The organism is Streptomyces sp. NPDC060205 (assembly GCF_042728395.1).
In the GTDB taxonomy this organism is placed as follows: domain Bacteria; phylum Actinomycetota; class Actinomycetes; order Streptomycetales; family Streptomycetaceae; genus Streptomyces.
In genome coordinates, this window is record NZ_JBHWZP010000047.1 from 1 (window position 1) to 42327 (window position 42327).

General features: G+C 70.0%; 38 protein-coding genes and 1 pseudogene. 31 read left to right on the forward strand and 8 right to left on the reverse strand.

Going from position 1 to position 42327, the window contains the following annotated elements:
* Positions 1-103: 103 nt before the first annotated feature.
* Together ACFWGJ_RS11450 and ACFWGJ_RS11455 are read right to left on the reverse strand one after the other, a co-directional pair.
* Positions 104-775: a response regulator transcription factor gene (locus ACFWGJ_RS11450; protein WP_107019862.1), complete on the reverse strand. Its 672-nt coding sequence runs from the start codon at positions 773-775 to the stop codon at positions 104-106.
* An 85-nt stretch (positions 776-860) separates the two neighbouring features.
* Positions 861-1745 carry a RecB family exonuclease gene (locus ACFWGJ_RS11455; protein ID WP_387322760.1) on the reverse strand — a complete coding sequence of 295 codons (885 nt, stop codon included), beginning with the start codon at positions 1743-1745 and terminating at the stop codon, positions 861-863.
* Positions 1746-2291: 546 nt separating this feature from the next.
* Between ACFWGJ_RS11455 and ACFWGJ_RS11460 the strand changes: the two genes are divergently transcribed.
* The 3 genes from ACFWGJ_RS11460 (at position 2292) to ACFWGJ_RS11470 (ending at position 5664) form a co-directional block, all read left to right on the forward strand.
* Positions 2292-3854, forward strand: a complete 1563-nt coding sequence (locus ACFWGJ_RS11460) for a site-2 protease family protein (RefSeq protein WP_387322762.1) — start codon at positions 2292-2294, stop codon at positions 3852-3854.
* Positions 3855-3990: 136 nt separating this feature from the next.
* Complete coding sequence (locus ACFWGJ_RS11465; protein WP_387322710.1) at positions 3991-4896, forward strand: tRNA (adenine-N1)-methyltransferase; 906 nt, start codon at positions 3991-3993, stop codon at positions 4894-4896.
* A gap of 189 nt (positions 4897-5085) precedes the next feature.
* Positions 5086-5664 (forward strand): hypothetical protein, encoded by a 579-nt coding sequence (locus ACFWGJ_RS11470; protein ID WP_387322711.1) that lies wholly within the window; start codon positions 5086-5088, stop codon positions 5662-5664.
* Positions 5665-5755: 91 nt separating this feature from the next.
* On the opposite strand, the gene ACFWGJ_RS11475 is transcribed toward ACFWGJ_RS11470, so the two are convergent.
* Positions 5756-6061 (reverse strand): ferredoxin, encoded by a 306-nt coding sequence (locus tag ACFWGJ_RS11475; protein WP_189779315.1) that lies wholly within the window; start codon positions 6059-6061, stop codon positions 5756-5758.
* Positions 6062-6312: 251 nt separating this feature from the next.
* Between ACFWGJ_RS11475 and arc the strand changes: the two genes are divergently transcribed.
* The 6 genes from arc (at position 6313) to prcA (ending at position 12446) form a co-directional block, all read left to right on the forward strand.
* A complete protein-coding gene (gene arc, locus ACFWGJ_RS11480) occupies positions 6313-8079 on the forward strand; it encodes a proteasome ATPase (RefSeq protein WP_210892066.1) in 1767 nt (588 codons plus the stop codon).
* A 234-nt stretch (positions 8080-8313) separates the two neighbouring features.
* Positions 8314-9825 carry a depupylase/deamidase Dop gene (dop, locus tag ACFWGJ_RS11485; RefSeq protein ID WP_387322714.1) on the forward strand — a complete coding sequence of 504 codons (1512 nt, stop codon included), beginning with the start codon at positions 8314-8316 and terminating at the stop codon, positions 9823-9825.
* Positions 9826-9981: 156 nt separating this feature from the next.
* Entirely contained in the window at positions 9982-10197 is a 216-nt protein-coding gene (locus ACFWGJ_RS11490; protein ID WP_189779319.1) for a ubiquitin-like protein Pup, read from the forward strand.
* Between the two features lie 42 nt (positions 10198-10239).
* Entirely contained in the window at positions 10240-10845 is a 606-nt protein-coding gene (locus ACFWGJ_RS11495; protein ID WP_387322716.1) for an endonuclease VII domain-containing protein, read from the forward strand.
* Positions 10797-11642 (forward strand): proteasome subunit beta, encoded by an 846-nt coding sequence (prcB, locus tag ACFWGJ_RS11500; RefSeq protein ID WP_387322718.1) that lies wholly within the window; start codon positions 10797-10799, stop codon positions 11640-11642. The genes ACFWGJ_RS11495 and prcB overlap by 49 nt, the downstream gene beginning before the upstream one ends.
* A gap of 57 nt (positions 11643-11699) precedes the next feature.
* Positions 11700-12446, forward strand: coding sequence for a proteasome subunit alpha (gene prcA / locus ACFWGJ_RS11505; protein ID WP_210892061.1), 747 nt, complete (start codon positions 11700-11702; stop codon positions 12444-12446).
* A gap of 167 nt (positions 12447-12613) precedes the next feature.
* Here the strand turns inward: prcA and ACFWGJ_RS11510 are convergent, their stop codons facing one another.
* Complete coding sequence (locus ACFWGJ_RS11510) at positions 12614-13630, reverse strand: LacI family DNA-binding transcriptional regulator (RefSeq protein WP_387322720.1); 1017 nt, start codon at positions 13628-13630, stop codon at positions 12614-12616.
* A 156-nt stretch (positions 13631-13786) separates the two neighbouring features.
* Here ACFWGJ_RS11510 and ACFWGJ_RS11515 point away from each other — a divergent pair.
* The 17 genes and pseudogenes from ACFWGJ_RS11515 to ACFWGJ_RS11595 all read left to right on the forward strand — a co-directional run bounded on the left by ACFWGJ_RS11515 (position 13787) and on the right by ACFWGJ_RS11595 (position 31330).
* A pseudogene (locus ACFWGJ_RS11515) lies at positions 13787-15045 on the forward strand (MFS transporter).
* 9 nt (positions 15046-15054) lie between these two features.
* A complete protein-coding gene (pafA, locus tag ACFWGJ_RS11520) occupies positions 15055-16416 on the forward strand; it encodes a Pup--protein ligase (RefSeq protein WP_149512755.1) in 1362 nt (453 codons plus the stop codon).
* A gap of 173 nt (positions 16417-16589) precedes the next feature.
* Positions 16590-17603 (forward strand): FKBP-type peptidyl-prolyl cis-trans isomerase, encoded by a 1014-nt coding sequence (locus ACFWGJ_RS11525; RefSeq protein WP_387322723.1) that lies wholly within the window; start codon positions 16590-16592, stop codon positions 17601-17603.
* Between the two features lie 51 nt (positions 17604-17654).
* On the forward strand, positions 17655-18026 hold the full coding sequence (locus tag ACFWGJ_RS11530) for an FKBP-type peptidyl-prolyl cis-trans isomerase (RefSeq protein ID WP_387322725.1): 372 nt from the start codon (positions 17655-17657) through the stop codon (positions 18024-18026).
* A 163-nt stretch (positions 18027-18189) separates the two neighbouring features.
* On the forward strand, positions 18190-19143 hold the full coding sequence (locus ACFWGJ_RS11535) for a helix-turn-helix transcriptional regulator (RefSeq protein ID WP_387322727.1): 954 nt from the start codon (positions 18190-18192) through the stop codon (positions 19141-19143).
* 15 nt (positions 19144-19158) lie between these two features.
* Positions 19159-20301 carry a helix-turn-helix transcriptional regulator gene (locus ACFWGJ_RS11540; protein ID WP_387322729.1) on the forward strand — a complete coding sequence of 381 codons (1143 nt, stop codon included), beginning with the start codon at positions 19159-19161 and terminating at the stop codon, positions 20299-20301.
* Between the two features lie 11 nt (positions 20302-20312).
* Entirely contained in the window at positions 20313-20600 is a 288-nt protein-coding gene (locus ACFWGJ_RS11545) for a hypothetical protein (RefSeq protein WP_387322731.1), read from the forward strand.
* A gap of 9 nt (positions 20601-20609) precedes the next feature.
* Positions 20610-20804: a hypothetical protein gene (locus ACFWGJ_RS11550; protein ID WP_387322733.1), complete on the forward strand. Its 195-nt coding sequence runs from the start codon at positions 20610-20612 to the stop codon at positions 20802-20804.
* A gap of 237 nt (positions 20805-21041) precedes the next feature.
* Positions 21042-21326 (forward strand): Sec-independent protein translocase subunit TatA, encoded by a 285-nt coding sequence (gene tatA, locus ACFWGJ_RS11555; RefSeq protein ID WP_189779339.1) that lies wholly within the window; start codon positions 21042-21044, stop codon positions 21324-21326.
* Between the two features lie 49 nt (positions 21327-21375).
* Complete coding sequence (tatC, locus tag ACFWGJ_RS11560; protein ID WP_387322735.1) at positions 21376-22332, forward strand: twin-arginine translocase subunit TatC; 957 nt, start codon at positions 21376-21378, stop codon at positions 22330-22332.
* A gap of 43 nt (positions 22333-22375) precedes the next feature.
* Positions 22376-23266 (forward strand): diacylglycerol kinase, encoded by an 891-nt coding sequence (locus tag ACFWGJ_RS11565; protein WP_387322737.1) that lies wholly within the window; start codon positions 22376-22378, stop codon positions 23264-23266.
* Between the two features lie 119 nt (positions 23267-23385).
* Positions 23386-26247 (forward strand): DEAD/DEAH box helicase, encoded by a 2862-nt coding sequence (locus tag ACFWGJ_RS11570; protein WP_387322738.1) that lies wholly within the window; start codon positions 23386-23388, stop codon positions 26245-26247.
* Positions 26248-26627: 380 nt separating this feature from the next.
* A complete protein-coding gene (locus ACFWGJ_RS11575; RefSeq protein ID WP_387322740.1) occupies positions 26628-28235 on the forward strand; it encodes a sensor histidine kinase in 1608 nt (535 codons plus the stop codon).
* Complete coding sequence (locus ACFWGJ_RS11580; protein WP_107019841.1) at positions 28232-28639, forward strand: roadblock/LC7 domain-containing protein; 408 nt, start codon at positions 28232-28234, stop codon at positions 28637-28639. The genes ACFWGJ_RS11575 and ACFWGJ_RS11580 overlap by 4 nt, the downstream gene beginning before the upstream one ends.
* Positions 28636-29076, forward strand: coding sequence for a DUF742 domain-containing protein (locus tag ACFWGJ_RS11585; protein ID WP_387322742.1), 441 nt, complete (start codon positions 28636-28638; stop codon positions 29074-29076). The genes ACFWGJ_RS11580 and ACFWGJ_RS11585 overlap by 4 nt, the downstream gene beginning before the upstream one ends.
* Entirely contained in the window at positions 29057-29671 is a 615-nt protein-coding gene (locus ACFWGJ_RS11590) for an ATP/GTP-binding protein (protein WP_387322744.1), read from the forward strand. Before ACFWGJ_RS11585 ends, ACFWGJ_RS11590 begins: the two co-directional genes overlap by 20 nt.
* A gap of 177 nt (positions 29672-29848) precedes the next feature.
* The gene (locus tag ACFWGJ_RS11595; RefSeq protein WP_387322746.1) at positions 29849-31330 is read left to right on the forward strand and encodes a cytochrome P450; all 1482 of its coding nucleotides are present in this window, start codon (positions 29849-29851) and stop codon (positions 31328-31330) included.
* Between the two features lie 45 nt (positions 31331-31375).
* On the opposite strand, the gene ACFWGJ_RS11600 is transcribed toward ACFWGJ_RS11595, so the two are convergent.
* The 3 genes from ACFWGJ_RS11600 to ACFWGJ_RS11610 form a co-directional block, all read right to left on the reverse strand.
* Complete coding sequence (locus tag ACFWGJ_RS11600; protein ID WP_387322748.1) at positions 31376-32332, reverse strand: RluA family pseudouridine synthase; 957 nt, start codon at positions 32330-32332, stop codon at positions 31376-31378.
* Positions 32333-32413: 81 nt separating this feature from the next.
* Positions 32414-33265, reverse strand: coding sequence for a siderophore-interacting protein (locus ACFWGJ_RS11605; RefSeq protein WP_387322749.1), 852 nt, complete (start codon positions 33263-33265; stop codon positions 32414-32416).
* 125 nt (positions 33266-33390) lie between these two features.
* Positions 33391-34338: a 5'-3' exonuclease H3TH domain-containing protein gene (locus ACFWGJ_RS11610; protein ID WP_387322764.1), complete on the reverse strand. Its 948-nt coding sequence runs from the start codon at positions 34336-34338 to the stop codon at positions 33391-33393.
* Positions 34339-34642: 304 nt separating this feature from the next.
* On the opposite strand from ACFWGJ_RS11610, the gene ACFWGJ_RS11615 reads away from it, so the two are divergent.
* The 4 genes from ACFWGJ_RS11615 to ACFWGJ_RS11630 all read left to right on the forward strand — a co-directional run bounded on the left by ACFWGJ_RS11615 (position 34643) and on the right by ACFWGJ_RS11630 (position 39846).
* Positions 34643-35731, forward strand: coding sequence for a glycine betaine/L-proline ABC transporter ATP-binding protein (locus tag ACFWGJ_RS11615; RefSeq protein WP_387322751.1), 1089 nt, complete (start codon positions 34643-34645; stop codon positions 35729-35731).
* Positions 35724-38339: an ABC transporter permease/substrate binding protein gene (locus ACFWGJ_RS11620; protein WP_387322752.1), complete on the forward strand. Its 2616-nt coding sequence runs from the start codon at positions 35724-35726 to the stop codon at positions 38337-38339. Before ACFWGJ_RS11615 ends, ACFWGJ_RS11620 begins: the two co-directional genes overlap by 8 nt.
* A 192-nt stretch (positions 38340-38531) precedes the next feature.
* Positions 38532-39095, forward strand: a complete 564-nt coding sequence (locus ACFWGJ_RS11625) for a helix-turn-helix domain-containing protein (protein ID WP_107019833.1) — start codon at positions 38532-38534, stop codon at positions 39093-39095.
* Between the two features lie 40 nt (positions 39096-39135).
* A complete protein-coding gene (locus ACFWGJ_RS11630; protein WP_387322755.1) occupies positions 39136-39846 on the forward strand; it encodes a helical backbone metal receptor in 711 nt (236 codons plus the stop codon).
* On the opposite strand, the gene ACFWGJ_RS11635 is transcribed toward ACFWGJ_RS11630, so the two are convergent.
* Positions 39773-40957 carry a TDT family transporter gene (locus ACFWGJ_RS11635; protein ID WP_387322756.1) on the reverse strand — a complete coding sequence of 395 codons (1185 nt, stop codon included), beginning with the start codon at positions 40955-40957 and terminating at the stop codon, positions 39773-39775. The genes ACFWGJ_RS11630 and ACFWGJ_RS11635 overlap by 74 nt on opposite strands.
* A 70-nt stretch (positions 40958-41027) precedes the next feature.
* On the opposite strand from ACFWGJ_RS11635, the gene ACFWGJ_RS11640 reads away from it, so the two are divergent.
* Entirely contained in the window at positions 41028-41972 is a 945-nt protein-coding gene (locus ACFWGJ_RS11640) for a LysR family transcriptional regulator (protein WP_387322758.1), read from the forward strand.
* The last annotated feature ends 355 nt before the right edge of the window (positions 41973-42327 follow it).

Here is a 42327-nt window from a genome sequence, read left to right on the forward strand (position 1 = left end):
CATGAGAACGGCCGCCCCCTTCCAGAAGGGGGCGGCCGTTCCCGTTGTGCCGCCGCCACCGTGCCGGGCCATCACGCCGGGCCGCGCACGGCAGCGGTCACACTCACTGCGCGCCGGGACGCACCAGACCGCTCTCGTACGCGTACACCGCGGCCTGCACCCGGTCCCGCAGCCCCAGCTTGGTCAGGACATGGCCCACATGCGTCTTGACCGTGGTCTCGCTGACGAACAGATCGGCCGCGATCTCCGCGTTCGACAATCCGCGGGCCACCAGCTTCAACACCTCGACCTCACGCTCCGTCAGCGTGTGCAGGGTGTCCGGTACCGGCTCGTCGCCCGAGGGCAGATGACCCGCGTACTTGTCGAGCAGCCGGCGGGTGATGCTCGGCGCCAGCATGGCCTCGCCCGCCGCCACCACCCGGATCGCCTGCACCAACTCGTTGGCCGGAGCGTCCTTCAGCAGGAAACCGCTCGCGCCGGCACGCAGGGCCTCCACCACGTACTCGTCGAGATCGAAGGTCGTCAGCACCAGCACCTTCGCCGGACCGTCCCGGCCAGGACCGGTGATCTGGCGGGTCGCCTCGACCCCGTCCATCCTCGGCATACGGATGTCCATCAGAACCACATCGGGCTGCAGGGCACGAACCTGATCGATCGCCTGGAGACCGTCACCGGCCTCGCCGACGACCGCGATGTCCTGCTCCGCCTCCAGAATCATCCGGAAGCCGGTGCGCAGCAGCGGCTGGTCGTCGACCAGTAGGACGCGGATGGCCACGTAAGTCTCCTTCGCTAGTCCGGCCCCATTCTGCCCTGCGGAGGTCACCCGCCATGCCCGCGGGTCACGCCGGCCGCCCCCGCGCTCAGGCCCCGCCGGAACCGGGCGCCCGCACCGGCAGCGGATACGGCGGGGGAGTACCGCCGAATTCCGGACACACCGACCGGTGATCGCACCAGCCGCACAGCTTCGTCGGCCGCGGACGCCAGTCACCGGTCTCCGTGGCGAGCCGGATCGCCTCCCACAACGAGTGCAACTTCCGCTCCACACGCTCCAGATCGGCCGGCACCGGGTCGTACGTGAGCACGTCGCCGCTGCCCAGATAGACGAGCTGGAGACGGCGCGGGACGACCTGTTTCAGCCGCCACACCACCAGGGCGTAGAACTTCATCTGGAACAGGGCACCCTCCGCGTACTCCGGACGCGGGGCCTTGCCCGTCTTGTAGTCGACGATCCGCACCTCACCCGAGGGCGCCACGTCCACCCGGTCGATGATGCCCCGCAGCTTCAGCCCCGAGTCGAGCTGCGCCTCCACGAACAGCTCCCGCTCCGCCGGCTCCAGCCGGGTCGGATCCTCCAGGGTGAACCAGCGCTCGACCAGCCGCTCCGCCTCACCCAGCCAGCGCGACAGCTTCTCGCCCGCCGTCTGCTCGTCGGAGTCCGCGAACAACTCGGCCAGCTCGGGCCTCGCCTCCCGCAACCGGTCCCACTGACCGGGGATCAGCGACTTGGCGCGCGGCGCCGTCCGCTCGGTGGCCGGCGCGTCGAAGAGCCGCTCCAGCACCGCGTGCACCAGCGTCCCGCGGGTCGCCGCCTCACTCGGCTTCTCGGGCAGCTTGTCGATCACCCGGAAGCGGTACAGCAGAGGACACTGCATGAAGTCCCCGGCCCGCGAGGGCGACAACGAGGTCGGAGCCGCGGGATCCCGGACACGACCAGCCGCCCCGCCCTCGCCACCGGCCGGGCTCACGGCAGCCTCGCCCGCGGGCCCGTCCTCGCCCTCCGACGACCCGGCCCCGGGACCGGCAGGTCTCGACGCCACGGCGCCGGACGGCTCGGGCACGACACCGGCGGACTGCACCGCCACGCCCGGAGCCGACTCGCTCCCGCCGCCGTCGGCCTCCGCGGCGGGGACGACCGCGTGCTCACCGTCGGCTTCGGCCCGCCCGGCCGCAGGCACGGCGGGCCGGGGCACCACGGCTCCGGCCGCTCCGGCCTCTGCGGCGGGGGAGGCCGCGGGCGGCGCGGCCACGACGTCGGACGGCTGGACCACATCGTCCGCCGGTACGGCTTCGGAGCCGCCCCGCGCGACGCCGTCGGTGCTGGTTTCCATGACGACAGACCTTACGGCTCGCCACTGACACCGCGACACACGGTGACCTGCGCGCCCACGCACCCGCCCGGGAAACGGAGGGGGTGCCGGGGCCGAACACGCCGCGACGGCCGCATACCATCGACCACAAGACCTCTCGCGTGCATGATCGCGAGCGGGACACACGTCGAACGAGGGGACATCGTGGACGAGAGCGGCGGGAGCGGGCAGCCGCGTTCCGGCACCGACGAGGCGGACGAGATCCGCACGGGTCGGCCGCGACCCGGTGACCCGGCGACCACGACGGCCCGGCCGCCCTCCGACCAGCAGCCCCACGACGCCGGCACCCCGGCCGAACCGGAGGAAGCGGCCGCCCCGGCCCGCCCCGAACCAGCCGACGACCGGAACAGCGAAGAACCGGCCACCGCACCGCCCACCGGCCCCGGCCACCACCCCGCCCCGGCCCCCGCGGCCCCGCGAACCGACGAACCCGACGCCCCCGCGCCCGAACAGCCGCACGCCACCCACCGGTCCGAGGGCCACAGGTCCGAAGCCCACACCCCCGCGCCGCCCGGCGGCAGGAAGGGCGGGAAGGGCCCCGCGAAACGGCCCAAGGAACCCGGCGGCGGCCTCCTCATGGGACGCCCCTTCGGCGTACCCGTGTACGTGGCCCCCAGCTGGTTCCTCGTCGCCGCACTCATCACCTGGGTCTTCGGCGGCCAGCTCGACCGCGTCCTGCCCGAACTCGGCATGGCCCGCTACCTCGTCTCCCTGTTCTTCGCCGTCGCCTTCTACGCCTCCGTACTCGTCCACGAACTGGCGCACACGGTCGCCGCCCTGCGCTTCAAACTGCCCGTACGCCGCATCCAGCTGCAGTTCTTCGGCGGCGTCTCCGAGATCGAGAAGGAGTCCGAGACACCCGGACGCGAGTTCGTCCTCGCCTTCGTCGGCCCCCTGCTCTCCCTCATCCTCGGCGGCCTCTTCTACCTCGCCCTACAGACCGTCGAACCAGGCACCGTCCCCGGCGTCCTGCTCGGCGGCCTGATGATCTCCAACCTGATCGTCGCCGCGTTCAACCTGCTCCCCGGCCTGCCCCTCGACGGCGGCCGCATGCTCCGGGCCGTCGTCTGGAAGATCACCGGCAAACCCATGAGCGGCACCGTCGCCGCCGCCTGGGTCGGCCGCGCCCTCGCCATCTCCGTCCTCATCGGACTGCCCCTGCTCACCCACTCCGGCGGCCTCGGCACCGACGCCCAGGACATCGGCGGCATGGACACCGTCATGGACGCCCTGCTCGCCGCGATCCTCGCCGGAATCATCTGGACCGGCGCCGGAAACAGCCTCCGCGTCGCCCGCCTGCGCGAACACCTGCCCGAACTCAGAGCCCGCGCCCTCACCCGCCGTGCGGTCCCCGTCGAGACCCACACCCCCCTCTCCGAAGCACTGCGCCGCGCCAACGAGGCCGGCGCACGCGCCCTCGTCGTCGTGGACGCCGACGGCGACCCCCTCTCCCTCGTCCGCGAGGCCGCCATCGTCGGCGTACCCGAACACCGCCGCCCCTGGGTCGCCGTCAGCGGACTCGCCCAGGACCTCACCGACGGCATGCGCGTCTCCGCCGAACTCGCCGGCGAGGACCTCCTGGAAGTCCTGCGCGCCACCCCCGCCACCGAATACCTCGTCGTCGAGGACTCCGGAGAGATCTACGGAGTCCTCTCGGCGGCAGACGTCGAGAAGGCCTTCGTCAAGGCAATGGCCCGCCCCAGCTGAGCGCCCGACCCGGAGCGCCCCGTAAGGGGCGCGGGGAACTGCGCGCTCAGCCCCGAAGCACCCGCAGCAGGCCACGCTCCCGAGCACCCCAGGACCGTGGTCGGCACTCCCCGCAATCGCCGGTAGGCTGACGCACATGTCCGAACCGACCGGTGCCGCCCGCCGACGCGGGCCCTTCAAGGTCGGGGACCAGGTACAGCTGACCGACCCCAAGGGCCGCCACTACACGTTCACGCTCGAAGCAGGGAAGAACTTCCACACCCACAAGGGTTCCTTCCCGCACGACGAGCTGATCGGCGCACCCGAGGGCAGCGTTGTCCGCACCACGGGGAACGTCGCCTATCTGGCGCTGCGCCCCCTGCTCCCCGACTTCGTCCTGTCCATGCCCCGCGGCGCCGCCGTGGTCTACCCGAAGGACGCGGGGCAGATCCTGGCCTTCGCCGACATCTTCCCCGGCGCACGCGTCGTGGAAGCCGGCGTGGGCTCCGGCTCCCTCAGCACCTTCCTGCTCCGCGCCGTCGGCGACCAGGGAATGCTGCACTCGTACGAGCGCCGCGAGGACTTCGCCGAGATCGCCCAGCAGAACGTGGAGCGCTACTTCGGCGGCCCCCACCCCGCCTGGCAGCTCACCGTCGGCGACCTCCAGGACAACCTCTCGGACACCGAGGTCGACCGCGTCGTCCTCGACATGCTCGCCCCCTGGGAGTGCCTGGAAGCCGTCTCCAAGGCGCTCGTCCCCGGCGGCATCGTCTGCTGCTACGTGGCGACCACCACCCAGCTCGCCCGGACCGTCGAGTCCATCCGCGAGATCGGCTGCTTCGCCGAACCGAGCGCCTGGGAGTCGATGGTCCGCAACTGGCACATCGAGGGCCTGGCCGTCCGCCCCGACCACCGGATGATCGGCCACACCGGCTTCCTGCTCACCGCCCGCCGCCTCGCGGACGGCGTCGAGCCGCCCATGCGCCGCCGCCGCCCCTCCAAGGGCGCCTACGGCGACGACTACACCGGACCGAACGCCGAAGGCGGAGCCGCCGGCCGCTGACGCGGCCCCGTGCCGCACACAACGCGCAAACACCGTGGCCGAGTTCCCGAGGACCCCTCGGAACTCGGCCACAGCGCATTTCCCTTGACGTTCCGCCAGTACCGTCCACCCCACCGTTCCCTCGCGGTGTGACGTGTGGCACCATTCTGGCCACCCCACCGGCACAGCCCTCACAGGAGACACTTCCTAGTGCAGCACTCCGCCGTCCCGGAACTGGCCCACACGCACACCCGCCCGATCCACTGGGTCGCCACCGCCGCAGCCCTCGCCGCCGTCGTCGCGGCCGGCGGCTTCCTGGGGCCCGACAAGGCCACGGCCGCCCAGCACGGCGGCATCGAGGCCAAGGGCGCCCCGGCGGCCGCGACACCCCCCGACCCCGCCCACGCCGACTACCCCCTGGACTGCGGCCCCGCGAAAATCCTCGTCCAGAAGAAGGCCTCCGGAGACCTCGACGGCGACGGCACCCCCGAGACGGTCGCCGTCGTCCGCTGCGACGCCGGATCCGGCACCCCGCCCAGCGGCGTCTACGTCCTCACCGCATACGAGGGCAGCACCAAAGCCAGAGTCGTCGCCACCCTCGTGGACCCCAAGGACCGACTGTCCGTCCAGGACTTCGCCCTCCGCGACGCCACCGTCACCGCCACCCTCCTCGGCTACTCCTCACCCGACGTACCGAGTTGCTGCCCCGACGTGAACGAGGGCGCCCAGTGGCAGTGGAAGAACGGCGCCTTCGTACGCTCGACACCACCCACCGCCCGCAGTATGTGAGACCGGGCACCACAGCGGACGAACCGCACATGTGAGAAGAAAGACAACCAGGAGGAACCGGGCACCCGCGTCACACGAGGTGCCCCCGCACTCACTCCGCGTCGGGACCGTAGACCTCGACACTGTCCGACACACGACGTACATGGATGCAGTCGCCAGGACACTCCTTCGCGGAGTCGGCGACATCACGCAGCAGCGTCAGCGGTACGGGCGTTGTCGCACCCGGGGTCTGCAGAAGCTCGTCACCCGGGCTCTTCACATAGGCCAGCCCGTCGATGTCCAGTTCGAACACCTCGGGCGCGTACTGGGCACAGATCCCGTCGCCGGTGCACAGATCCTGGTCGATCCAGACCTCAAGCGCCTCGCCGTCGACTCCGGCCTCCTGCTGCACGGTCATTTCTCCTGCCGTTTCCTGCGCAGAGCCGCCCGAAGACGGGGAATCGCGCCAGCTCTGACGGGTGTTGAACACTTCGACCCTACCTCCGTCGGCTTCCCAATCATGTTGGGTGGGTATTCCACTGGCGTGAGGGAGAGCGCAAGGGTGAAGATCGGACACACCCCGACAGTCTTTTGATCTAGGGGTTTCAATCGACACCCACCCAGGTAGGGTCTGGAAGCGTCCAGCTCCCCTTGGAGGAGGTGAGGACCGTGGCAGCCCACGACGACGACATGAACCGCGGCATCCGCCCGGGACGAGGGTCCGACGACCCGTCCGGGCAGATTGCCTACCTTGAGCAGGAGATCGCCGTCCTGCGACGCAAGCTCGCCGACTCTCCGCGACACACGAGGATTCTCGAAGAGCGGATCGTCGAGCTGCAGACCAACCTGGCCGGCGTGTCCGCGCAGAACGAGCGGCTGGCCAACACCCTCCGAGAGGCCCGCGACCAGATCGTGGCACTCAAGGAGGAAGTCGACCGGCTCGCACAGCCACCGGCCGGCTTCGGAGTCTTCCTCGCAGCCAACGAGGACGGCACCGCCGACATCTTCACCGGAGGCCGCAAACTCCGCGTGAACGTCAGCCCCAGCGTCGAACTCGAAGAACTCCGACGCGGCCAGGAACTGATGCTCAACGAAGCTCTCAACGTGGTCGAGGCCATGGAATACGAGAGCGTCGGCGACATCGTCACCCTCAAGGAGATCCTTGAGGACGGCGAGCGCGCCCTCGTACAGGGCCACACCGACGAGGAACGGGTGGTACGGCTCGCCGAACCACTCCTGGACGTCATCATCCGTCCGGGCGACGCCCTCCTCCTCGAACCCCGCTCCGGCTACGTCTACGAAGTCGTGCCCAAGAGCGAGGTCGAAGAACTCGTCCTCGAAGAGGTCCCCGACATCGGCTACGAGCAGATCGGCGGTCTGGGCGGCCAGATCGAAATGATCCGCGACGCCGTCGAGCTCCCCTACCTCTACCCCGACCTGTTCAAGGAGCACGAACTGCGCCCACCCAAGGGCGTACTCCTCTACGGGCCCCCCGGATGCGGCAAGACACTCATCGCCAAGGCCGTCGCCAACTCACTGGCCAAAAAGGTCGCCGAAGTGACCGGCCAGGCCACCGGCAAGAGCTTCTTCCTCAACATCAAGGGCCCCGAACTCCTCAACAAGTACGTCGGCGAGACCGAGCGGCAGATCCGCCTCGTCTTCCAGCGAGCCCGCGAAAAGGCCAGCGAGGGCACCCCCGTCATCGTCTTCTTCGACGAGATGGAATCCCTCTTCCGCACCCGCGGATCCGGCGTCAGCTCGGACGTGGAGAACACCATCGTCCCCCAGCTGCTCGCCGAGATCGACGGCGTGGAAGGCCTGCAGAACGTCGTGGTCATCGGCGCCTCCAACCGCGAGGACATGATCGACCCCGCCATCCTGCGCCCCGGCCGCCTCGACGTGAAGATCAAGATCGAACGTCCGGACGCCGAAGCGGCCAAGGACATCTTCGCCAAGTACCTCACCGAACGCCTCCCGCTGCACCCCGACGACGTCGGAGAGCACGGAGGCAGCAAGAGCACCACCGTCCAGAGCATGATCCAGACCGCCGTCGAGCACATGTACACCGAATCCGAGGAAAACCGCTTCCTCGAAGTCACGTACGCCAACGGCGACAAGGAAGTCCTCTACTTCAAGGACTTCAACTCCGGCGCCATGATCGAGAACATCGTCGGCCGCGCCAAGAAGATGGCGATCAAGGACTTCCTCGAACACACCCAGAAGGGCCTGCGGGTCTCCCACCTGCTCCAGGCCTGCGTGGACGAGTTCAAGGAGAACGAGGACCTGCCCAACACCACCAACCCGGACGACTGGGCCCGCATCTCCGGAAAGAAGGGCGAACGGATCGTTTACATCCGGACACTCATCACCGGAAAGCAGGGCGCGGACACCGGACGCTCCATCGACACGGTGGCGAACACCGGTCAGTACCTGTAAAAGACAGGGTGGCTGCGGGTGCCCTCACCGGGTACCCGCAGCCAACTGTTTTCCAGGGCACAGCTGGAGCTGAGCAATGACGCAAATGATCTCCCCACCAGCGCAAAGGCGCTCTAGGCTCTTCGGTACCGCCGAGTCGCGCAGTGCGGGGACGGGCACCGCACACGCACCGGAGCGCCAGCGGTACTTGAGCGGCGTCCCCGACCGAGGACGCCGCCGGGCAAGGAGGGCCGCATGACCGTACGGCGAGTAATGGGCATCGAGACGGAGTACGGGATCTCCGTCCCCGGCCACCCCAACGCCAATGCCATGCTCACCTCGTCCCAGATCGTCAACGCCTACGCGGCGGCGATGCACCGGGCCCGGCGGGCCCGCTGGGACTTCGAGGAGGAGAACCCGCTGCGGGACGCGCGGGGCTTCGACCTCGCCCGCGAAGCCGCCGACTCCAGCCAGCTCACCGACGAGGACATCGGCCTCGCCAATGTCATCCTCACCAACGGTGCACGGCTGTACGTCGACCACGCACACCCCGAATACAGCTCCCCCGAAGTGACCAACCCGCTGGACGCCGTCCTGTGGGACAAGGCCGGCGAACGCATCATGGCCGAAGCCGCCGAGCGCGCCGCCCAGCTCCCCGGCGCCCAGCCGATCCACCTCTACAAGAACAACACCGACAACAAGGGCGCCTCCTACGGCACGCACGAGAACTACCTGATGAAGCGGGAGACCCCCTTCTCGGACATCGTGCGCCACCTCACGCCGTTCTTCGTCTCCCGCCAGGTCGTCACCGGAGCGGGCCGCGTCGGCATCGGTCAGGACGGACACGAACACGGCTTCCAGCTCAGCCAGCGCGCCGACTACTTCGAGGTCGAGGTGGGCCTCGAAACCACCCTCAAGCGCCCCATCATCAACACCCGCGACGAGCCGCACGCGGACGCCGAGAAATACCGCCGCCTGCACGTGATCATCGGCGACGCGAACCTCTCCGAGATCTCGACCTACCTCAAGCTCGGCACCACCGCCCTCGTCCTGTCCATGATCGAGGACGGCTTCATCGCCGTGGACCTCGCCGTCGACCAGCCGGTGCGCACCCTGCACCAGGTCTCGCACGACCCCACCCTCAAGCGACTGATCACCCTCCGCAGCGGCCGGACACTCACCGCGGTCCAGCTCCAGATGGAGTACTTCGAACTGGCCCGCAAGTACGTCGAGGAGCGCTACGGGGCCGACGCGGACGAGCAGACCAAGGACGTGCTGACCCGCTGGGAGGACGTCCTGGGCCGGCTGGAGACCGACCCGATGAGCCTGTCCGGGGAACTGGACTGGGTGGCCAAGCGGGAGCTCATGGAGGGCTACAGGCGCCGTGACAACCTCGACTGGGACGCCGCCCGGCTGCACCTGGTCGACCTCCAGTACGCCGACGTACGGCCCGACAAGGGCCTCTACAACCGTCTGGTGGCCCGCGGCCGCATCAAGCGGCTGCTGGACGAGACGGGCGTCGAGCGGGCCGAGACGAAGCCGCCGGAGGACACCCGCGCATACTTCCGCGGACGCTGCCTCGAACAGTACGCGGACGACGTCGCGGCGGCCTCCTGGGACTCGGTGATCTTCGATCTGCCGGGCCGGGACTCGCTCCAGCGCGTTCCAACCCTGGAGCCGCTTCGCGGAACGCGTAATCACGTGAAAGCGCTTCTCGACCGCTGTCGGACGGCAGAAGACCTGGTCAAGGTCCTGTCGGGCAACTGAAACGACCACCGGGCCGATCCGGCCCGACAGGGTGGAAAAGCCGCAGTCCGGGAATCATCGAGGTGGTTCCCGGACGTTGTGGCAACTGTGGGGCCGATGTCGGACCCTGCTTGTAGGGTCTGATCAAGAACGTCGAAACCGAGCGGGGTGAGGGTTATGGCGACCAAGGACACCGGCGGCGGACAGCAGAAGGCGACGCGCGAGACCGAACAGGTCGAGGAGGCGCCCGAGGTACAGGCATCCGAGGACCTCAAGGAGCGCCAGGAGAAACTGAGCGACGACGTGGACTCGGTCCTGGACGAAATCGATGACGTACTAGAGGAAAATGCCGAGGATTTCGTTCGAAGCTTCGTGCAAAAAGGTGGAGAGTAAAGGCTGATCGGCTAGCTTGCCTTCGGAGTGAAGGTTCGGGGGATGGCGGGAAGTCTGCCGGAGAAGCGGTGCTCGGGCTGCGAGAGGGTTCTCCCTCTCGCCGCCTTTGCACGGGACAGGAATCGGCTCGACGGCCTTCAGGTGCGATGCAAGGAGTGCGTGGCCGAATACAGCGCAGCGCACTATCGGCGTCGACGCGAGGCCGAAGGGAAAGTAGTTCGCGAAAAGGTGGATGTTCCGGCTGGGCACAAGCTGTGCCGGACGTGCGGCGAGATCAAACCGCACGGTGAGTGGCACCGCAACGCGTCTGCGTCGGACGGCCTCTCCACACGCTGCAAAGCATGTCGGGTCGTCCAGGGGCGGCAGGGCCACCTGAAGCGCCACTACGGCATGACCGAAGCCGAGCGTGACGAGATGGTCGCCTCTCAGAAGGGGCTCTGCGTGATCTGCCTGAAAGCTCCGGCCGTTCATGTGGATCACTGCCACGAGACGGGTAGGGTCCGTGGCGTACTGTGCTTCAACTGCAATTCGGCCATCGGCAAGTTGGGAGATGATCCCGACGCAGTTCGTCGGGCTGCCGCCTACTTGGAGGGATCCTCGTGGAAGCCAACACTCGTAGCACCGGGCGTCTACCAGCTGCCTTCCTGACGCCTGGGTCGTCGTCCTTCATGGACTTCCTGTCCGACCATCAGCCGGAGATGCTCCCGGGCAAGCGGCAGTTGCCGCCCACGCAGGGAGTCATCGAGGCCCCGCACGGCACGACCATCGTCGCCGTCACCTTCGCCGGCGGTGTCGTCCTCGCAGGCGACCGGCGGGCCACGATGGGCAATGTCATCGCGCAGCGGGACATCGAGAAGGTGTTCCCGGCGGACGAGTACTCGGCCGTCGGCATCGCCGGTACGGCAGGCCTGGCCGTCGAGATGGTGAAGCTGTTCCAGCTCGAACTGGAGCACTTCGAGAAGGTGGAGGGCACGACGCTCTCCCTGGAGGGCAAGGCGAACCGCCTGTCCACGATGATCCGTTCGAACCTCGGCATGGCCATGCAGGGCCTCGCGGTGGTCCCGCTCTTCGCCGGTTTCGACGTCGACCGCGACAAGGGCCGCATCTTCTCCTACGACGTGACGGGCGGCCGCTCCGAGGAGCACGGCTTCGCGGCGACGGGCTCCGGCTCGCTGTTCGCGCGCGGTGCCATGAAGAAGCTGTTCCACAAGGATCTGACGGAGGAGCAGGCCACGACGCTCGTCGTGCAGGCGCTGTACGACGCGGCAGACGACGACTCGGCGACCGGTGGTCCCGATGTCGCCCGCCGGATCTACCCGATCGTCACCGTGATCACCGAGGACGGCTTCCGCCGGCTCACGGACGAGGAGTCCTCCGACATCGCTCGCGCGATCATCGAGCGGCGTCTGGAGCAGCCCGACGGTCCGCGGGCCGCGCTGCTGTAGCGGCGGCCCGTTTTCCAGGTGATCCAGTGATCTTCCACAGAAAGGGACGGATAGCCGGTGTCGACGCCGTTCTATGTATCACCCCAGCAGGCCATGGCCGACCGGGCGGAATACGCCCGCAAGGGCATCGCCCGTGGTCGCAGCCTCGTTGTGCTGCAGTTCGCCGACGGCATCGTGTTCGTCGGTGAGAACCCGTCCCGTGCGCTGCACAAGTTCAGCGAGATCTATGACCGGATCGGCTTCGCGGCCGCCGGCAAGTACAACGAGTACGAGAATCTGCGGATCGGCGGTGTGCGCTATGCCGACCTGCGGGGTTACACGTACGACCGTGACGATGTGACCGCCCGTGGTCTGGCGAACGTCTACGCCCAGACGCTGGGCACGATCTTCTCGTCGGCGGCGGAGAAGCCGTACGAGGTGGAGCTGGTGGTCGCCGAGGTGGGGGAGACCCCCGAGGGCGACCAGATCTACCGGCTGCCGCACGACGGTTCGATCGTGGACGAGCACGGGTCGGTGGCGGTCGGCGGCAACGCTGAGACGATCAGTACGTATCTCGATCAGCGGCACGAGGACGGGATGTCCTTGGCCGAGGCGCTCAAGCTGGCCGTGCAGGCGTTGTCGCGTGACACGAACGGCAGTGAGCGGGAGATTCCGGCGGAGCGGCTGGAAGTGGCCGTGCTGGACCGGACGCGGCCGCAGCAGCGGAAGTTCAAGCGGATCGTTGGGCGGCAGTTGGGGCGGTTGCTGGAGGAAGGTGGGGCTTCCACCGCTGCGGAGGCGGAGGATCCTGACGACGAGGAGTGACCTCCTCGGTCTCCTCGACCTTGATGGCTCATGCGTGCCCCTGGCCTCTCCGGCCGGGGGCACGTGGTGTTGTGCTGGCCCGGTGGGGGCTGGTCGCGCAGTTCCCCGCGCCCCTTACGAGCGACAAGATTGCGCCGTTCCCCGCGCCCCCAGGGAACCGCCCCCCCCTACCGGGCTCCCGGTGGTGCCGTGGAGCCTCGGACGACCAAGGTGACCGGGATGTCGTCGGGGGTGGGGGTGCGGGACTCCAGGACCGCCAGGAGGGCTTGCATGCCGCGTTCGCCGAAGAGTTCGGCGTCCAGGCGGACCGTGGTCAGTTCGGGGTCGAGGGCGGTGGCGAGGGCCAGGTCGTCGAGGCCGGTGACGGAGAGGTCGTCGGGGATGCGCAGGCCGAGGCGGCGGGCGGCCTTGTAGGCGCCGGCGGCGAGCTTGTCGTCGTCGCAGACGAGGGCCGTGGGGCGAGGGCCGGGGGCGGAGAGGGCGGCTTCCGCGGCGGCCCGGGCGTCGTCGATGGTGATCGGGGCGGCGGCCGTGCGCAGTTCGGTGCCGGGGACGGCGGCGAGGCGTTCGGCGAGTTCGCGGGCGCGAATGTCGAAGGTCCAGGACGGGATGTCTGCCGCGAGGTGCAGGAAGCGGCGGTGGCCGAGTGCCAGAAGGTGTTCCGCGGTCTGCCGTACGCCGTCGCGGATGTCGAGGTTGACGGTTGCCGCGCCGGTGCTGGCGGCGGGGTCGCTGTCGAGCATGACGAGGGGGAGCTGGTCGCCGCGGATGGCGGTGAGGGCGTCGGCGGCCATGGAGGAGGCGATGACGCCGTCGAGGGCGGCCTGCGCGGAGGCGAAGGGGTCGCGGGCGGGGCCGATGCCTTCGGGGGAGGGGTAGAGCAGTACGCCGAATCCGTGCTGGGCGGCGACGCGGGCGGCGCCGGTGTACACACCTGCGAAGAATTCGGTGGTGAGGGCGGGTACCACCAGGAGCACGGTGCGGGTGCTGCCGAGGCGGAGGTTGCGGGCGGCGAGGTTGGGGCGGTAGCCGAGTTCGCGGGCGGCTTCGCGTACGCGTTCGGCGGTGCGTTCGGAGACCCGTCCGCGCCATTTGTCGCCGAGCACGAGGGAGACGGCCGCCTGGGACACTCCGGCGGCCTGGGCGACGTCACGGCTCGTGGGGCGGGGGCTGCCTGCTGCCACCGTCGACCTGTCTTTCTGCTGGACTCGCGGACAGCGCACATGGTACGTATGACGAGCGACGTTATACGTAAAACCTCCGGCGTTCGCGACAGCACGGACACGACGGCCGGACATGGCGACCGGACATGACAGCCGGACGGGACAGAGGGGCAGGGCATGGCCGCGGGCTACCTGGAGATCCTCCGGACGAGACATGCCGCACGGCTGCTCGCGGGCACGCTGGTGGGCCGGCTGCCGAACGCGGCGGGTGCCATCGCGGTGGTGCTCTTCGTGCGCGCGGAGGGCGGCAGCTACAGCCTGGCGGGGGCGCTCACCGCGGTCTACGGGGTGTCCAACGCGGTGGGGCAGCCGCTGCTGGGCCGTCTGGTGGACCTGTACGGGCAGCCGCGGGTCCAGTTGCCCGCCGCGCTGGTCTCCGCCCTCGGGGTGTGCGTGTTCGCCCTCACGGGGCTGCAGTCGCTTCCGCTGGCGTACGCCCTGATGGTGGTCGCCGGATTCTTCACGCCGCCGCTTGAGGGCGGTCTGCGGGCGCTGTGGCCGTCGGTCCTGCGCAAGGAGGGGCAGGTGCACACGGCGTACGCGATGGACGCCGTGGCGCAGGAGGTCATGTTCACGGTCGGGCCGTTGCTGGTGACCCTGTGCGTGTCCCTGTGGTCCGCGCAGGCGGCGCTGGTCGTCATCAACGTCATCGGGGTCCTGGGTGCCCTCTCCGTAGTGGTGTCGGGGCCCTCGCGCGCGTGGCGTTCGGCGCCGCGGGAGGCGCACTGGCTGGGTGCGTTGCGTTCGCGCGGGCTCATCGCGCTGCTGGGGGCGTTCCTTTTCGTGGGGATGGCGCTGGGTTCCATCACGGTGGCGGGTGTGTCGTACGCGGACGACCACGGGGGTGACGCGACGTACGGCTGGCTGATGGCGGCGCTGGGGCTGGGTGCGCTCGTCGGGGGCACGGTCTACGGGGCGCGGCAGTGGGGCGGTGCGCCGGAGCGGCGGCTGCGGGTGCTGGTGGCGCTTCTGGCGCTGTGTTATCTGCCGCTGATGCTCATGCCGGGCGCGGTGGCGATGACGGGTCTGGTGGCGCTCGCGGGTGTGTTCCTGGCGCCGTGTATCGCGTGTGCGTTCATCATCGTGGACCGGCATGCGCCGCGGGGGACGGTGACGGAGGCGTTCTCCTGGCTGGTGACGACGTTCACGGTGGGTGCGTCGGTCGGAACGGGGCTCGCGGGGCCGGTCGTCGAGTGGGGCGGAGCGGTGCGGGGTTTCGCCGTACCGGGGGTGGCGGGGGGTGCCGCGTTGCTGGTTCTGCTGGCCACGGGGCGGGTCCTCGCAGCTACGGGCGGCGGTGCGGTGGTGGAGTCACGTTCGGAAATGATCGAAACGTAGGTGCCGAACCCCGTTTCAGCACAGGCCTTCGGGCGTAATGTTCAGTCATGGACCGCCGCATTTTCGGGCTGGAGAACGAGTACGGCGTCACGTGTACGTTCAGGGGACAGCGGCGCCTGTCTCCCGACGAGGTGGCGCGGTACCTCTTCCGCCGTGTCGTGTCATGGGGCCGCAGCAGCAATGTCTTTCTGCGAAACGGTGCCCGCCTCTATCTAGACGTGGGATCACATCCGGAATATGCCACTCCCGAATGTGACAACCTGACGGAACTCGTCACCCACGACAAGGCCGGCGAACGCATTCTGGAAGGACTCCTGGTAGACGCGGAACGACGCCTGCACGAGGAAGGAATCGCGGGCGACGTCTACCTCTTCAAGAACAACACCGACTCGGCGGGCAACTCCTACGGCTGCCATGAGAACTATCTGGTGGCCCGTCACGGGGAGTTCTCCCGGCTCGCGGACATTCTCATTCCGTTCCTCGTCACGAGGCAGCTGCTCTGCGGTGCCGGAAAGGTGCTGCAGACCCCGCGGGGCGCGGTGTACTGCGTCAGTCAGCGGGCGGAGCACATCTGGGAGGGTGTCTCCTCGGCGACGACCCGTTCCCGGCCGATCATCAACACCAGGGACGAACCGCACGCGGACGCCGAGCGCTACCGCAGGCTGCACGTCATCGTCGGTGACTCGAACATGTCCGAGACGACCATGCTCCTCAAGGTCGGTGCCACCGATCTGGTGCTGCGCATGATCGAGGCGGGCACGGTGATGCGTGATCTGACCCTGGAGAACCCGATCCGGGCGATCCGCGAGGTCAGCCATGACATCACGGGCCGCCGCAAGGTGCGTCTGGCCAGTGGCCGGGAGGCGTCGGCGCTGGAGGTGCAGCGCGAATACTACGAGAAGGCCGTGGACTTCGTGGAGCGCCGCGGTATCCGTACGGGCGTGGTGGACCAGGTTCTGGAGCTGTGGGGCCGCACGCTGGATTCGATCGAGTCGGAGGACCTCGACCGGATCGGTACCGAGATCGACTGGGTGATGAAGTACAAGCTCATCGAGCGGTACCGCGCCAAGCACAACATGACGATGTCGCATCCGCGCGTCGCCCAGATAGACCTCGCCTACCACGACATCCACCGTCGTCGGGGTCTCTACTATCTGCTGGAGAAGCGGGGTCAGGCCGCGAGGATCTGCAACGACTTGAAGATCTTCGAGGGCAAGTCCGTGCCGCCGCAGACCACTCGGGCCCGGTTGCGGGGTGACTTCATCCGGCGTGCGCAGGAGCAGCGCCGTGATTTCACCGTCGACTGGGTGCATCTGAAGCTCAACGACCAGGCGCAGCGCACAGTGTTGTGCAAGGACCCGTTCCGGTCCGTCGACGATCGGGTGGAGAAGCTGATCGCCGGCATGTAGGAGTTCGCCGACTCGGCAGGGGTCCTGTGCACCGCGGGTGTGCGGGACCCCTGTTCTGTCCTGTGTTACGTCCTCCGTATGTCTCGATGGGTACGGTCGGTTCCGCCTGCCCCGGCCCGGTGGTGTGAGGGCCTAGAGTGGCCGGACCCCATTCGAGCGACCTGAGGATCGATGTGCGACGCCGACTTGCTGCTCTCCTGATCGTGCCTGCCCTGGCGCTGACCGCGTCCGCCTGCGGAAGTGACGACGACAAGGGCGACAAGGACAAGGCCGATCCGTCGGCGTCGTCCTCCGCGTCCAATGCGGCTGCGCCGAAGCCGGTGGACTCGGCGTCGCCGATGCCCGCGGTGAAGGGTGCCTTCGGCAAGAAGGCGACGATCGAGGTGCCCAAGGGTGACCCGACCGACAAGTTCGTGGTGCACACGGTCTCCGAGGGTGACGGCTCGGTGGTGAAGAAGGACGACCTGGTGTCGATGAACTTCACCGGGAAGGTCTGGAAGAGCGGCAAGGACCTCGGTTCCTCGTACCAGGAGGGCGGGGCGCCGCAGTTGATCACTGCGGGTTCCGAGACGGTCATCCCGGCGTTCTCGCAGGCGCTCGTGGGTCAGAAGGAGGGCAGCCGGGTCCTGGTCGTGGCGCCGCCGGCCGCCGGTTTCGGCAGTCAGGGCAACCAGCAGGCCGGGGTCTCGGGCACCGACACGCTGGTGTTCGCGCTGGACGTGGGCGATGTCGTCCCGAACAAGGTCGAGGGCAAGCAGGCGGCGATCCCGTCGGACCTGCCGCAGATCAAGGCGGACGACGAGGCGCCCGCGACGATCTCGGTGCCGAAGAACGACCCGCCGGCCAAGCTCGTCGACCAGGTCCTGATCGCGGGCAAGGGTGCCGAGGTGAAGAGCGGCCAGTCGGTCACCATGCAGTACAGCGGTGCCGCGTGGAAGCTGAACGAGGGCAAGGCGAAGGCCACGCTCTTCGACTCGTCGTGGAAGACCGGTCAGCCCTTCAGCACCGTCATCGGTCAGGGTCAGGTCATCGCGGGCTGGGACAAGGGGCTCGTCGGCAAGCACGTCGGGGACCGGGTCCTGCTGGTGATTCCGCCGGCCCAGGCGTACGGCGACGAGGCCAAGGGCGAGGAGCTGCCGGCCAAGTCCACCCTGGTGTTCGTGGTCGACATCCTGGCCGCGAGCTGAGGATGGCAGACTGTCCGGGTTGTCCGACCGAGAACGAGCAGGAGCACTGACGTGAGCATCGACAAGCCCGAGATCGACTTCCCGGGCGGCGAGCCCCCCAAGGACCTCGAAGTCAAGGACATCTGGGAGGGTGACGGCCCGGTGGCCAAGGCGGGCGACACCGTCTCGGTCCACTACGTCGGTGTGGCCTTCTCCACCGGCGAGGAGTTCGACGCGTCCTGGAACCGGGGTACGCCGCTGCAGTTCAAGCTGGGCGTCGGTCAGGTCATCGCGGGCTGGGACCAGGGTGTGCAGGGTATGAAGGTCGGCGGTCGCCGCCAGCTGATCATTCCCTCGCACCTCGCGTACGGTGACCGCGGTGCCGGTGCCCGTATCGCTCCCGGCGAGACGCTGATCTTCGTCTGCGACCTCGTAGGGGTCTGACGCTCCGATTTTCATAGGTCGTATTTCATTGGCTGCGTGATCGCTGTCCGACTGGATTCGATCACTTGGGGTCCATGCCTGTCCGGGCATGGACCCTCGGCTTTTGCCACGACACCCCGGGGCGGTACGGTCATCGGTCGGAAGCACCATAGGAAGGGCGTCGATGGCCATTGCCAAGGCAGAGCGGCTGATGAACCTGGCGCTGTGTCTGCTCGGGACGCGGCGACCGCTCAGCAAGCGCGAACTCCGTGAGTCCATCGAGGCCTATCTGGAGGCCGGCTCGGACGACTCCTTCAACCGGATGTTCGAGCGGGACAAGGACGATCTGCGCGAACTCGGCCTGGTCATCGAGACGGTGGAGAACCTCGACGGCGAGGTCGGATACCTGGCCCGCCGCGACAGCAACCGGCTGCCGCCCATCACGCTGGACGCCGAGGAGGCCGCGGCCCTCGGGCTCGCCGCCAAGGTCTGGCAGCAGGCCCGGCTCGCGGGCGCGGCGAGCGGCGCCCTGCAGAAGCTGCGCGCCGCGGGCCTGCCCGAGGGCGTCGACCCGTACGAGCCCCATGGGGCGCTGGAGCCGCGCATCCCCGTGCACGAGGCGGCCTTCGAGCCCCTGATGCTCGCCTGCCGCGACCGGCGTCCCGTCACCTTCGACTACCGCAAGGCGACCGCGGCCCGCCCAGGGCCCCGCCATGTGGAGCCCTGGGCCCTGGAGTGCTGGCGCGGCCACTGGTACCTGGCCGGCTGGGACCGCGACCGGGGGGCCGAGCGCGTCTTCCGGCTGTCCCGGATCACCGGCAAGGTCCGTACGCGCAGTGGCACGTACACGGCGGAGGTGCCCGACGTCGTCACCGTGCGGGAGACCGTCGCGGGCTGGGCCGGGGACATCACCGACCGCACCGCGCTGATCCGGCTGCGGACGGGCTCGGGCTACCCGTTGCGCGCCAAGGCGGCGTCCGTGCGGGAACTCGGGGACGGGTGGGACGAGTTGGAGGTTCCGTACGGGCACGGTCTGGACGCCTGGCTGGTGGAGTTCGGGCCCGACGTGGTGGTCCTGGAGCCGGCCGAGCTGCGGGCCGACGTCGTGGACCGGCTGCGCGCTGTGGCCAAGGGCTGAGGGGGACGTAGGAAAGTGGCAGGAAAACCGGCCAGGCCCACGAACGCGATCGACCAGACGCGGCGGATGCTGTCCCTGGTGACGTATCTGCGCGAGCGCCCCGGCGCCCGCATCGAGGACGTGGCGCGGGCCTTCGGGATCACCGAGGACGAGCTGATCTCCGACCTCGACGTGCTGCCGCTGTGCGGGACCAGTTTCCGCGGCGGCGACCTCCTCGACATCGACACCGACGGCGACCGGATCTGGTGGCACAACCCGGACGACGTCGCGGAACCGCTGCGGATCGCCGCCGACGAGGCGACCGCGCTCCTGGTGGCGGCGCGGGCCGTGTCGACCCTGCCGGGCCTGCGCGAGGGCGACCGGCAGGCGCTGCTGCGGGCCACCGCGAAGGTGGAGGCCGCCTCCGGCGAGGCGGCCGGCGCCAGCTCCCGGCTGTCGGTCACCTTCGAGGCGGAGGGCGGGGTCTTCGCCGACGTCGACCGGGCGATCTCCGAGCGGCGCAGACTGTGGATCCGCTACTACTCGCCCTCGCGGGACGAGCTGAGCGAGCGCGAGATCGACCCGATCCGCCTGGTCAGCGTCGGGCACACGTACGTGGAGGCCTGGTGCCGCCGCTCCGAGGCCCGGCGCACCTTCCGCCTCGACCGGGTCGCCGAGATCAAGATCCTCGACGAGCCGTCCGCGCCGCCGGAGATCGAACTGCGGGACCTCTCGGAGGGGCTGGTGCAGCCGGCCGCCGAGGACCCCGAGGTGGTCGTGGAGGTCGGCCCCGGCGGACGCTGGGTCGCCGAGTACTACCCCCACGACAGCGCAGAGGAGCTGCCGGACGGCGGGCTGCGCATCACGCTGCGCACCCCGGACCCGGCGTCCCTGCGCCGCCTGGCGCTGCGGCTGGGGCGCGACGGCCGGATCGTGTCGCCGCCGGAGGTCGCCGACAGCGCCCGCCGGGCGGCGCGTGAGGCGCTCGCGGCCTACGACGGACCATGGGGACCACCGGACGCGCACGACGCCGGGAGCGGGGCGCAGGCCCCCTCGCAGGCGGCCCGCGACGGTGTCACGGATACTCCCTCCGGCGGTGACGGGGGAGTGCGGCGCCCGCAGGACGGGCCGCACGGAGTTCATGACGGGCTGTACGGCAGGCAGGAGCAAGGGCTGTGAGCGGGTCGGCAATGTCTGGTGCGAGTGAGATGTCCGTGGCGTCCGCGTTCTCCGGGATGACCAGAGTGGATCCCGTGGTGTTCAAGGCCGCGTGCCCGGACTGCCGGAGCGGCTTCGAGCTCGCCGCGAGCGCCCTGCGCCTGGTCGTCGGCGCGACACATCGGACCACTTTCTACTCCTTCACCTGCCCGCAGTGCCGCACGTCGGTGCGCAAACCGGCCGGGGAGCGCATCGTCGAGCTGCTCACCGGGGGAGGGGTGCGGGCCCTGCGTCTGCAGGGGACGGTCCGGGGGGCTTAGGGTCGACCCATGTTCTGGCCGATGTTCGCGATCGCTGTGGGTTTCCTGGGAATCGCCGTGCTCGGCGTGCTCGCCGTCCGTGTCTTCGTGGAGGCGGAGCGGCTGGGCAGGCAGGTCGACGAATCCGCACGCCGGATCAGCCGCGCCGCCGAGGATCTGGAGCACGCGTCCGTCGCGGTGGCCCGCTCCGCGGACGCCCTCTGAGCCGTCCTGTGCCCGGGCTTTGAGTCACTCTGACCTGTCAGATCCGCAGGGTCGGCAGGTACGCTGCAGGTCGCGGACCGGAGAGTGAGGCGCCGACCGCGAACTGGGAGTACGCACAGGGATTGCCTCGCGTTCACCCCTGAGCGTTACGATCGCTGCCAGCGCGACCCTCGGACAGACGTCCGACCGGTCGGGCAGCAACCCAACCACGCCGCCTCGGTGAGAAGGTAAAAGCTTATGTTCGGAAGGCTCGGCGCTCCCGAGATCATTCTCATCCTCGTCGTCGTCATCCTGCTGTTCGGCGCGAAGAAGCTTCCCGACATGGCCCGCTCCCTGGGCAAGTCCGCCCGCATCCTCAAGAGCGAGGCCAAGGCGATGAAGAGCGAGGGCAAGGACGACGCCGCCGCTCCGGCCGCGCCCCCGCACGACGACCAGCAGCCCCAGCGCACCATCCAGGCCGCACCCGGTGACGTGACCAGTTCCCGCCCGGTCACCGAGCCCACGGACACGACCAAGCGCTGACCTAGGGGGCCGGTGACCGCCGGCCTGCCGCACGAGATGGGAACGTGGGTTGCTGAAGTCCGCCCGCAAGAAGGAAGAGAAGGATCCCGAGGGGCGGATGCCCCTCGCGGAACACCTCCGTGAGCTCCGCAACCGGCTCGCGAAGGCGATGCTGGCCATCGTCCTCGTGACGATCGTCGCCGCCTTCTTCTACAACGACATCATCAACTTCTTCACGGAGCCGATCCTCAAAGAGGTGGGCTGCGACAAGACCTTCCAGCAGCTGGCGAAGTCGTCGTCCGACGACCCCTGTGCGCAGATCACCATCAACGGTCTGCTGACGCCCTTCACGCTGGCCCTGAAGGTGTCGCTGATGGCCGGTGTCGTGCTGGCCTCGCCGGTCTGGCTGTACCAGCTCTGGGCGTTCGTCGCGCCGGGCCTGCACCGCAGCGAGAAGAAGTACGCGTACGCGTTCGTCGCGTCGGGCGTCCCGCTCTTCCTCGGCGGAGCCTTCTTCGCCTACAAGGTGCTTCCCACCACCGCCAAGGTCCTGATCGAGTTCACGCCCTTCGGCGTCGACAACCTGCTGCCGCTGGACGACCTGCTCGACCTCGTGACCCGCATGGTCGTCGTCTTCGGTCTTTCCTTCGAGCTCCCGCTGCTCCTGGTGATGCTCAACATGACCGGCGTGATCACCGGCAGGCGCATGGCCGGCTGGTGGCGCGGCATGATCATGGGCATCACCGTCTTCGCCGCCGTCGCCACGCCCAGCACGGACCCGCTGACGATGCTGGCGCTCGCCGGACCCATCTGGATCCTGTACTTCGCGGCCACCGCCTTCTCCCTGCTGAACGACCGCCGCAGGGCCCGTCGCGAGGCCGAGGGCCCCGACGACGACGAGGCCTCCGAACTCGACCTCACCCCTGAGGACATCGGCGAGATCGAACCCGTGACGGCCAACCGCGCGCTGCCCGCGCAGCCGGAGGGCGAGCGGGAACGGATCAACGGTTACGACGACGTGACCTGACGACGGGACCCGGCCTCGGCGCCGCCCTTGTAGGGTCCGGGCCGTGACCAGCGAGATCACCCTCTTCGTCAATCCCACCGCGGGACGCGGCCGGGGCGCCCGTGCGGCGCAGCCGGCCGCTTCGGCTCTGCGGGCCGCGGGCTTCTCCGTGCGTACGGTCCTCGGCGAGAACGCCCGGGACGCCCTCACACGCGCGCGTGCCGCCGTGGCAGCCGGTACCGGCGCCCTGGTGGCCGTCGGGGGCGACGGCATGGCAGGCCTCGCCCTGCAGGCCGTCGCGGGGACCGGTACGCCTCTGGGGCTGGTCGCCGTCGGCACCGGCAACGACTTCGCGCGGGCGCTGGGACTGCCCGTACGGGACCCGGCGGCCGCGGGGCGCACGATCGCCGAGGCGCTCAAGGGGGCCCGGCTGCGGGACGTCGACCTCGGGCGGGTGGGCGGCACCTGGTTCGGCACGGTCCTCGCCTCCGGCTTCGACTCGCGGGTCAACGACCGCGGCAACCGCATGCGGTGGCCCGCCGGCCGGTTCAAGTACGACCTCGCGATGCTCGCCGAACTCGCGGCCTTCAAGCCCTTCCCGTACCGGATCACGCTGGACGACGGCGAGGTCCGGGAGACCGAGGCGACACTGGTGGCCGTCGGCAACGGCTCCTCCTACGGAGGCGGCATGCGGATCTGCGCGGACGCGGACCTCACCGACGGGCTCTTCGACATCACCGTGGTCGGCGCGTGCAGCCGCACCTCGCTGCTGCGGGTCTTCCCGCAGGTCTACAAGGGCACCCACCTGGACCACCCCATGGTCACCGTGCACCGGGCCGCGAAGGTCGAACTGGCCGCGGAGGGTGTCACCGGATACGCGGACGGTGAGCCGGTCGGCCCGCTTCCGCTGACCGCGGAGTGCGTAAGGGGAGCGGTACGGGTGGCGGGGGCCTGAACCGGCCTCCCACGGCTCGGCCCCCGCTCCCGGACCGCCGTACCGGTTCGCCGGGCAGGGGGCGGTCGGACACACCGGACGGAACCGGCCGGGAGGGATCCGGGCGCTCCGATCGGATAATGATCGTCCTGTTGTCAGTGGTGGCCGGTAGTCTCGAAAGCACGATGACAGACGACCTCTCACCGGCCGAGCGGTACGCGGCAGCACGGAAGCGCGCTGTCGAGCAGGCCACCGCGCTCGCGGGCTTCCGCGAGATGTACGACTTCGGCCTCGACCCCTTCCAGATCGAGGCCTGCAAAGCTCTTGAAGGGGGCAAAGGAGTCCTGGTGGCCGCGCCCACCGGCTCCGGCAAGACGATCGTGGGCGAGTTCGCCGTCCATCTCGCCCTCCAGCAGGGCAAGAAGTGCTTCTACACGACACCCATCAAGGCCCTGTCGAACCAGAAGTACGCGGACCTGTCCCGTCGTTACGGCGCGGACAAGGTCGGTCTCCTGACCGGCGACAACAGCGTCAACAGCGACGCCCCGGTGGTCGTGATGACCACCGAGGTGCTGCGCAACATGCTGTACGCGGGCTCGCAGACCCTCCTGGGCCTCGGGTACGTCGTCATGGACGAGGTGCACTACCTCTCGGACCGCTTCCGCGGCGCCGTCTGGGAGGAAGTGATCATCCACCTCCCCGAGTCGGTCACGCTGGTGTCGCTGTCGGCGACCGTGTCGAACGCGGAGGAGTTCGGGGACTGGCTCGACACCGTGCGCGGCGACACCGAGGTGATCGTCTCCGAGCACCGGCCCGTCCCGCTGTTCCAGCACGTGCTCGGCGGCCGGCGGATGTACGACCTGTTCGAGGAGGGCGAGGGCCACAAGAAGGCCGTCAACCCCGACCTCACACGCCTGGCGCGCATGGAGGCCAGCCGTCCGTCGTACCAGGACCGCAAGCGCGGCCGCGCCATGCGCGACGCCGACCGGGAGCGCGAGCGCAGACAGCGGTCCCGGGTGTGGACGCCGGGCCGGCCCGAGGTCATCGAGCGGCTCGACTCCGAAGGGCTGCTGCCCGCCATCACGTTCATCTTCAGCCGCGCGGCCTGCGAGGCAGCCGTCCAGCAGTGCCTGTACGCGGGCCTGCGGCTGAACGACGAGGACGCCCGGGAACGGGTGCGCGCCCTGGTCGAGGAGCGCACGGCGGCCATCCCGGACGAGGACCTGCACGTCCTTGGCTACTACGAGTGGCTGGAAGGCCTGGAGCGCGGCATCGCGGCCCACCACGCGGGCATGCTGCCGACGTTCAAGGAGGTCGTCGAGGAACTGTTCGTACGCGGCCTGGTGAAGGCCGTGTTCGCCACCGAGACCCTCGCGCTGGGCATCAACATGCCCGCCCGTTCGGTGGTCCTGGAAAAGCTCGTCAAGTGGAACGGCGAACAGCACGCGGACATCACCCCCGGCGAGTACACCCAGCTCACGGGCCGGGCAGGCCGCCGCGGCATCGATGTCGAGGGCCACGCCGTGGTGCTGTGGCAGCGGGGGATGAACCCCGACCACCTCGCGGGACTGGCCGGCACGCGCACGTACCCGCTGCGCTCCAGCTTCAAGCCCTCGTACAACATGGCGGTCAACCTCGTCGAGCAGTTCGGACGGCACCGTTCGCGCGAGCTGCTGGAGACCTCCTTCGCGCAGTTCCAGGCCGACAAGTCGGTCGTCGGGATCTCCCGCCAGGTGCAGCGCAACGAGGAGGGACTTGAGGGCTACAAGGAGTCGATGACCTGCCACCTCGGGGACTTCGACGAGTACGCGCGACTGCGGCGCGAGCTGAAGGACCGGGAGACCGAGCTGGCCAAGCAGGGCGCCTCCCAGCGGCGCGCCGAGGCGGCCGTCGCACTGGAGAAGCTCAAGCCGGGCGACATCATCCACGTGCCCACCGGCAAGTTCGCGGGGCTCGCGCTGGTCCTCGACCCGGGGCTGCCCGCGGGGCGGTCCAACGGCCACCGGGGCTTCGAGCAGCACGACGGACCCCGCCCGCTCGTGCTCACCGCCGAGCGGCAGGTCAAGCGGCTCGCGTCGATGGACTTCCCGGTGCCCGTGGAGGCCCTGGAGCGGATGCGCATCCCGAAGTCGTTCAACGCGCGCTCACCGCAGTCGCGCCGCGACCTGGCCTCCGCGCTGCGGACCAAGGCCGGGCACATCGTGCCCGACCGGCACCGCAAGAGGCGCGCCGAGGCCGCCGACGACCGCGAGATCGCCCGGCTGAGGACCGCCATCCGTGCCCACCCCTGCCACGGGTGCAGCGACCGCGAGGACCACGCCCGCTGGGCCGAGCGCTACCACCGGCTGCGCCGCGACACCGCGCAGCTGGAGCAGCGCATCGAGGGCCGGACGAACACCATCGCCCGCACCTTCGACCGCATCGTGGCGCTGCTGACCGAGATGGACTACCTGCGGGGAGACGAGGTCACCGAGCACGGCAAGCGGCTCGCCCGGTTGTACGGCGAGATGGACCTGCTCTCCAGCGAATGCCTGCGCGAGGGAGTCTGGGAGGGCCTGGGACCGGCCGAACTGGCCGCGTGCGTCTCGGCGTTGGTGTACGAGTCCCGGGTCGGCGACGACGCGATGGCGCCCAAGCTGCCGTCCGGCAGGGCGAAGGCCGCACTGGGTGAGATGGTCCGCATCTGGGGCCGCCTCGACGCCCTGGAGGAGGACTTCCGCATCACCCAGACCGAGGGTGTGGGCCAGCGCGAGCCCGACCTGGGCTTCGCCTGGGCGGCGCACGAGTGGGCGTCGGGCAAGGGCCTCGACGAGGTGCTGCGCGAGGCGGAGATGCCCGCCGGTGACTTCGTGCGCTGGTGCAAGCAGGTCATCGACGTGCTCGGGCAGATCTCGGCGGCGGCACCGACGTCGTCCGCCGCGAGTTCGACGGTGGCGAAGAACGCCCGTAAGGCGGTCGACCAACTACTGCGCGGAGTGGTGGCGTACTCCTCGGTGGGCTGAGCCGCCGAGGCACCCGGACGCCGAAGCCGCCGAGCGACCGGACGGATCCGGGCCCCTGACCATGGGGTGCCCGGGTCCGGACACGTCCCGCAGCGGCGCGAAAGCCCCCATCACCCCTTCTGATGAGGGGCTTTCGTATGCCCGTACGCCGTCACGCTGGGTGTTCGTATGGATGCGTGGCGTGTAAATGGGGCTGAGCGTACTCCTGTTGCGAGGGCGATTTCAGGTGGTTGCTGAATATGACACAGCGATGATCCGGTCGGACTAAGCTCGCCCGCAGCGCACCGAGTTGAGATGAATTCGTGCGCTTGTTCCCCCAAGTTCTGAAGATCCAGATACCTCCCCCCCGACCTCCAGTCGATTTGTCTCAGAGGGCATACATGGTGAGTGTTCAATTGCCTCCCGGTGGCCGTGACGTCCCCTACGCGCGCGTGCTGCTGCTGCCGGCCATAGTGATGGCCGTCGCGACCGGTACCGCCGTCGCCCTGGTGACGCAGCCGGCTCGCGCGGCCGTCGGCTGGTGCGGAGCCGTCGCGACCCTGCTCGTGATCGCCACAGCGGCGGAAGCGGTCCGGCGCGGCCGGGTCATCCGCGCGGCCCGGGCCGAACTCGCCCGCCGCACGGAATCCATGGAACGGCGCGTCTCCCTGCACGACGCGGAGATCGACCATCTCCGCGAGCACCTGCTGCCCACCGTCCTCAAGGCGATGCGCGGCGGCCGCTCCCCCGAGGAGACGGTCCGGCGGCTCGTCGACAACGACCCCGCCCAGCGGAACATCCCCCGCTCCCAGCGCACACTCCTGATCGAACTGCTGCGGATCATCGACCACGAGGAACTGCAGCGCGAGGCCGCGCAGCGCTCCTTCGTCAACATCGCCCGCCGCGTGCAGGCGATCGTCCACCAGCAGAACGTGGAACTGCGCGAGATGGAGGAGGACCACGGGCGCAACCCCGAGGTCTTCGACGACCTGCTGCGCATCGACCACGGCACCGCGCTGATCGGCCGTCTCGCCGACTCCATCGCCGTCCTCGGCGGCGGACGCCCCGGCCGCCAGTGGCCCGCGCCGGTCCCGCTGTACAGCGTGCTGCGCGGCGCCATGTCCCGCATCCTGGAGTACCGGCGCATCGAGCTGCACTCCATCGCCAAGGTGAGCGTCGACGGCATCCACGTCGAGCCCGTCATCCACGCCGCCGCCGAACTCCTCGACAACGCCACGCGCTACTCCCCGCCGCACACCAAGGTCCACGTCACCGCCGTCGAGGTGCAGACCGGTGTGGCCATCGAGATCGAGGACGCCGGCGTCAGCCTCAGCGAGGAGGCCCGCACCCGGGCCGAACGGATGCTCGCGCAGGCGGCGAAGGGCCCCGACCTCAACCAGCTCGGTGAGGACCCCCGCCTGGGCCTCGCCGTCGTCGGGCGCCTCATGGACATGTACGACATGCAGGTCTCCCTGCGCCAGTCCGCGTACGGCGGCGTACGCGCGGTCCTCGTCGTACCGCGCAAGCTGCTCACCGAGGAGAACGCACCCGGTCTCGCCCACGGCATCGGCGCGGCGGCCGTGCCCAAGGTCGACTTCGACGGCGTCGAGGGCCCCCAGCGCGTCGAGAAGAAGCGCCGCCCCACCACCGGACCCCGTACCTCCAAGCCGGACGAGATGGAGGACGACGTCCCCGAGGTCACCGAGTGGACGGCCAACGGGCTGCCGCAGCGCCGCAGCAGGGTCCACGTCCCGTACAGCCAGCGGGTGAAGGAGGCCAGGGCCGCCGCGGCGGAAGCGGAGGCCGCTCGCAAGGAGGGCCGCCCCGTCATCGACTGGACCCGGTCGTCCACCCAGGTGCCCAAGAAGAAGAAGGAAGAGAAGGAACCCGGGCTGTGGGTCGAGGCGTTCATGGCCGGCCTCAAAGGCGACGGCGACCCGCAGCAGACGCCCGGAGCGACGAACAGTCCGGCCCGCACCGAGGCCGACGACGAGGGGGACCTCAAGTGATCCAGCAGCGCGCCAATTTCGACTGGATGCTCAAGGAGCTGTCCGACGGGGTGTACGGCACCCGGCAGGTGGTCGTCCTCTCCGCCGACGGTCTGCGCATCGCCCGCTACGGCGGCGACCCCGACGCCGCCGACCGCATCGCCGCGGCCTGCGCCGGACTGCAGAGCCTCGCCGGGGCCGTCGCCACCGAGATCCCCGACACCGACGGCAAGATGCGCATGGTCATCATCGAGATGGAGGGCGGCTACTTCTACATGATGGCCGCGGGCCCCAACGCCTATCTCGCGGTGCTGGCGGAGGCCCACGTCGACGCCGGACTCATGAGCGCCCGGATGCGTGACCTCGTCGTCCGGATCGGCGCGCACCTCACGAGTCCGCCCCGGCGGAACGGGCAGACCGTATGAGCCCTCCTCAACGACGCCGCCGCCTGCCCAAGGCGGCTCACAAACCGAAACCCGCGCCCCCGCCGGAAGGGCCCGGCCCGCACGCCGGGCCGGGCGGGCCGGGCCGGCCCCGCGAGCCGGAACGGCTGTACGTCGTCACCGGCCAGGTCGAGGGCGGCGACCGTGCCGAACTCGACCTGGTGACCTTAATCGTGGCGTGCGCCGATGCCCCGCCCACCGCCCAGCCGGAACAGTCGGCGCTGCTCCGGCTCTGCCAGGCCCCCATGTCCGTGGCCGAGGTCTCGGCCTATCTCAATCTGCCGTTCAGCGTGGTGACCGTACTGCTGACCGAGCTGCTGACGGCTGAACTGGTACAGGCGCGCGCTCCGATCGTCCGCGCGGAGCTGCCCGACCGTTCCCTTCTCGAAGCGGTGATGCATGGACTTCAAAAGCTCTGACACCGTCCCGGGGCCCCGCGCCGAGGACCACCTCCCGCACACGGCGACCGCCGCGGTGAAGATCGTGATCGTGGGCGGCTTCGGGGTCGGCAAGACGACGATGGTGGGTTCCGTCAGCGAGATCAGGCCGCTGACCACCGAAGAGACCATGACGCAGGCCGGCATCGGGGTCGACGACAACTACGGCTCCGACACGAAGACGGCCACCACCGTCGCGATGGACTTCGGCCGCATCAGCATCACCGAACAGCTGGTGCTGTACCTGTTCGGCACCCCCGGACAGGAACGCTTCTGGTTCCTGTGGAACGGCCTGTTCGAAGGCGCTCTGGGCGCGGTCGTCCTGGTCGACACCCGGCGCCTGGAGGTCAGCTTCGACGTCATCGGACGGCTGGAGGAGCGTGGCGTGCCGTTCGTCGTCGCCGTCAACGACTTCCCGGACGGCCCCCGTTACCCCATGGAGGACCTGCGGGCGGCGCTCGACCTGCCCGAGGAGATTCCCATGATGCAGTGCGACGCGCGGCGGCGGGCTTCCAGCCGGGACGTGCTGATGACGTTGATGCGGTTTCTGCACTCGATTGCCATGGCCTCGGCGTGAGCGCTCCGCTGCGTGCGCCGTGATGACCTGCGGGTCCGGTGGGGGCTGGTCGCGCCCACGCGGCGGAGCCGCAGATCGACACAGCCCCGCGCCCCTGAAGACCGGGCTGCGCCCCTGTCTTTCAACCCGCCCCGCGAGCGCTGTCCCCCCAACAATCCCTCCCCGAAAGCGATCACCGTGACGCCTGAATCTCACTCTCTGACCGACACGGACGACCCCATGGCCGGGCCGCCGCCGGGCTGTCCGGCCCATGGCACCGGGCCCGGCGGGCTGCGCCGGCTGTACGGGCCCGACGCGCAGGATCTCGCGGGGCTGTACGAGAAGCTGCGCGCCGAGCACGGCGCCGTCGCGCCCGTGCTGCTCCACAACGACGTGCCCATCTGGATGGTGCTCGGACACGGCGAGAACCTCCACATGATCAGCAACCCGTCGGTCTACACACGCGACAGCCGGATCTGGACCCCCCTCCTGGACGGCACCGCGGGCCCCGACCATCCGCTGATGCCGCTCATCACCTGGCAGCCCATCTGCTCCCACGCCGAGGGCGACGAGCACCAGCGGCTGCGTGGCTCGGTGATGGGCGCCATGTCGACCATCAACTCCCGTGACCTGCGCCGCCACATCAGCCACTGGACGCAGGAGCTGGTCAACCACTTCTGTCACCGCGGCACCGCCGACCTGGTCTCCCAGTTCGCCGAACACCTGCCGATGGCCGTCCTGTGCGAGATCCTCGGCATGCCCGAGGAGTACGACGACCGGATGGTGCAGGCCACCCGCGACCTCCTCAAGGGCACCGAGACCGCGATCGCCAGCAACGAGTACGTCATGAGCGTGCTGATGCGCCTCACGGTCCGCCGCCGGGCCGAGCCCGCCGAGGACTTCACCAGCCACCTCATCAACCACCCGGCCGGACTCACCGACGAGGAGGTGGGCCAGCATCTGCGGGTCGTCCTCCTCGCCGCGTACGAGGCCACGGCGAACCTCCTGGCCAACGTGCTGCGCGTGGTGCTCACCGACCCGGGCTTCCGCGCCCAGCTCAACGGCGGCCAGATGACGGTGCCCCAGGCGGTGGAGCAGTCCCTGTGGAACGAGCCGCCGTTCAGCAACGTCCTCGGCTACTTCGCCAAGCAGGACACGGAGCTGGGCGGACAGCGCATCCGCAAGGGCGACGGGCTGCTCCTCGGGATGGCGGCCGGCAACGTCGACCCGCACGTCCGCCCGGACCTCAAGGCGAACATGATGGGCAACCGCTCGCACCTCGCCTTCGGCGGCGGCCCGCACGAGTGCCCCGGCCAGGACATCGGCCGTGCCATCGCGGACGTCGGCGTCGACGCGCTCCTCAAGCGGCTCCCGGATGTCCAGCTCGCCGTGGACGAGGACGACCTGACATGGACGGCGTCCATCTCCTCGCGGCACCTGGCGGAACTGCCGGTCGTGTTCGCCCCGGTTTCACCGCAGGACGTCATGGAGCGGCCCGGCGTCGGTGAGGTGCCTCGCCCCCGCCCCGACTGGGACCTCTCCGACCCGTCCCTGGAGGCCGCCTCGGTGCCGCGCCCCACGATCGACCTGCCGGAGCCCGCGGCCGCCGACCCGGCTGCCGGACCGGGGCAACGGCTCGGCGCCTGGCAGCGGTTCCTGCGTTGGTGGCGCGGCTACTGAGCCCGGCCGTCCCGGCGTCCGGGCCTGAGCCCGGCTGCCACGACGTCACCGGGGGAGTCCGGCACCGGCCCAGTCGTCGTGCGCCGACCAGGCCTGGAGGGCCCGTCCGCTGCGGAACGAATGGCGGTGCCCCGTGACCGGATCGGTGAACTCCAGCACCCGCGCCAGCAGTTGGAGCGGGCGCCGGAAGTCACCGGCCGGCACGGGGCCGGTGACCACCGGATACAGCGGGTCGCCGAGGATCGGCACACCCAACGCGCTCATGTGCACCCGCAGTTGATGGGTCTGCCCGGTGTGCGGCAGCAGCCGGTAGCGGCCCCGGCCTTCCCGGTGCTCCAGCAGCTCGACCCGGGTCTCGGCGTTCGGCTCGCCCGGCACCTCCCGGGCGGCGAGCACCCCCCGCTCCTTGAGGATCCGGCTGCGGACCGTCACGGGCAGGTCCAGCGCCGGTGCGTACGCCGCCACCGCCTCGTACTCCTTGCGTACGAGCCGGTCGCGGAACAGCGACTGGTACGCGCCGCGCTCCTCGGGCCGCACCGTGAACAGCACGAGCCCGGCGGTGAGCCGGTCGAGCCGGTGTGCGGCGCCCAGCGACGGCAGCCCGAGGTCCCGCCGCAGCCGGGCGAGAACCGTCTCGGTGACATGGCTGCCCCGGGGTGTCGTGGCGATGAAGTGGGGTTTGTCGGCGACCACGATGTGGCCGTCGTGGTGGACGATCTCGATGGGGAACGGCACCCGCTCCTCGTCGGGCAGTTCCCGGTGGAACCACACGAACATCCCGGGCACGTAGGCCGTGTCCGCCGTCACCGGCCGCCCGTCCGCGTCCACGATGTCCCCGGCGGCGAGCATCGCGTCGATCACCGCGGCCCGTGGTGCGAGCCGCTCCAGTAGATGCTCCCGTACGGTGCTCCAGGCCCCGTCGGCCGGCATCCGCACCCGCACCGGGTCCACCCCTTCGCGCTGGGGCAGGGGCGAGGGCGGAATCCTGCTCTTGCGTCTCACCTGGTCAGCGTACGCAGCGTGGGCGCGCTCAGCCCCCACCGGCCCGCGGACACGCTCCGAACACCGCCCCGGAGGAGTTCCTCAGGCGGAGGCGGCAGGAGGCGCACCCTCCTGCTCCGCCTCCACCTGGGCGTTCCAGTCCCGCTTCGCGGCCTGCCACCCGTCCTCGTTGTGCCCCAGCCGCCAGTACCCGGAGATGGAGATGTCCTCACGGGGAATCTCCCGCTCGACGCGCAGCAGCCGCCGCAGCTCCTTCACGAAGCCCGCCTCGCCGTGCACGAACGCGTGCACCCGGCCCGCCGGGAACTCAAGGGCCCGGACGGCCGCCACCAGGGCCTCGCCGACCGGCCGGTCACCACGGTGCAGCCAGACGACCTCCACGGCGGAGTCGAACTTCTGCTCCTCCTCGGGCCCGGAGACCTCCACGAAGGCGCGCACCTGCGCTCCGTGGGGCATGGCCTCCAGCGAGGCGGCGATGGCGGGCAGTGCGCTCTCGTCACCGGCCAGCAGATGCCAGTCGGCCCCGGTGTCGGGCGCGTACGCCCCACCCGGTCCGAGGAACCGCACGAGCTCGCCGGCCTGTACGCGGGCCGCCCAGGGCCCGGCGAGCCCCTCGTCGCCGTGGATCACGAAGTCGAGGGTCAGTTCGCGCTGCTCGGGGTCCCAGGCGCGCACGGTGTACGTACGCGTGACGGGCCACTGCTCGCGGGGGAACTCCTCGCGGATCCGCGCCATGTCGAAGGGCTCCGGATACGTCACGCCCTCGGCGTCGAACAGCAGCTTCACGTAGTGGTCGGTGCTGGTGCCCGCGGTGAAGTCGGCGAGCCCCTCGCCCCCGAGGACCACGCGCTGCATGTGCGGAGTGAGCCGCTCCGTACGGACGACCCGCGCGGAGTGCGGCCTGGGAGCCTTGCGTGCCGGACGCTCTGCCATAACGGCCTCCTGGATAAGTTCGCTAAGGCTTACCTAAGTTAGCACCTCTCCCTGTGTCGCACCCCCGTGACACGCCTCAGTTGAACAGGGGGCGAGGGGGCGGCCCCACGTGTCCAGTGTCCCTCTCATGCCCCCAGAGTCGACAGCAACCGCGTCAACGAGCCGCCGAGACCCCACCGGGCCGCCAGCGCGTCCAGGGCCGCCGGGTCGCGGGGAGAGCGGGGCACCGCCGTGTCCACCTCCGGCAGGGGCACGTCACCGGCCACCTTGACGACCTTCGGGGCGACCGACACGTACGGCCGTGACTCGGCCAGGCGCTTGCGCTGCGACGGGGTGAGCCTGGCCTTCGGGTCGTCCACCGCCGCCATGATCGAGGCCAGGTCCCCGAACTCGGCCAGCAGTTTGGCCGCCGTCTTCTCGCCGATGCCCGGCACGCCCGGCAGCCCGTCGCTGGGGTCGCCGCGCAGCAGCGCGAGATCCGCGTACCCCGGCCCGTCGACGCCGTACTTCTCGCGCAGCCAGGCCTCGTCCGTGACCTGCAGGGAGCCGACGCCCTTGAGTGGGTACAGCACGCGGACGCCCCGTGCGTCGTCCACCAGTTGGTACAGGTCGCGGTCGCCGGTGACGATGTCGACCGGGCCCGTGGCGCGGCCGGTGAACGTGCCGATCACGTCGTCCGCCTCGTACCCCTCGACGCCCACGCGCGCGATGCCCAGCGCGTCCAGGATCTCCTCGATGACGGGCACCTGCGGCGAGAGGGTGTCGGGCACCTCCTCCTCGTCCGGGCCCGTCTCGGTCTCCTGGGCGACGCGGTGCGCCTTGTAGGAGGGGATCAGGTCGACCCGCCACTGCGGGCGCCAGTCCGCGTCCATGCAGGCCACCAGGTCGTCCGGCCGGTGGTCCTTCACGAGCCGGTCGATGAACTCAAGAAGTCCCCGTACGGCGTTCACGGGAGTGCCGTCCGGGGCCTTCACGGATTCCGGCACCCCGAAGTAGGCGCGAAAGTACAGGGATGCGGTGTCGAGGAGCATGGTTCGCCGGGGCTGCTGAGTCTGCTGCGTCACGCCCCGCATCATGCCGTACGCCACTGACAGTCACCCTGCGGCGCGGACGGTGGCCGCACGGTCCATTGCGGGCCCGTTGCGGAAAGGGGGCGCAGGCGAGTTCCGCAACCTTCCCGAAGTAAACACCGTGTGAACTGGAACACGGTCGGGTTTGGGCCATCCGAGTCAGGGCAGGCGCCGATCCGGAGCGAACCCGGTCGCATTTTCAACAACACTGAACATGCGCGGACCGGATGAGCGGGCGGAACCCGCATCGCTCCACGGCCCGCCGGCGGGGGAGGCGGGCCGTCTTCGTTCGACCGGAGAGGTACTTGTGTCATCCAGGCTGCAGGCGGAACAGCTCTACAAAGTGTTCGGCAGACGACCCGGCGAGGCCGTCGAGCGACTGCGAGGGGGAGCCGACCGCGAGGAACTGCGCGCCGACGGCATCACCGCCGCGGTGATCGACGCCTCCTTCACGGTGGAACCCGGCGAGATCTTCGTCGTGATGGGACTCTCGGGGTCCGGCAAGTCCACGCTGCTGCGCATGCTCAACGGGCTCCTGGAGCCGACCGAGGGACGCGTGGTCTTCGACGGGCAGGACCTGACCGCGCTGAACGACCGTGAGATGCGCGAGGTCCGCTCCCGCAAGGTCAGCATGGTCTTCCAGCACTTCGCGCTCTTCCCGCACCGCAGCGTCCTGGAGAACGCCGCGTACGGCCTTGAGGTGCAGGGGGTGCCGCGCGCCGAACGCCACGAGCGCGCCAACAAGGCCCTGGTGCTGGCGGGCCTCGCCGGCTGGGAGAAGTCCTGGCCCGACGAGCTGTCCGGCGGTATGCAGCAGCGGGTGGGCCTCGCCCGCGCGCTCGCCACCGACGCCGACCTGCTGCTGATGGACGAGTCGTTCAGCGCGCTCGACCCGCTGATCCGCCGCGACATGCAGGACCAGCTCATCGAACTGCAGAAGAAACTCAAGAAGACCATCGTGTTCATCACCCACGACCTCAACGAGGCCATGCGCCTGGGCGACCGCATCGCCGTCATGCGGGACGGCCGGATCGTGCAGATAGGCACCGCCGAGGACATCCTCGTACGCCCCGCGAACGACTACGTGGCCTCCTTCACCCAGGACGTCGACCGTTCCCGGGTCCTCACCGCGGCCTCCGTCATGGACACGGAGCTGCGCGGCGACGAGGCGGACTGCGGCTGCGAGACCGCCCGGCCCGACTCCTCGTTCGGTGACCTGTGCGCGATCAGCGCGCGGCTGACGCACCCCGTCGCCGTCGTCGACAAGAAGGGGAAGCTGGTCGGAGTCGTGCCACGGCGGCGGCTCATCGGCTTCCTCGGCGACGAACAGGGGGAACCCGCGCCCTGCGACTCTCCCGGCGGCAAGACCCTCGGGGCGGTGAAGACCGATGCCTAGAGTCCCCTTCGGCGACTGGGTCAACGACGCGGTCGACTGGCTGCTGAACCACATGGCGTGGCTCTTCGACTTCTTCAAGACCGTCTTCCTCGGCGCCTACGACGGCATCAACGCCGTCCTCCAGGCCCCCGAACCGCTCCTCCTCGCGGGCATCTTCGCGGTCATCGCGTTCTGGCTGCGCGGCACCTCGGCAGGTCTGCTCACCTTCGTGGGATTCGCGTTCATCGACTCCCTCGAACTGTGGGAGAACGCGATGGTGACGCTGTCGCTCGTCCTGGTGGCGACGATCATCGCGCTCGTCATCTCGGTGCCCGTCGGCATCTGGGCGGCGCGCTCGGACCGGGTCAGCAGCGTCGTGCGGCCCGTGCTCGACTTCATGCAGACGCTGCCGGCGATGATCTACCTGATCCCGGCGATCCTGTTCTTCGGCACCGGCGCCCCCGCGGGCATCGTGGCCACCCTGATCTTCGCGCTGGCACCCGGCGTCCGCATGACCGAGCTGGGCATCCGGCAGGTCGACAAGGAACTGGTCGAGGCCGCCGACGCGTTCGGCACCACCCCCGGCAACATCCTGCTGCGCGTCCAGCTGCCGCTGGCCCTGCCCACCGTCATGGCGGGCGTCAACCAGGTCATCATGCTGGGTCTGTCCATGGCCGCCATCGCGGGGATGGTCGGCACCGGCGGGCTCGGCGGTGACGTGAACGAGGCGATCGGCCAGCTGAACGTCGGCCTCGGCTCCGAGGCGGGCGTGGCCATCGTCATCCTCGCCATCTACCTGGACCGGATGACCAGCGCGCTGGGCAGCCAGGTCTCGCCGCTCGGCCGCCGTGCCGCCGCCAAGCTGCGCGCCGCGCAGGGCCTGAAGATCTGGACCTACCGTCCGCAGCCCACCGTGGCCGTGATCGGTGTCGTCGTGCTGGCGCTCGTCGCGGGCGGCATGGGCGTGTTCGGCTCCGCGGGCAGCGAGGCCACGGCCTCCGACTCCAAGAACGTCGGCCAGGGCAAGAAGATCAGCATCGGTTACATCCCCTGGGACGAGGGCGTTGCCTCCACCTTCCTGTGGAAGGAGATCCTGGAGCAGCGCGGTTACGAGGTCGAGGTCAAGCAGTTCGACGCGGGCCCCCTCTACACCTCCCTGGCGCAGGGCGACATCGACTTCCAGACCGACTCCTGGCTGCCCGTCACGCACGAGCAGTACTGGAAGAAGTACGGCAAGCAGCTCGACGACATGGGTTCCTGGTTCGGCCCGACGTCCCTGGAGCTGAGCGTGCCCGCCTACATGGACGGCATCGACACCCTGGAGGACCTCAAGGGCAAGGCGGGCGAGTTCGACGGCAAGATCACCGGCATCGAGTCCAGCGCCGGCATGATGGGCCTGCTCAAGACGAAGGTCCTCAAGGAGTACGGGCTCGACAAGGAGTACAAGGTCGTCGACAGCTCGACGCCCGCGATGCTGGCCGAGCTGAAGCGCGCGTACGCCAAGAAGGAGCCGTTCGTCGGCACGCTGTGGTCGCCGCACTGGGCGTACAGCGAGTACAAGCTGAAGAAGCTCAAGGACACCAAGGGTGCCTGGGGCAAGGGCGACGGTGTGCACACGCTGTCCCGCAAGGGCTTCGCGAAGGACGACCCGGTCGTCGGCACGTGGCTCAAGAACTTCAAGATGACCGAGGACCAGCTCACCAGTCTTGAGGCGGAGATCAACAAGGCCGGCAAGGGCGCCCAGCAGGACGCCGTGCGCACCTGGCTGAAGAGCAACTCCAAGGTCGTCGACGAGCTGGCCCCGGTCGCGAGTTCCTCCTCGGACACCCCCGCCGAGGCGAAGAAGGCCATCGACGTCGCCTGGTTCCCCTGGGACGAGGACGTCGCCGTCACCTACCTGTGGAAGAACGTCCTGGCCCGGCGCGGCTACACGCTGAACCTGAAGCAGATGGACGTCGGCCCGGTCTACACGGGTCTGGCCTCCGGTGACATCGACCTCAACTTCGACGCCTGGCTGCCGTACGCGCAGTCGAACTACTGGAACAAGCACAAGGACAACCTGAAGGACCTCGGCACCTGGTACGAGCCGACGTCCCTGGAGATCGCGGTGCCCTCCTACGTCAAGGACGTCAGGTCCCTGGCGGACCTCAAGGGCAAGGCCGACACGTTCGACGGCAGGATCATCGGGATCGAGCCGGGCACCGGCGAGATGAACCTCCTGAAGAAGGACGTGCTTCCGGGCTACGGCCTCGACAAGGAGTACAAGGTCGTCGACGGCTCCACGCCCGCGATGCTCGCCGAACTGAAGCGCGCGTACGCCAAGAAGGAGCCCGTCGCCGTCGTCCTGTGGTCGCCGCACTGGGCGTACAGCGAGTACGAGCTGACGAAGCTGTCGGACGAGAAGAAGCTGTTCGGTGAGGGCAACACGATCCGGACCATCTCGAACAAGAAGTTCCCCGGCGAGTATCCGCAGCTCACCAAGTGGATCAAGAACTTCAAGATGAGCGAGGACGAACTCGGCAGCCTGGAGGCCGAGATCAAGGACCGCGGCCAGGGTCATGAGGAGGACGCCGTGGCCGCGTGGCTCAAGGAGCACCCGGACATGGTGGAACGCATGACTCCGCAGTAGCGGACGAGCACGACGAAGAGGGGCGGACGGTACCGTACGGTGCCGACCGCCCCTCGCGGCATATACACGACCGATGAGGCAATGTTTACGGGGATGTGACGGCCGCATGAAACGGTTTGGCGAACACCCGTAGGGTGCAGACAACACATCAGGAACCCGCGCACCGACGACGCACAGGGGGGAGCCGAGGCGATGGACGAGAACAAGGAATCCCTTCGAGTGGGCGCGGCCGTCAGGCGGCGGCGCCGGGCGCTTGAGCTGACCCTCGCCGTCGTCGCCGAGCGCAGCGGCCTGTCGGTGCCGTTCCTCAGCCAGGTCGAGAACGAGCGGGCCCGGCCCAGTACGCGCTCCCTGGAACGCGTGGCGGACGCCCTCGGCACGACCCGCGTGGAACTGCTGGCGGCAGCCGACCCCGCGCGCAGTGTCGACGTGGTGCGCGCCGACGACTCCGAGTTCACCCATGAGCCCCGTGTGCGCCCCCTGGTGCGCGGTCACCACCAGTTGCACGCCATGGAGTTCTCCGGCGACCAGGACGCCGGCCGGGAGTTCCAGCACCGCAACGACGAATTGATGTACGTGGCCGAAGGCGTCGTCGAGGTCGAGGCGGAGGGCCGCGCGTACCGCCTGGGCAAGGGCGACACCCTGTACCTGACCGGAGGCGTGCGCCACCGCTGGCGGGCCACCGAGGAGGACACCCGCGTCCTGGTCGTCGCCGTCGCGGACCACATCGAGGCGGTCGACGATCTCAGCCGGTGAGCGGCGCGCGGGCTCGGGCACGGGAGTGCGGCCGAGGGCGGTGTCGCTGGTCCCCTCCCTGACCGAGGCGGTCGCCGTGTCGGCGCCGGGCGTGCTCGTCGGGGCGACCGACTGGTGCAGCCACCCCGCCGGGCTCGACGTCGCACGCGTGGGCGGCACCAAGAACCCGGACGTCGGGCGGATCGTCGCGCTCGCCCCGGACCTGGTGATCGCCAACGAGGAGGAGAATCGCGAGCCCGACCTGAGCGCGCTGCGGCAGGCGGGCATCGAGGTCCTGGTCACCGAGGTACGGGATCTGCCGGGCGCCTTCCGTGAACTGGAGCGGGTGACCGGGGCGTGCGGCGTGCGCGGGCGACCGCGCTGGCTGGACGAGGCCGAGACGGCATGGCTCGACCCACCCGGCTTGTCGGTCCGGCTGCGCGCGGCCGTGCCGGTCTGGCGGCGCCCCTGGATGGTGCTGGGCCGGGACACCTTCGCCGGGGACCTGCTGGCGCGCCTCGGCGTCGACAACGCGTACGCGGACCACACCGAGCGGTATCCGCGGGTTTCCGCCGACGCACTGCGCGGCTCCCGCCTCGACCTGGTCGTGCTGCCCGACGAGCCGTACCGCTTCACCCGGGACGACGGCCCCGAGGAGTTCCCCGGGGTGCCGTGCGCGCTCGTCGACGGACGTCATCTCACGTGGTACGGGCCGTCGTTGGCGCGGGCCCCGTGGGTACTGGGCGAGGCGCTGCGAGCAGCCGTCCGCTGAACAGGCCCCGGGCCGTGTGCACGGCGGCCACGGCCCAGGCGGCGAGCAGCAGGGCGTACAGGGCGGTCGCGAGGCCGTCGTAGACCACGAGCCCCGTGTGCCGTCCGAGTCCCTCGGCGCCCGTGACGCACGTGCCCACCGGGAAGGTGAACGCCCACCAGGTCATCGTGAAGCCCATGCCCCGGCGGCGGGCCCGCACCACCATCGCGCCGGCCAGCGCGAGCCAGAACAGCGCGAACCCCAGCACCGGCACGCCGTAGAGCACCGCCAGGACGACGAGACCCCGGTCGTACGGGGCCGGCACGACTCCCGGCGCGGCGGCGGCGAACTTGTCCACGGCCGTCGTGGACTGCCCCAGCGGACCCAGGACCAGGAACAGGGCCGGGGTGAGGGCGAGCGGCGGCGGACCACCCGTGAGCAGCCGGGCGAAGATCATCGGCAGCATCACCAGCGTGGCCAGCAGGCTCAGGCCGAACATCGCGAAGCAGGCCAGCAGCAGGGTCGCGCGGGGTGCGCCGGCCGGCAGATGAGGTACGAGGAGAGGGCCGAGGGCCGCGGACACCATCGGGGCGACCAGGGGGAGCAGCCATACGGGGCTGACCTGGGAGGCGTCGAGCCGGTGACGCGTGATCATCAGGTACGGGACGGCCACGGCGACCGTCAGACCGGTCAGGGTGCCCGCGGTGAACAGGACGGCGTCCAGGGCGACCGCCGCGGGGGTGCCGATCCAGTCCCGGCCGACGACGAGGGCGCCGCCGCCGACGGCGAGCAGGGCCATCGAGAGACACCCGTAGAACGGTGCCACCGCCGGATCCATGAGATGGGCCCTCGCCCGGTCCCCGTGCCGGACCCAGTGCACGGCCCGCGCGACGAGCAGGCCGGCCAGCAGGAGCAGGGAGAGCGCCCAGAACGCCGTGCAGAGGGTACGCAGGCCGGGGGCGCCGAACGGGAGGCCGGCGCCCGCCGTGGCCACGATCGCGGTGCCCATGACGGGGGCGTACCAGTTGGGTCCGAGGTGACGGACGGCGTCGGCGGCGGCGCGGGGGTGGGTGGGGCCCAGGTGATCGGTGTGCCCTCTGTGGGTGGGAAGGCGGGGGACGGCGGTGACCATGGATCCACCGTGCTCCCCTGGCGGGGCGGCCACCAGGGAGTGCCGGCCTATGGGGGCATAAGGTGGGTTTATGAGCGGGAGTGACAGGACGGACGACCAGCCGGTCCGGGCGGCGGGAACGGGCGGCGGGCTGTCGCACCGGGTGCCCGAGCTGGGCGCGCTGGAGCTGCTGCTCGCCGTCGCGCGGCTCGGCAGCCTCGGCCGGGCGGCGCGGGAACTCGGCATCACCCAGCCCGCCGCCAGCAGCCGGATCCGGTCCATGGAACGGCAGTTGGGGGTCGCGCTGGTGGAGCGGTCGCCGCGGGGATCACGGCTCACCGACGCGGGGGCGCTGGTCACCGACTGGGCGCGGCGGGTGGTGGAGGCGGCGGAGGTGTTCGACGCGGGGACGCAGGCGCTGCGGGACCGGCGGGACTCGCGGCTGCGGGTTGCCGCGAGCATGACCATCGCGGAGTACCTGCTGCCGGGCTGGCTGATCGCGCTGCGCGGGCAGCGGCCTGACACGGCGGTGTCGCTGCTCGCCGGGAACTCGACCGTGGTGGCCGAGCGGGTGCTCGCGGGGGAGGCGGACCTCGGGTTCGTGGAAGGGGTGTCCGTCGCGGGCGGGCTCGACTCTGTGGTGATCGCGCACGACCGGCTGATCGTCGTCACCGCGCCCGGGCACGCGTGGGCGCGGCGGCGGAAGGCGCTCGACGCGGGGGAGCTGGCGGCGACCCCGCTGATCCTGCGGGAGGAAGGGTCGGGGACGCGGCAGGTGCTGGACGCGGCGCTCGGCGGGCTGGCCCGCCCGCTGATCGAACTGTCGTCGACCACGGCGGTGAAGGCGTCCGCGGCGTCGGGGGCGGGGCCGGCGGTCCTGAGCGAACTGGCCCTCGGCGAGGAGCTGTCCGCTCGGCGGCTGGTGGAGATTCCGGTGGAAGGGGTCCACCTGAGCCGGGCCCTCCGGGCGGTATGGCCGACGGGCCATCGGCCTGCGGGGCCGGCGCGGGACCTTTTGGCTTTGACGCGGTCGTAGGGGGCGGGGGGTTTCTCCGCGCGGGCCGACGGGGGCGGGTCGCGCAGTTGCCCGCGCCCCTGGGGGCGGGGTGGCTCCGGCCGGTTTATCGGCTGCGGGCCGGTGGGGGTTGCCCGCGCCGTTCCCCGCGCCCCTGGGTGAGTGAGGCTCCGGCTGGGTTGTCAGCCGCGGGCCCGCTGCGGTTGGCCGCGCCGTTCCCCGCGCCCCTAGGGGGTGGGGTCTCGGGCCCGGGTGTCGGCTGCGGGTCCGTTGTGGCTGGTCGCGCAGTTCCCCGCGCCCCTGGGTGAGTGGGGGTGGGGGGATGGTTGGTGGGTTTGTCGCCGTGGCGTTACGCGGCCCCGCCCCGCCCCGTCAG

Bases quoted from the DNA above. Each gene is read 5' to 3' on its own strand.
- tatA (WP_189779339.1), top strand. From the start codon at position 21,042: ATGTTCGGAAGGCTCGGCGCTCCCGAGATCATTCTCATCCTCGTCGTC.
- ACFWGJ_RS11545 (WP_387322731.1), top strand. From the start codon at position 20,313: ATGTCTGGTGCGAGTGAGATGTCCGTGGCGTCCGCGTTCTCCGGGATG.
- ACFWGJ_RS11575 (WP_387322740.1), top strand. From the start codon at position 26,628: ATGGTGAGTGTTCAATTGCCTCCCGGTGGCCGTGACGTCCCCTACGCG.
- ACFWGJ_RS11495 (WP_387322716.1), top strand. From the start codon at position 10,240: ATGGCGGGAAGTCTGCCGGAGAAGCGGTGCTCGGGCTGCGAGAGGGTT.
- ACFWGJ_RS11585 (WP_387322742.1), top strand. From the start codon at position 28,636: ATGAGCCCTCCTCAACGACGCCGCCGCCTGCCCAAGGCGGCTCACAAA.
- ACFWGJ_RS11590 (WP_387322744.1), top strand. From the start codon at position 29,057: ATGGACTTCAAAAGCTCTGACACCGTCCCGGGGCCCCGCGCCGAGGAC.
- ACFWGJ_RS11625 (WP_107019833.1), top strand. From the start codon at position 38,532: ATGGACGAGAACAAGGAATCCCTTCGAGTGGGCGCGGCCGTCAGGCGG.
- dop (WP_387322714.1), top strand. From the start codon at position 8,314: ATGACCGTACGGCGAGTAATGGGCATCGAGACGGAGTACGGGATCTCC.
- ACFWGJ_RS11490 (WP_189779319.1), top strand. From the start codon at position 9,982: ATGGCGACCAAGGACACCGGCGGCGGACAGCAGAAGGCGACGCGCGAG.
- ACFWGJ_RS11475 (WP_189779315.1), bottom strand. From the start codon at position 6,061: ATGACCGTGCAGCAGGAGGCCGGAGTCGACGGCGAGGCGCTTGAGGTC.
- ACFWGJ_RS11550 (WP_387322733.1), top strand. From the start codon at position 20,610: ATGTTCTGGCCGATGTTCGCGATCGCTGTGGGTTTCCTGGGAATCGCC.
- ACFWGJ_RS11605 (WP_387322749.1), bottom strand. From the start codon at position 33,265: ATGGCAGAGCGTCCGGCACGCAAGGCTCCCAGGCCGCACTCCGCGCGG.
- ACFWGJ_RS11570 (WP_387322738.1), top strand. From the start codon at position 23,386: ATGATCGTCCTGTTGTCAGTGGTGGCCGGTAGTCTCGAAAGCACGATG.
- ACFWGJ_RS11535 (WP_387322727.1), top strand. From the start codon at position 18,190: ATGGCCATTGCCAAGGCAGAGCGGCTGATGAACCTGGCGCTGTGTCTG.
- ACFWGJ_RS11635 (WP_387322756.1), bottom strand. From the start codon at position 40,957: ATGGTCACCGCCGTCCCCCGCCTTCCCACCCACAGAGGGCACACCGAT.
- ACFWGJ_RS11610 (WP_387322764.1), bottom strand. From the start codon at position 34,338: ATGCGGGGCGTGACGCAGCAGACTCAGCAGCCCCGGCGAACCATGCTC.
- pafA (WP_149512755.1), top strand. From the start codon at position 15,055: ATGGACCGCCGCATTTTCGGGCTGGAGAACGAGTACGGCGTCACGTGT.
- ACFWGJ_RS11640 (WP_387322758.1), top strand. From the start codon at position 41,028: ATGAGCGGGAGTGACAGGACGGACGACCAGCCGGTCCGGGCGGCGGGA.
- ACFWGJ_RS11465 (WP_387322710.1), top strand. From the start codon at position 3,991: ATGTCCGAACCGACCGGTGCCGCCCGCCGACGCGGGCCCTTCAAGGTC.
- ACFWGJ_RS11620 (WP_387322752.1), top strand. From the start codon at position 35,724: ATGCCTAGAGTCCCCTTCGGCGACTGGGTCAACGACGCGGTCGACTGG.